Here is a 57,671-nt window from a genome sequence, read left to right on the forward strand (position 1 = left end):
TTTTTCCACTCAGAATAGAACTTAGGGACCTTATTTGGTAGTCTGGGTTGTTCCCCTTTTGACGATTGATTTTATCACCCACCGCCTGACTCCCAAGATACGATAAAAGGTATTCGAAGTTTGATAGGGTTTGGTACCGCGGCGAGCAGCCCTAGCCCAATCAGGGCTCTACCCCCTTTTATTATCACTTGAGGCTATACCTAAATATATTTCGAAGAGAACCAGCTATCACTAAGTTTGTTTGGCCTTTCACCCCTATCCACAGCTCATCCCAACCCGTTTCAATGGGTACGAGTTCAGTCCTCCACGCGCTATTACACGCGTTTCAACTTGGCCATGGATAGATCACTTAGCTTCGGGTCTGCAGCATCTGACTTGTTCGCCCTATTAAGACTCGCTTTCGCTACGGCTTCGCATTCGCTTAACCTTGCCAGATACCACAACTCGCAGGATCATTATGCAAAAGGCAGTCCATCACCCTGATAAATCATAGGGCTCTGAATGATTGTAAGCAGATGGTTTCAGGTTCTATTTCACTCCGCTCACTGCGGTTCTTTTCACCTTTCCCTCACGGTACTTGTTCGCTATCGCTCAAAGAGTAGTATTTAGGGTTGGAGAGTGGTCTCCCCAGCTTCAACCTGGATTTCTCGTGTCCTGGCCTACTCTGGATCCTGCTACCTAAGAACGCCTTGTCGCATACAAGGCTATCACTTTCTATGGCTTACCTTTCCAGGTAACTCTGCTAAAGCGTTCTCTTGGATGTTGCAGTCCTCAACCCCGAATGCAAGCACTCGGTTTGCCCTTTTCCCCGTTCGCTCGCCACTACTTAGGGAATCTCGTTGATTTCTTTTCCTCTAGTTACTGAGATGTTTCACTTCACTAGGTTCGCTCTCTGTTAGAGTAACTAATATCTCTATTAGTTGGGTTGCCCCATTCGGACATCTACGCATCAAAGCTCCTTGACAGCTCCGCATAGCTTATCGCAGTCTAGTACGTCCTTCATCGCCTCTCTTTGGCAAGGCATCCGCCATCTGCTCTTAAAAGCTTGTTTTAAATTTTAAAATATCCTTTAAAACCCGCCCTTTTATAATGAATAACGACAATTGCACGAATATTCTTCAGCGCTACCACTGCCTTAATGAATATAAGACAGAGTTATTGTAGTTTTACTTTACTTTTACATAGGCTATTAACAATATTAAATCAAATAACTTCGTTTTTCTTTAAAAACTTGCTATAATCACTCTTAAATGTTAAACCCTTTAAGAAGACTAAAAATGCTTGATCCCTAATCTTTTTATAACGCTCAAGTTTTACTAGCTGGTGGGCTTTTATATTTTTTTATATTTAAAGCTTTTAGCTTTTAGAACTTGCTTGAGTGGTTTCAAATTAAAGAACTTTTTAAAGCTTGTCTTTAAAAACGAAATGTAATTATAGACATGCAATGCTTAAAGTTTGCTTAAAGTTTTTGGGATTTGAAAGAAAATTTAGAGTTTGAAAGAAATGAATGAAAGTTATTGGAAATGATAGGAATGGGGGTAGTAAAATAAAGCTTTAAATAAATAAAGCCTTAAATAAGTTAAGATAAAACGCATCATTAAATAAAACATTTCATAAAATAAAACGCATCATTAAAAAATAAATACGCACCATTAACCATTGATTGAATACCGCTAGATACAATACCCCAAGTCATTTTTTTTTCAAAAAAGGGGTAGAAATGGCATTCTATCATTCAATCATTCTATCATTCTATCATTCTATCATTCTATCATTCAATCATTCTATCATTCTATCATTCTATCATTCTATCATTCTATCATTCAATCAAGCAATCATTCAATCAAGCAATCAAGCAATCAAGCAATCAAGCAATCAAGCAATCAAGCAATCAAGCAACGCTATCATGTTTTTATAACTATTTTTATCACTTTTACAAAAGATCGCTTAAAAATCCCTTACTTTTTATTATTCCCTCTTGCATTAACCCTTTTATTCCCTCTCTCATTAATCCGTGCCACAACATTTTTAAACCATTTGATTCCATAAGCCCCATTTTTAAACCAGTGGGGCTTACAGAGTTAAATTCAAAGGAGAGATGATGGCAAAAGTAGATGTAGAGTTAAAAGAACTCCATCAAATTTTAGTGGATAGTAAATATTTTTACCAAGTTCCCGATTACCAACGCCCTTATGTGTGGGATAAGGATCATTTAGGGGCTTTGATTGATGATTTGGTGGGCAGCTACACAAACAATAAAGAAGATGCGTATTTTTGCGGCTCTATTGTGATCGCTGAAAACCAAAAAGATAACAGATGGGATGTTGTGGATGGCCAACAGCGATTAACGAGTTTTATCATTCTGGCTTGCACGATTTTAAAGCTTTATAAAAATAGTCTTGGGCAAAAATCTAAAGCTTTTATTAAAGAGAGTATTTATGACAGACACGATGAAGAAAAAGAGCGTCTGAAGTTCTTAACCGCTCAAAATTACAATAATATTTTTGAAAACACGGTGTTAAACAATTTGGAGTTTGAAGACAACATTAAAAAGAGCGAGTTGAATAAGAAATTTGAAGAAAACACTTATTTGCGTAACGCTTATTATTTCAAGGAGCTATTGAATGAGAGCGTGGAAAATGGTTCAATAAGCGATATTGATGATTTTGTCAAGTGGTTTTATGAACACATTGTTTTGACTAGGATCATTTGTTTTGAGCAAGACAGCGCGATGCAAATCTTTCAAGTTTTAAACGACAGAGGCCAACCCTTAAGCCCTATTGATATTTTAAAATCCAATTTAATGCAAGAAATCAAACAAGATAGCCAAAAGCGTAAGGATTTTATAACCACTTGGGACAAATTGGTTGAAGCTTGCAAGAGCGTTAAAGGCATAGATATTGATTTGGAAGACTTTTTTAACATGTATTTAGAATACGCTGATCCTAGCGCTTCTAAAAAGAGAGCCGATAAGGGATTAAAAAAGGTATTCAAAGACAGCAAAAAAGACGCTTGCGGGTTCATTTATGATGTGAGTGCTTTTATGAAATCTTATACCGATTTGTTAAAAAAACCAGACCGATACATTTATTTATTGAGATACCTTCCTTCCAGATTTTGGGCCAGTATTTTAACGACAGCCCTTTATGTCAAATACCCTGATTTTGACGCTTTGAAAAAGCTTTTGGTGTCTTATTACTATCAAACTTGGATTGCAGGAGGCACGATCACGCGCATCAAGCAAACGAGTATCAACATTATCAAAAATGTTAAAAGCAATAAAGACATTGAAACCATTCAAGAGCTTATACTGGATAACATAGAATCTTATAACACCTTTAACCAATACCACTATAACTTATGGGAGAGTTATTCGGTTTATCCTAGCAAATGGTTACGCCCTGTCTTAGCCCTAGCTAATTATTTCATGGTAGATGAAGAGAAACCTCATTTTATCGCTATGGATGCCGAAACCCAAGTGGAGCATATTTTACCCCAAAAGCCCAAAAGAGGCAGTCAATGGAACGCGGATTTTGACAAAGAAAAAAGAGAAGAATGGGTAAATAATATCGCGAATTTAACCCTTTTAAAGCGTAAAAAGAACGCAAAAGCCTTAAATGGGGATTTTGATGAAAAAAGAAAAATTTATGGCGGCAAAGACACAAGCAAAGTGATTAGCTGTTATGACATCACTAAAGAATTGTATAGCAGTTATAGGAAGTGGAATGAGAAGTCCCTCCAAGAGCGATACAAATTTTTATATAACACTATCACGCCCATTTTACACATAGAAGGGCAAGAAGAGGAAATTGAAGAGGAATTTGAAGATGATTTTGATCTAGAATGATTAAAGATTGCTAAGCATCAAAACAACAAAGAGGTGATCAATGCCTAAAAAAGAGCTATTAAAGATGTCAAAGAAAAGGATTTTTAAAGACTTCTTAGAAGAAGTCAAGCGCCATCGCCCCATTGTTTTCTATACAGATAACGATTGTGATGGCATGTTGGCTGGCAGCGTTTTAATGTCTATATGTTACAGATTGGGTATTAAAGATTTCTTTTTCTTTAGCCCCTTAAGGAATACGCATGGCTATGGTTTCACTGATTTAGCTATAAATGATTTATTGTCTCAACCTTGTATCTTTAACCCTAAAACCAATCAATTAGTCCGCTTGAATTGCATTAAAAACCAATTTCAAAAAGACCCCTTATTGTTTAGCGCTGATTTGGGGGCGGATTTAGTTTCTAACATAGAATTACAAAAAATCTTATTAGAACATTTTGAACAATGCATCATCACAGACCACCATAAGAGTTTTGAAGTTAATTTGATTGATGGAAATAAAATCGCCTACATTAACCTGAATGATGAAAAAGACGCTAACTATTATAGTGGGGCTTTCACAAGCGCTTTAGTGTTTAGTCAAATCTTTCAAATACAAACCACTCCTTTAGAAGAAGAATTGATCGCTATCACGCTTTTAAGCGATCGCATTGATTTGGATCATGGGGATAATTTGGATATGGTTTTGAATTTAGCGCCAGTTAAACATGAGCGCATTAAATGCTTTTTCAAAGATAAAGATCTTTCTTTAGCCCAAGACGATTTAGATGAGATTTCTAACTTATACGGCTTTAATTGCATCAATTATATCAACGCTTTAAGCCGTTTGAGTGGGGCTAGAGAGTTTAAAGGTTGTTATGATAGCTATTTGCATTATCTAGTTTTAAAGCATTTCAATCCCACAAGCGATCCACGCTTAAGCGTCTTTAATGTTAAGGAATTCAAAAGATACAACGACATTAAAAAGAAAATGGTGAAAGAAAGCGAAGAAAACGCTCAAATTTTTTCTTGTAACAAAATATTAGTGGCTATTTTAGATGAAAGCTGCTCTATTAAAGTAGGTGTTAGCGGTTTAGTGGCTAATAATTTTTTAAAAAAATACCCTTCCAATCGCTCCCTTTGTATCTATAGAGACAATAAAGACGGGTATAGCGGTAGCGCTAGAGGTGATAGGAATTTTTTAAGCCAGATTAAAACCATTCCTTTAATACAAGCTGGCGGGCATGAGGAAGCTTTTGGGTTGAGCTTTGCAAAAGAGGATTTTAAAAAAGTGATCAAAAGCTTACAAGCCTTATAAAGTCAAATAACGCTAATGATGAATTTTAAAAAAAGGACTTGACATGTTATTGGATTATGATTTTTTATTGTTATTGAATGATGAGAGTGGGAATCCAACTAGATACTACTATTTGTTACAAGATTTTGAAAAGGATTTTGTGGCTAGTAAAGTGGCTCAAAACAGAACGAAGCGATTCGTTAAGGAGATCATTGGGAGAGAGAAAGTCTCTAAAACTAAAAACAGCGCCATTGCAGTTTCTAACACAAAGGCTTCTGCTGTTAAGAACGAAACGATTGGAAGCGGCGATCTTAAAAAGGCGTGTGAGAAAATCAAAAGCGGGCTACCCTTTGGGATCATCTCAGCCTTTAAACTCTTTAAAGACGCTTTTTACAGAGATTTCAATAATAATGAGCAAAAATTACTGATAGGGGCGGCTAAAAGCGGTTGCATTCAATCTAGCGCTGACAAACTGGCTCAGTTAAAAACGCGCTTACTCTACTGGCAGGACAAATCCGTTAAAGTGGATTGGGATAAACCCATTTTGATTAAGGACTTCTTTAAAGGCAATAATTACCTTTATAGGAGGCTTTGTTTTTTATTGGGGAAGCATTTTATGGATAGATTTTTAAAGAATAACGCTAAGGCGAGCGTGAAAGACTTTATGTCTAGTAAGGAGTTTGTCGCTAAATACCGATACACCCCCAAGCAAAATACAGAAAGAGCGAAAAAGCTGCAATCGTATTTAGAGGGTAAGCGTGATTTTATAGGGCTTGTTCAAACGCTTAACTCTTTAAAAGACAGCCCGCAAGATCCTTTTTTACCCAATGAAGAAACGAGCTTTTTGGTGTTCGCTAATGAACCTACTATCGTATTTAATTTAAGGGATTATTTATTGGTGTTAGCGCAAATATTTAACCAACAAGCGATCTGTTATCGTGAAAGCAAATGCCCTATAGAATTAATCAACGCTTCACCGGGTAAGGACTTTAACAAGACACAAGATAGCTTCTCAGACATCAAATTCTCAACACCCAATCAATTAGAACAATCCCTCAACGATCTTAAAAACAAGCTAAGCGCATTCTTTTCAAAACACCCTGATAAACATAACGGCATGGAGTTTAATGAAATAGCTAAAACTCAAATAGAAGCGCTTTATATGCCGCAATCTAGCGATGGTTTTGATGATTTTCGCAAGGATCTTGAAGATAGTATTAAAAGTTTTATCAGAGCGAAAAAAAATCGTTATGGTTTTCCTAAAATTTTTGATGTTGCAGACATAGAACAAGAAGAGAGGGAAGTCATTGAATGGCGAGAAAAAAAGAAAGCGTCAAAACAAAGCTACAAACAAAACCTTCAAATCAACAAAATCGCTAACGATTTAAAGCGTGATAAGATAGTGGATAAAAGAACGATTTTAAGCGTGATAGACGCTGATATGGAGCGTGGTTTTATCCCGCCTAAAGATTTGTTAAAACAATTAGAAAAAATTAGCGCTTCTCTTTCTAAAGACATCGTAATAGCGATAAAGCAAGTAGAGAAATTAGAGCTTAACTACGCGTTAATAGACAATATCCAGCATAACGAGCTTGATGACACGCTTAATTTTACCTTTATTGTTGGGGATTCTTTGAGCGTTCAGTCGCTTTATGTTACCTTTGATCTTGTGATTGACATGGATAGGCCTATGAGCGAGCAGTTCCTCAACCATATTGGGGAATTGGGGAGTTTTGAATCTAGAGAGGAAGCGTTAGAGTGGGTGCGATTATCGCAAACTAAACTGATCATTGAAGTGCCCAGAGAAGCGCTAAAAAATGCGGAATTATCGCAAATTGAAGAAATATTGACTGGCTGTATTTTTAATGGCGCTTACCGCCTTCAAAACGATCTTAAGGGCAATAGACATGAAAACTTTAAGCAAAATTAAAACCACAACAAGGAGGAACAAGCCATGCCAAAAAGATAAAAACTACCAAAAAACATTGAACGACCGATTATAGCGGGATTTAAAACAAATTTTACCAAGGAGTATTTTATAGGTTTTCAAAACGAAAATCAGTTAAAAGTAGGGGCGTTAGTCAAAGCCACCATCAATAACAAAGTGGTGGAGGCTAAAGTCATTAGCATTGGGTTCAATCGTGTAACCTTAAGGAGCCAAAAAGGCAACGAAGCCGCATACGCTTTCAATAGCGAAAAATTCTTAAAATGGTTTAAGGAAGTGCCTGTGAATGAAGTTTCTCATAATCACGCCGAAAAAAGCACTGATGATTTGTTGAAAGGCGTTAAAATCGTTACGAGCGGACCGAGTGTCAAGGAAAGGACTACCACTCCTAAAGAAAAAGAGGATAGGTTTAAACTCGCTTTTGGATTTAGAGAGGCTAACGAGGAGGGCGTGAGTGTGTCGGAGCTTATGATTAGGGACTATACTCTAACAGAGAGAAAAAGTAGGCTTGGTTGTTTTATTATCTCCGATGCTCTTTAGTGGGAATGGTAGTCAAATTTCGGCGGTTATTATTACCGCTCTTGCGAATGCGAAAGGTTTTAATAAGCATACCGATGCGGAGTGGGTTAAAATGATTGAAGCTCGTAACGAGGAATTGTGCGAGGTGGATAGTTTTGATAACTTGGATAGGGTCGCTCTCACCTTGTATTGTAATGTAATCAAGTATTATGCGGAGGGTAGAGAGAAGTTTCAAAACGATTTTAACGATTTTTCCCCTGATGGTTTTTGGGCGAAGTATTTACCTAAAAACAAAAATGAGGCGTTGTTTGTGGCTCAATTGCTTTGCGATGGCGGTATTAATAAATATGGGTTAAGTTGTGCGGGTCTTACTGAAAACTTGTTAAAAGACATTGAACCTAATTTCGGTTTAGCGACCACTAATGAAATTGATGAGTATCTCGCTGATTTAGATAAAGAGGAGGCGGAGTTAAAAGAATAAACTCCGCCCCCCCCTTTGGGGTGGCTCTCCTTTTTTTAATCTCTCTTTTATTCTCTTATTTTTCTTTTTTCATTCCCTCCCTAATCTGTCCATTTAATTTTGTTTAAAATATATTATGTGTATAATCATAAGAAATTTAATCAAAGGTAGTGCCATGCTTATAAACGCTGTCATAGAAAAAGATGAGAATGGGTATTTTGCTTTTGTCCCCTTTCTAAAAGGCTGTGTATCACAAGGGAAAAGTTATGAAGAAGCCCTAAGAAACATTAAAGAAGCCATAGAGCTTTATTTGGAAGATTTAGAAGCCGATGAGTTAGCTTTTCTTTCTAAGAAAAATTCTGTAATAGCACCCATTGAGATAGCTTTTGCCTGAATTGCCACGACTCACAGCTAAAGAAGCAGAGAAGCTATTATTGCAGAATGGATTTGTTTTCTCTAGGCAAAAAGGCAGCCATAGAATTTATGTGAAAGATAAAATCAGGCAGGTTTTGCCTTTTCATTCTGACGAAATCTTGCACCCTAAAATAGTGAAAGAAATCATGGAAAATATCCTTAAATGAAATCTAAAGAAGTCTTAAAGATCTTAAACAATATAAAAACCCAACAAAAAGCGTTTTTAGTGGGTTTTTGCGTTTAAGAAATCGTGCGCAAATACCCGTTTTCGCTCAGCATGACATACAAGCGCCCCATGATTTCTTTCTTTTCTTCCATGTCCAGTTGGTTGTTGTCTTCAATTTTTTGTTTTAAAAGGCGCTCGATCTCTTTAGTGTCATAGTCCAAATCGTCTAACACATCTAAAATCGTTTGGGCTTCGCAAATATCTTCCACTTCATAATCGCCTTTTTCATCAAAAACCACGCTAAATTCCGTAGGGTGCGTGAATAAATTGTGCTTCATGCCTAAAACTTCTTGATACGCTCCCACTAAAAAGAACGCTAAAAAGTATTCTTCTTCATCTATGTCTATATCATGCAAAAACAAGGGCTTCGTGGAATCAAAAGCGATTTCCCCATCGCTATCGCAAGTAATATCCCACAAGCTTGCGCTCCTGGTGGGCTTTTCGTCTAATTTATTCAAGGGCATGACCGGGAAATTCTGTCTCAAGCCCCAATAATCCGGCAAGCTTTGGAAAAACGAGCAATTCAATAAATAGCGCTCTTGGACTTGCTCTTGAATGCGTAAAATATCGTTATGATCCTTAACATAAAGCAATTGCACCGCTTTTTTGACGATCAAATGGGCTAAAACTTCAGTGTTGCTCCTGTCAATCAAATCAATATAGCCCAAATCAAAAAGCGTGAAAAGCGACTCAGTGTGATCAAAACTATCATGCAAGTATTCAATGGCGTTTTTTTCATTGATATTAGCGAGCAAGTCTAGCATTTCATCAATCAAAGGAGGATTATTACTTTCTTTGATTTTTAGGGATTTTTCATTGTATTCATGCGAAAACAGTTCTAACACTGGGGCCACTAAAACGGCATGGTTAGCGGAAATATAACGGCCTGATTCAATGAAAATATCCGGCTCAATTTCTTGCTTATTTTTCACAATTTCCCTCAATAAAAACACCACATCAGCGCTGAATTCCTCTAAAGTGTAGTTTTTATCTTGGTGGTGCTTGTGTTGGGTGTATTCTACGGCTAACCCCCCTCCAATATTCACGCTATTAAGATTTTTAGCGCCCATTTTACGCAATTCTGCATACAAGTTACCCGCTTCTCTTAAAGCCTTTTTTAAGGGCGAAATATCGCTGATTTGAGAGCCTATGTGGAAATGTATCATGTGGAAATGCTCTAACAAGTCGTTTTCTTCTAAAAGGCGCATCGCTTCTAAAACTTCAGTGCTGCTAAGACCAAATTTAGAATTGATCCCCCCACTCTTTGCCCAAACGCCAGTGCCAGTGCTGTGCAAACGGATGCGAATGCCAATTTTAGGGCAGGCTACAAAATCGTTTTGTTTAGCCACGGCGATAATGGTTTTCAACTCATTCAAACCCTCAATCGTTAAAGTGATCTCATGCTGCATGCTTTTAGCGATAAAGCCAAGCTCAATCATTTCTTTGTCTTTAAAGCCATTCACGGTGATAGGGGCTGTGGGGTTAGTGTAACTCATCGCAATGATGAGCTCAGACTTGCTCCCGGCCTCTAAGCCGTAATCCAAGCCCTTAGCCCCTTGCACTAAAGGCAAAACAAACGAGGGCATTTGATTGACCTTTAAAGGGAAAACCGCCTTAAAAGCCCCGCTGTATTGATACTCTTTAATCGCTGAAGAAAACGCATCAAACAGGCTTTTGATTTGTTTTTGCACCAAATGGGGGAATCGCACCAACAAAGGCCCTCTATAGCCCTTATCGCGCACGCTTTGAACGATTTCTAAAAGCGAGGGGTTTTTGCCATGACAAACTTTAACCAAGCCTTTTTCTATCTTAAATTCGTTATTGCTCCAAAAACTAATCCCATAATCATGGACTTCTTGCATTTTTTATCCTTTATTACGATAAGGTTTTAAAGAGGTTAGGGTTGTTTTTAAAATCTCTGATCGCTTCTTCATAAACTTTTTCAATTTGAATGACTGAATTTTCTAAAGTGTAATTTAAAGCGCTTTTAGCGTATTTATTTTGCATTCTTTCTCTTTCAAGCTTGTTTTCTAACCACCAGTCTATTTTAGCGCTCAAATCTTTAGCGTTATTGGGCTCAAATAACGATCGTTCATCTAGCACGAATTGCCTGGTCGCGCTTAAAGGGCTATTAGCGATAACAGGCACAATCCCCACGCTAATGGCTTCCAAACACGCAATCGCTTCGCTCTCCACATTGGCCGTATGCACATAAAGGGTGCAGGTTTTTAAAATCTCTAACAATTCATTAGAATTGACAAACCCAAACTCCGTTTTTACGCCTAGTTTTTGGGCTAGAAGTTTGATTTTTTTCTCATCAGGCCCTTTGCCTTTGAGCAATAATACAATATCTTGTTTGTATCGGCTTAAAGCAACCGCCTTAATGAGAACGCTTTGATTTTTTTCATTAGAATAGCGCCCTACCATAGCGATTTTAAAGGGTGTGGTGTCAAAAAGGCTTTTTTGTGGGTGTTCGCATTTAAACATGGGATCAAAGCCGTTAGAGATAGCGTATTTTTTCCCTCCATAGTTGTATTTTTCTAATTCTTCTACAATGAATTTTGAGGGGCAATGGATATGGTGGATATAGCGGTAATGCGAAGATTTAAACCACGAAAAAAGCATCATGTTGAACCAAGAAAATTGCCCCAATTTCATGTTATAAGAAATATGCTCTGGCTGTAAATGGAAAGAGCCAATATAAGGCACTTGCATTTCTCGCGCGATTTTTACGGCTGTTTTTTCTAACAAAAAAGGCAAGTAAGTATGGATCATATCCGCTCCCTTAAAAGCCTTTCTTAAGATTTTTTCATCCGGTTTAGCAAAAAGAATGTGTTGTTTGTGTGAAATTTCTGTAACTAGGGGGATATAGCGCTCTTTAAGGTTGTAATACCCCTCTTCTTCACTCCCTAAATTATCCACATAAGGGGCAACCACTCTCATAACATGCCCTCTTTTTTTCAGTGCTTCAAAAAAACGAAACGCCGTCATAGAAGTGCCATTACTAGTATCCTTAAAGCTATCCACGACTAAAACAATAACCATTAACTACTCTTCTTTAAAATTGAATTTGAAAGGCTTTTTATCAAACACCACGATTTCTATCATTCCCTCTAAAACCTGAATGTCTAACACAAACGCCTCTATTTTTATTTCAGCTTTTTTCACGCCGTCTTGAACCACTTGCGCTTTAATGAGCGCTTCTTGATTCAATTCTAGGGGGGCATAAAAATTGATGTTATTAGAAACCACCACGCTGTGTCTTTTATTCAACGCGCACAAAGCCGCATAATTGCACGCAATAAGCACAAACCCGGCATGCACAAAATTTTCTTCATACACCATGCTTTCATTGCCCTTGAAACGCGCATGGGCTATATCTTTTTCTAAAACGACCAATTCAGTGCCAACGCTTGGTTTGAAATTCTTACAAGTTTCCAAAGAGTCATAATCCACACGAACGACTGATTCTTGCACTATCTTATCCTTTATTTAAAGCTTGCTTGGTTTAAGCATTTTAAAATACCCCCTTAAAGGAGCGTCATACCCCTCTAAAGTTTTAGAGGGATTCGTTTTATCCAAAAAATCTTCCAAACTCTGCCCCAAAATAAAATCCGTTTTACGCTGTTCTTTAGGCGTGGTCTTTAAAACGCTAAGAATTTCAAAATTTTCAAACCCTACCCTTTCGCACCACCCCTTTAGTGCGCTAACGCTAGGGATAAAATAAACGTTTTTCATTTTAGCATAAGTTTTTTTAGGGCAAAGAGCGATGTCTAGGGGCGAATCAATGATTAAGGTATCCAACACCAGCTCCCCTTTTATCTTTAAAGCATGATACAAGGCTTTTAAAGCCTCTAGCGGGCTTTTTCTGTGGTATAGCACCCCTAAACAAAAAATGACATCAAAAGCGTTAGGGTATTTTTCATGCAAATCCTCTACCCCTAAAGACTCATAAATGATTTTTTTTTCTTTATCAAAAAAGGGGGCTAAAAATTCAAATTGTTTTTTGACTAAAACGCCCGGATCAAACCCCACCAAGCTTTTAGGCTTATATTCTAGCATCTTAAACAAGTAATAGCCGTTATTGCAACCCACATCAGCCACAACCTTATCTTTTAAAGGAGTGGCGTTTTTGACTAGATCCCATTTAATGGAGCTATCCCATTCGCTATCAATCTTGATTTGAGAAATTTCAAAAGGGCCTTTACGCCATGGCCTTAACGCCATGATTTCTTCTAAAAGGGTTTTTGGATTAATTTTATCGTTACAAATGAGCATGACTTACCATAGCGTGGGGGTTTTTTTAAAAAAAGGAGGGTTTAAAAGGGATTCTAAATGATGGGAGCTAATCCCATAAATAAAAGCGAAATTAAACGCTAAATTTTTTAATTGCTCTTTTAGGTTGTTTTGGGTGGTGTAACAATAAGGGTTGGTTTTTTTAAAGAAAGCCGCGCTGTTTTTACGACAAAACACGACAATTTTCCCCCACGATAAAGTCTCAAGGGCTTTTTGAAGCATCATTTCAAACAATTCTTTTGACGCCTCAGCGACAACCACCCTTGCGGTTGCACCATAAGGGGCTATTTCTAGATTCTTATTCACAAAAAAGGGTTTGCAATGATCTAGTGGGTATTCTTTTTTGCCTAAAAGATTCAAATCAAACGCAATTTGTAATTTCTCGCACAATTGAATCACCCTTTTTAAAGGCTCTAAAAAGATGCATGGCATTTTGAATTCGTATTCTTGTTTTTCATAGACTAAAGTGCTGCAAAAAAACGATTGGTTGAGAATCATTAGACGGCTTTCTTTTAAATCTTCCTTTAGATCTTCTTTCAAGCGCTCCTGCTTATAAAACAAATGAAGCCACTCCAATTTATCAAAAAAGGCTATTTTACACCCCTCTATAATGAACAAATCTTCAAGGCTCTCTTTCAAGCACCACACAAATTCGCTCACCATGATTTTAGAAGCGATCTCTAATTCTATGGGGCTTAGTAACACCCCGACCACGCGCTCATTCAACAAACAAAATTTAAACAAATGGTTCAAAGAATGCTCTATATCTTTAAGCTTGATCCATGCCACATCCTTATCACTTAAAGGATATTCTCCTGTGTATAAAATCCCATAAGCCCCTAACTCTAAAGCTTTAGGAATGAGCGTGTGATCTTTAGCGACAAATAAAGAGCCTTTTTGGACTTTGTTTAAAGACAAAACAATAGAATTAAAATAGCTGATTGAGGGCGTGTTTTGCAATTCGCCCAAACTCAATTCTACGGCTTCATTCACCCCTAATCGCATTTAGCTGATCAAACTTCCTACAATTTTTTCTTTGGTAGGGCTGATTAAAGCCAGATTATCGCTATCTCGCACCGCTAAAATCATGCCTTCACTCATTTCGCCCATGAGTTTTGCGGGTTTTAAATTAGCCACCACGCACACCATTTGACCCACCAAGCTTTCAGGCTCATAATCCAAAGCGATCCCTGAGATAATCTGCCTCAAACGATTTTCGCCTAAATCCACTTTTAAGCGCAGTAATTTATTGGATTTTTCAATCCTTTGAGCTTCTTTAATAAGCCCTACTTTAATCTCTACTTTTTTGAAATCCTCAATGCTGATATAATTTTCTTGCTTTAGTGGGGCTTTTTCTTTTGCGTCCTTTTTTTCTTTTTCGTTTTTTTCTGGTGAGGCTTCTCCCGCTTTTTCAGCCTTTTCAATTTTCTCCATTTTGGAAAATAAAGGTTCGGTGTCTTGTAAAATCATATCTTGTAATTTTTTAGCTTTAAAAAAGCGTCCGTAATTATTGGGCGTGATTTCTGTGTTGAAAGCATTCGCTAATTTCACAGCGCTCTTTGGCATGAACGCATAAAGCAAAAAGCTTGATTGTAACAGCGCGTTTGCGATCAAACTCAATAAGGCTTCTAGTTTTTCTGATTCGTTGTTTTTGTGCAAAACCCATGGCTCTTCTTTAGCGATGAGTTTGTTTAAAAAATCATAAACGTTAAACAATTCCTCTAAAGCTTTATGCAATTGCATTTTAGGCACAAAAGAATTAGCGTTATCTAAAATTTGATGCACTTTTTCTAGCTCTTTAGAATAATAAGCGGTGATTTTGGCGCTTTTTAGAGAATAATTGAAATATTTTTTAGCCATGCCTAGCAAACGATTCAGCAAATTCCCCAAATCGTTATTCAAATTCGCATTGATCCTTTCTATTAACGCTTTTTTAGAAAAATCCCCATCTTGCCCAAAAGGCACTTCACGCAATAAAAAATAGCGCAATTCCTCAATCCCATACTCCATAGCGATTTTTTGAGCGTCTAAAACATTACCCAAGCTCTTACTCATTTTCACGCCCTCTATCGTCCACCACCCATGCACGCAAAGCTGTTTGAATAAGGGCAAATTCAAACTCATCAAAAAAGCCGGCCAATAAATGGCATGGAAGCGCAAAATATCCTTACCCACAATATGCCTAGCGCGTTCAAAATGCACCATTTTATTGTCTAAACCATTCAAATACCCTAACGCGCTCGCATAATTCAATAAAGCGTCCAACCAAACATACACCACATGTTTAGGATCGTTCATTTTTTTAGGCAAAGGAATGCCCCATTCAAAGCTCGTGCGCGTGATAGACAGATCCAATAAACCCTGCTCAATAAAAGAAGTTACCTCATTTTTACGATAAATAGGCAAAATCGCTTCAGGATTTTTAGCATAAAATTCCAATAAAGGTTTCTCATACGCGCTCAATCTGAAAAAATAACTCTCTTCTTCTAAAAGTGCAGTCTCCCTCAAGCAATCAGGGCATAGGACTTTATCGTTCGTGTTGTCCGTTTTAGAGATCGCGCAATAACTCTCACAGCTCACACAATAATACCCACTATAAGCGCCTTTATAAATATCCCCTTTTTCAAACATGATTTCAAAGGCGTTTTGCACGCATTTTTGATGCTCGCTGTCTGTGGTGCGGATAAAACTATCATAATCTAAATTGAAAAAATCCCACTGGTCTTTAAAAATCGCGCTAATGCTATCGGCGTAAGCTTTAGGGCTTTGATTCCTAAGCCTCGCGCTTTGTTCGATCTTTTGCCCATGCTCATCGGTGCCGGTTAAAAAAAAGACTTCTTCGCCTTGAAGCGTGTAATACTTCTTTAAAGTATCCGCAATCAAAGTTGTATAAGCATGACCAATATGAGGGATGTCATTCACATAATAAATGGGGGTTGTGATCAGTGATTTTTGCATCTTTATAATCGTGTTACCTTAAATTTGTTTAAATCTCTTAATTTTAACATGCTTTTAAAAATTTAGAGAATAGAGGTTGCATTTATGCTTATTTGTGGGGTGTTTTTAGCTTAAAATTCATTATAATTAACGCTTAAAAAATTGAAAAAGAGTTTAAGGAATTACAGATGATTTCAAAATTTTTGCTCAAAAGCATGTTCAAGCAGTGGAAAAACGGCGATTATCAGGTCGTTTTTTGGGACAATAGCGTTTATAGGAATGGCGAACATTCGCCTAAATTCACCCTTAAAATCCATCGCCCCCTAAAATTTAGCGATATTAAAAAAGACATGTCTTTAACGATCGCTGAAGCTTATATGGACGGCGTGATTGATATTGAAGGCTCTATGGATGAGGTGATGCACTCTTTATATTTGCAAACCAATTATGAGCATTTGCACAAACATGATAACGCTAAAGCCGTTCAAAAACCCCTTAAAGAAAGCTCCAACATTTCTAAACATTACGATTTAGGGAATGACTTTTATTCTATCTGGCTGGATGAAACCTTAAGCTATTCATGCGCTTATTTCAAAAAAGACGATGACACCCTCCATGCCGCCCAACTCCAAAAATTAGATCACACTTTAAAAAAGCTCCATTTAAAACAAGGCGAAAAACTGCTGGATATAGGCTGTGGCTGGGGTTATCTCTCCATAAAAGCCGCGCAAGAATATGGGGCGGAAGTGATGGGGATCACCATTTCTAGCGAACAATACAAACAGGCTAACAAACGAGTCCAAGAGCTAGGCTTAGAAGATAGGGTAACGATCAAATTATTGAATTACCAGGATTTAGACGGGCGCTTATACCGCTTTGATAAGGTGGTGAGCGTGGGCATGTTTGAGCATGTGGGTAAGGATAATTTGCCCTTTTATTTCAAAAAAGTTAAAGAAGTATTAAAGAGAGGCGGGATGTTTTTGCTCCATTCCATTTTATGCTGTTTTGAAGGCAAGACTAACGCATGGGTGGATAAATACATCTTTCCAGGCGGCTACTTGCCCTCTTTAAGAGAAGTGATGAGCGTGATGAGCGAATGCGACTTCCACTTGCTCATGGCTGAAAGCTTACGAATCCATTACGCTAAAACTTTAGACATTTGGCGAGACAACTTCAACCACAATCTAGACCAAGTGAAAAGACTCGGCTATGACGAACGCTTTATCCGCATGTGGGATCTGTATTTAAGGACTTGCGCGTCCGCCTTTAGGGTGGGGAGCGCGGATCTATTCCAATTGCTTTTAACCAACAGCGTGGATAACACTTTCCCCTTAACCAAAGAATACATCTACCAATAATTTTAGATTTTAGCCCTTTCTTTTAGGCTAACTTCTGGCAGACTCTCCACATACAAGCTCTGTGATGGGAAAGCAAAACTCAAATGGTGCTTTTCTACAATCCCCATGATTTTTAACATCACATCTTCTTTGACTTCTAGCCACTCTTCCCAAACCACTGTTTTAGAAAAGCAATACACTAAAATATTAATAGAGCTGTCCGCAAACTGATCTAAAAAGACAAACAAATTGTTTTTATACCCTAAAAAATCATCAATAGAAACAATATCTTTTTTAAACATGTAGCGGTAATCGCTCGCATTTTGCAAAGCGCTATCGGCTCCATTAGCGATTTTAGGGTGGTTTTCTAACATTTCTTTAATGTCTTTCACGCAAAGCTGTAAAGCGCTTTGACTGGAGCTATAAGTTAAGCCTATTTCCATTTTAATACGCCTTCCCACTTTACGGCGGCTCCAATTCCTAATGGGTTTTCCGGCTAACTCTGAATTAGGCACGGACAAAAGAGCGTTATCAAAGGCTCTGATCGTGGTGCGCCTTAACCCCATTTCCACCACCGTGCCCTCCACTTCACCGCACACGATCCAATCCCCTTGAGAAAACGAATTGTCTAACAATAAAATGACAGAAGCAAAAAAATTCGCCAACACATCTTTAACCGCCAAAGCCACCGCTAACCCCCCAATCCCTAAAGAAGCGATGATGGCTGAAACATTAAACCCTAGTTGTTTCAAAACCCCTAAAAGCGTGACAATGAAGATCAAAAAATACACGACTTTTAAAATCAAGTTGATCACTTCTTTTCTAAAATTGTGCGTGCTTTTGGTAGCCATATTCGTAACTAACGCTTCCCCATAGCCTTTAAAAAGGGCTATCACTAACCATGCTAAAAGCATGATATACACCGCACCCACCCACATAGAAACTTTAGGAGGCGATGCGTTAGGGTAATAGAAAATATCTAAAGCTATATCGCAACTAAATAGGGCTAAAAAGACAGAAACGGGCGAAACAATGCTCTTTTGCACATTGACATGCATTGTTTTATTGCGTTGCATGATTTCAAAAATACGATCTAACAATAAGGCTAAAAGCCAAGTGATCAACTTCCTTAAACCCAGCAATAAGGCTAAAATCATCAAAGCCAGCACGATTTTACTCACTTGCAAGCTATGGGTTGTGAAAGGCAAAACCTTGCTGATTTTGTTTAACACAAAATCCATATTCACTTCCATGATCAAGTTTTTAGGAAGCACTTCTTTAGGGTGGTTTTTAATGTAACGCAAGACTTCGGTGTAAGTGTTCAAACGCAATTCATAATCGCTAAACATCTGCTCTAATTCATGCATTTTGACATTGTCTAAATTTTTAGGGAAAGTGTAGAGTTTGAATTGCCCTAAACGCAAAAGAAAAACATCGCTGATACTTTCCACATCTTTTTGTTCGCTAAAAATATCAATACTGCTCCTAATTTTATCTATAAAACGATACAAAATTTCATCTATCAACAAAATATCTAAAGACAATCTATCTTTCATGAAAGTGTAGAAATCATCGCCCTTAATGCTTTTAGACAAACGCTTTTTGATTTTTTCCTGCTCTTTTAAATTTTGATTGATATCAATCCCGATCTTATCCCTTTCATTCAACACTTTAGAAGTCAAACTTTTAATCAAATCATTCTTTTGGGTGTTATACAGAGAGACTTCAGCGCTTCTTTCAGGGTTTTTTTTGTAAGTTTCAATGACTTGATTGAGCTGGTTGATTTGATTGAAAATCAAAAACAAATCCACCGCATCTGTTTCATGCTCTTCAACCGCTCTCAAAGGATTTAAAAAGAGCGATAATACCAATACCCACCACAATAATAAACGCATGCAAAACCCCACTCAAACAAGATAAAATCTTTCTCATAATTTCTAGCGATTATACCAAAAATTAGAAACGCTTCGCCCCATAAAGTTACCCATGCAATTTGAAAGCGCTTTTTATTTATCCCTAAAAAGCGGGCTTTAACTCAATTGTGAGCCTCTTTTTAGATCGCTATATTGCTTGATGCGATGCTTTGAGTATTTTTACATTTTACAATTAAAATACAGCCTTAATTTTTAACAAATCTTGCTTTATTTAATATTTTTATAGCAGGATTTCGCATAGGCCGTAGTCAAAAAGCTTTCCCTGTTCGGTGCAATAAAGTCACGGATAATGTGCATATCTTTTATTCTTACATGTTTCACTTTTTAGGTTTTCATAACCGCTTTTATTGAATGTTTTCATGTAAGATTTGTGTTTTAGGAGTTTCCAACCCTATCTCTTGTCATTGGGCTATTTTGATGATCAATCTTTAGAAGAAAAAACCATAAAGATGTAGTATCCTATGCCTACTAGAAAAACAAGAATCAAGAAAATGAGTAATCCCCACTCTAAAGAATCCATAACTCCTCTTTAAAGAATGTCAAAAGTGGTGCGCTTGGCAGGACTCGAACCTGCGACCTACGGCTTAGAAGGCTGTTGCTCTATCCAGCTGAGCTACAAGCGCATGGTATTGGTGTTAGGTGGTGCGCCCGAAGGGAGTCGAACCCCTAACCCCCAGATCCGAAGTCTGGTGCTCTATCCAATTGAGCTACGAACGCTTACAATTCAAATAAAGGAATGACTAACATAAACTTGGTAAAACGCTTATTTTATGAGATGGGGTGGAAGATGGGAATTGAACCCACGACCCTCAGGACCACAATCTGATGCTCTAACCGACTGAGCTACTCCCACCATTCAACGAAAGGAAGCGATATTTTACCAAAGAATTTTAAACAGAACAACAAATTACGCAAAAAGTGGTCGGGGCGAAAGGATTCGAACCTTCGACCCCTTGGTCCCAAACCAAGTGCGCTAACCAGACTGCGCTACGCCCCGAAATTTTCACATGAAGCGTTATTATAACTGAATTTTCTGATTTTTGAGTGTGATTTTTCAAAAATGCCGCTAAAACTAAAAACAACGCTCAAAAAATACCCTAATCCAACTCCCCCACCCTTTTAAAAAGCTATTTTTTTAAAAAACAGCTCTAAAGGATTTTTAAGCTTTTCGTTTCTTAAAAACTACTTTCGTTTTTTCATTTCACTAGAAACTTTTTCATAATGTTCCATGTGTTTTTTGCTTAACTCTTTGGTAATATGCACCATCACTTTATGATAGGCTTGATTCATGATTTTTCTAATGGCTCGATCATGGTCGGTTTCCTTAATCTTATGCACAAAAGTTTTGGGGACAAAACCTCCAGAATTGGTGCGCCGCAATTCCACTCTTTCAATCACAGCCTTAATCTTTGAAACATCAATACCAAAACTATGGATAATATCTTCACTTTTTGGCTCAACAAAATTCAAGTTCAAATACCCTGAAGACATGTCTATCACTCTTTCTTCGCTAAGCGCATCGCTCTCTTCTACAATATCTTCTAAGATAGCCACATCCCCATCCATGCGTAAAACGAGCAACGCTTTTTCTTTGATGTCTTGAGGGATTTCGTTAGCATCTTTAAATTGCGAAACGCTATAGCCTTTCCTCTCTAAAAAACTACTCAACTGGAGAAACAAAGATTTCTCAAATTCTTTTTGATAATTTTCAGGGATAACTTTATTAGCCTCTATCTTAGGATCGATTAAGACAACCAAATGGCCATTTTTAGGCTCTTGCTTGCCTTTAATAGGATAGTGGAAATGCAAATCCACAGACTCGCCCATGTTATTGTGCTGCTGTTGCTTTGCAGGCATTCCATCAGCTAGAGCCGTATAAAACGCCCCACTTGCTAGTAACGATCCTAAAACGATTGCCAAACTACCTTTTTTCATTAAATTCCTTTCTTTCTTTTTCTTTAAAATCAATTCCTAATCTTACCCAAAAAATCCTACTTTTAGCGCTATTTTTAAGATAATCATTCCCATTCAATCGTTCCTGGTGGTTTAGAGGTAATATCATACACCACCCTATTGATACCATTCACTTCATTAGTGATGCGGTTAGAAACCTTTTCTAAAAAAGAATGCTCTAAAAACGAAAAGCTCGCCGTCATGCCATCGCTCGCATTCACTGCCCTTAAGCAAATAGCGTTTTCATAAGTGCGATTATCCCCCATAACCCCCACAGAATTGACATTTAACAGCACGCAAAAAGCTTGCCAAACCTTGTCATACAAATTGGCTTTTTTAAGCTCCTCTATAAAAATAAAATCCGCTTCTTGCAAGCGTTTGATCTTACTCTCACTGACTTCGCCTAAAATCCTTACAGCAAGCCCAGGCCCTGGAAAGGGGTGGCGCATTAAAAAATCCTGGCTAACGCCCAATTCTTTACCCAATAAGCGCACCTCATCTTTAAACAATTCCCTTAAAGGCTCTATGAGTTTAAAGTCCATCCATTCAGGCAGTCCGCCCACATTATGGTGGGTTTTGATCACTTTTGAAGGCCCTTTAACGCTCACGGATTCAATCACATCAGGGTATAGAGTGCCTTGGGCTAAAAATTCAATTTTGCCTTTTAAATGGTGCTTCTTGGCTTCTTTTTCAAACACTTCAATAAAGGTTTCGCCGATGATTTTTCGCTTCAATTCAGGCTCGCTCACGCCCTTTAATTTAGACAAAAAGATTCCTTTAGCGTCTATCGTGTTTAAAGGGATTTGCAAGTCCTTAAACATCGCTTGCACCCTTTCTTTTTCATTTTTACGCAACAAGCCATGATCCACAAAAACAGCGATCAAATTATCCTTAATGGCTCTGTGTAATAGCGTAGCGACCACCGTAGAATCCACGCCCCCACTCACCGCGCACAAAACCTTAGCGTTAGCAATTTTTTCTTTCAATCGCGCGATTTCTCTTTGAGCGAAATGCCACATCCCCCAAGTTTTTTCACAGCCGCAAACTAAAAGGGCAAAATTTTCTAAAATCTTACTCCCTTCTTCGCTTTGAACGACTTCTGGGTGGAATTGCAAGCCAAAAATCTTGCCGTTTTCAATCGCGCAATGGGGGGAGTTAGGGCTTTTTGCAAGGGTAGTGAAGCCTTTAGGCAGTTCTATGACTTTATCCATATGGCTCATCCACACAAGGCTTTTAATCTTCACGCCTTCAAAAATCACAGAATTTTGAGCGATTTCTAAAACAGCCTTACCAAATTCTTGCTCATTCGCACCAACCACTACCCCCCCAAAAAAATCCACCAAATACTGCATGCCGTAGCAAATCCCTAAAATCGGCACATTCAAATCAAAGATTTTCCCGCTAGGCTTGTAAGCGTCTTTAGCGTACACGCTCGCTGGCCCCCCGCTCAAAATCAAACCTTTAGGGGCTTTTTTTTGAATGTTTTCTATGCTTTCAAAAAAAGGGACTATTTCTGCATAAATCCCACTCTCTCTCAATCTTCTAGCAATCAGCTGTGTATATTGGCTCCCAAAATCTAATACTAAAATCATCGCTCATTCTTTATTTTTGTTTTTTTGTTTGTGTTTTATCATACTGGCTCTTATAATCCACTCTGTGGCTCTCAGCTAACTCAGGAGCTTTTTGCACAAACCAGCGTTCTAATTTTTCTAGTTCGTATCTGTAATTTCCACCTTTTGAGCAATACTGAGAATCAATCAGCGAAAACGCATAGAGCGTCTTACTTTCTTTAGATTGGAATAAAAACTCCTTATGGAATAGCACTTTTGCGGGCATGCTTCCCATCAAGACCTCAGGCAATAAAAAAGCGTCAAAACCACAAAGGACTTTTTTACTCAACTTGTTGCTTTTGGTGAAAACAAAAACGATCTCTTTTCTCATGTCTTGTTTAAAAGCTAATGAAAGCACATTTAAAAAGGGCAGAGCTAAACTTTTATCCACTCTAACCTTAAAAGCTTTAAAATCCCCTAATAAGACCCCCATAAACAAAACCAACCCCACGCAACATTTCAAACTCATTTGAAAAACGCTCATCTTTTATAATCCTTGACTTATCATCGGTTGCATAACCACAAGTTACATGACGCAAAGTATTATAATATAAAAATTGAGAATCACCCCACGCTTTGGCTTGGCTAGTAGTCAAGTCTTTAGTTATTAAGTCTTTATTGGGTAAAAACACTCTCATGCGAGTATTTTCACTCCGTTTAAGCCCCAATGATGCTTGGTGTTGAAATAGAATGATAGGGCTTGACTAATTCATACCTTCTAAGTCTTCTGATATTGACTAAGGCGGTATTGGCTGAAATGGCTTGTGTCATGCTGCTTGTGGGGCGTAAAGAAGTGAGCGTATTCACATGCCCCGCATTGCATCGTGGGTTTCTAACCCTCACATCTTCTGGGTCATACCACGCCCCTTTTTGGATACTCAAAACCCCTTGACGGATATTCTTAGTTACAAACGCCCCTGCTAACAACCTCCCCCTAGCGTTAAACACTTCTACAATTTCACCATGCCTAATGCCTAATTTATTAGCGTCTAGTTCGTTGATCATCACAGGCTCTCTGCCTTGAATTTTATACACATTCCTAACCCAAGTGTTATCAAGCTGTGAATTGACACGGTATTTTGGGTGCGGAGAGATTAAATGGAACGGATAAGTCTCAGCCATTTTAGAGCCTAGCCACTCAGCTGGCTCAAACCAAGTAGGATGCCCTTTAAAATCGGCCAGTTTAAAATCCGCGCATTTTTGAGAAAAAATTTGAATTTTCCCGCTCTCTGTATCCAGTTTATTATTAATAGGGTCTTGCCTGAATTTCGCATGACGCACAAACTTTCTCGCATTTTCAGGGATTTCAAACTCCACAAAACCATCCCTCCAAAATTGATCAAACGATTTCAAAGTAGGGCCATCGCTTTTTTCATAAAGGCCCTTAATCCATTCCATGTAACTCTTAGATTCAGTGAATTTCTGCTCTGTTTCATTGCCCCCAATGCGTAAAGCAAGCTGTCTGAAAATCTCATAATCGTCTTTGGATTCATAAACAGGCTCTACCACTTTACGCATGGCATAAACCACATTCTTAGAATAACTCCCCCCAAAAGTAATATCATCTCTTTCCATAGTGCTAGTGGAAGCAAAGACAATATCAGCAAATTTCGCTGTAGGCGTCCACCAAGGCTCATGCACGATCACGCAATCTAAGGTCCTTAAAGCGCGAATCAGCTCGTTCGTATCAGCTTCATGCCCTAATAAATCCGTCCCGCAATTGTAGATCATTTTGATTTTAGGTAATTTAAGTTTTTTACCCATAAAATCAATTTCTTTATCCGGATTTAAAATCGCTTCAGAAACCCTAGATGCTGGAATAACGCTTTTTACAGAATTATGCCCTTGCGAAATCATAGGAACAATTCTTGCCCCAGAGCTCGCTTGAGCGTTCCCTCCATAATGCATAGAAAAGCCAAAGCCCCCACCCGATAAGCCCACTTGACCAATCATGCTGGCTAAAACAATTAACGCCCAATCCGGTTGCTCGCCATGCTGAGCTCTTTGCATGGCCCAATTACCCGCTAAAAAAGTGCGTTTAGAAACAAACAAATCCGCTAATTCTTTGATTTTTTCTGCGCTCACTCCAGTGATTTGAGACGCCCATTGTAAAGTCTTAGGCACATTATCGCTCTCTCCTAGCAAATAGGGTAAGAATTTATCAAAACCATCAGTGTATTTAGCGATAAACTCTTTATCGTATTGATTGCTTGTATAAAGATAATGCATCATGCCTAGCATTAACGCTACATCAGTGTTAGGGCGAATGGGTATCCATTCAGCGTTAAAGGCTTGAGCGGTTTCGGTATAAATGGGATCAATACTAATGAATTTAATACCGGCTCTTTTATACTTAGGGTAGTAGCTGTCATTGACATGGTTTGGCACAAAATAATCAATGCGGTTGCACTTGAGTAAATCCGCCCCCCACATGACATACACCTTACAATTTTTAATCATCTCTTCATGCGTGGTTTGTTGCGAATAGACCTCCATATCCCCTACAATCATAGGGTTTATTCTTGCGGCCGCGCCATTACTATATTCCCCATCAGTGCCAATAGCCCCCCCTAAAGTCGTGTTAAAAAAACGCCATGTTAAATGATGACAACGATGCAAGCTGCCCGCATGCCCCCAGCCACCATAACTGGCATTATAAATGTTTTCTTTAGGGATTTCTTTAAGCTTTTTAGCCGCTAAATCCAACGCCACATCCCAACTCACGCGCACAAACTCTTCTCTCCCGCGCAATTCTTTGTGGTTTTTTTTGTTTTCTAAGAAACTCTTACGCACGCAAGGATACTTCACCCTACTATCTGAATACACCCTATCTGCCATCGCTTTTAACATCATAGTAGGATTATAATCGCTCTTTTGAGGGACAATATCTTTAATCACTCCATTTTGAACCTTTGCGATAAAGGGGCCAAAATGCGTTGCATGCGGAATGGATTCTACTTTTTCAAAAACACCAACAGCTTTCAAAACATTAGCGCTAGCGAGTGCGATGGGGACTTTTGTTAGGATACTTCTGCGTGAAATGGACATGGTTCTCCTTCAAGCTTGCATTCTGTTAAAACACCCCAAATTCTAACATAGATTCACCTAAAATTACCGCTAATAAGCCCTCAAAGCATGGGCGTTAATTTAAAACTACTTTTTATTCACGCTACTCATGTCAGCGACTTTCCCCCACATCAAGCGGTATTTTCTCTTCATAAATTCAATTTCTTCTCTCGCTTGGTTGAGTTCATCGTGCAAAAGATCGATGGTTTTTTTATCTTCTTCATAGACTTCTTGCATAGAGATTAAAGCGTCTTTTAAAAACATGTTTTCATTTTTAAAGGCTGAAATCGTTTCGTCTTTAGCGCCAATGACTTTATCATGCAAGTTTAAAATCGTGTTAATGGTCTTTTCTACAAACACAGGCTCTAAAGAACGCCCGTTCATATCCATAGAAATCAAATTATTTTCTACCTTTTTGATTAAAGCGTTTGTCCCGCTGCTCGCGTCAATTAAAAGCTTGTTGTGGCTTATTTTGCTCTTGATTTTACCAAGATTCACTAATTCCAAAATCCTTTCTTTAGGAAGCCCTGAAAGGCGGCTGAACTCTTCTAATTCAAGCCATGCTAAAGCGCTCAAATCTTCTAAAACCACCGGCTCTTTAGACTCTCGCTCTTTATCCTCTACTTCTTGCTCATTTTGTTGCACCGCTTGCGCTTTATTCAAATCTAAAATATCCAAATTTTTCCTTAAAAATAGTTTTAGCTTAACGCAATTTTTTAACCGCTTTTTTCAAGCTGTCTAGCAAATAATCAATATCGTTTATGGAATGCGTGAAGTGCAAGCTCACCCTAAGCCATCCGGGTTTAGCGTTAAAATCGCTTGACTTTTGAGCGTTAAGATTCAATAAATCATGCCCATAAGGCCCTGCGCAAGAGCAACCTGCCCGGGTTTCAATAGCGTATTCATAGCTTAAGATTCTCGCTAAATCATAGGGCGAAATCCCTCCAATATTAAAAGCCACTACCCCCACACGACTCGCTGTTAAATTCCCATAAATATTAATAGCGGGCAAGTCTTTTAAGCCATGCACAAGCACTCTTAAAAGGTTGTTTTCTTTCTTGTGGATAAAATCCAAACCGCATTCATCTCTTAATTGATACGCTAGAGCGCTCCTGTAAAATTGCAACAATCCTGGCGTGCCAAATTCTTCTCTTAAAGGCAATTCATCAATAAATTCATGCCGTGTGCGATTAGCGTATTTAATCACGCCCCCTGCACTAAAACTCGGGGCGATCTGCGTGTCAATCAAATCTTTAGAAATGCCTAAAAGACCGCATCCCCCAATACCTCCTAAAAGCTTATGAGGCGCATAAAAACCGGTTTGGTATTCGCAATCTTTAGGGTTAGCATGCGCGCTAAAATTCGCTAAATCCAAAGCCAAAGTGGCCTTATATTTCTTGCACAATGATGAAACTTCTTTTAAGGGCGTAAGCAGTCCCGTTACATTAGAAGCCGCGCTCATAGAAACCAAGCTGTTAGGGGATTTTTTTAAAGTTTGCTCTAAAATTTCTAAATCCAATAAACCATGTTCATTTAAAGGGATACGCACCACTTCACACAAGCCTTCACGCCAGCTAATCTCATTAGAATGATGCTCATAAGGCCCTACAATCACACGCTTTAAAGCCATATCTTTCAAATACGGCTCTAAATTTTTCTTCGTTTTTGAAGGGATACACACCCCTAAAATTTCTTGAAATTTCTTAATCGCTGAACTCGCCCCATACCCTGCACTCAAGACGCAATGATTATCGCTCAAATTTAAAGAACGCTTTAACTTTTCTTGGCATTCTTTTAAAAGCATGCCCATTAAAATCGCATGTTTAGAAGCGATGGAATGAGCGTTTGCGTAATAAGGCAGTAAGGATTTCACGCGCTTTTCCACTAAAACGCTCGCTAAACCTGAAGCCCCCCAGTCAAAATAAGACACCCCTTTTTTTAAAATAATACTGGATTTAACTTGCTCTAAAGGATTCTCGTTAGGGTTGAGTAAGGGAGCAAAACTCCTATTTAAAAACGCTTGCACGAAATACCACCAACGCTTTTAATGTTTGTCTCCGCTTAAAATATGAAAATGCAAATGCATCACCTCTTGCCCTGCGTTTTTACCCACATTGGTTAAAAGCTTGTAACCCTTCTCTTTGATGCCTAATTTTTCCACCACTTCAAAAATAAAACTTGTCATTTGCGCCATAAGCTCTGGGGTGATGCCATTAAAATCCTGAATGCTTTGTTTGGGGATCACTAACGCATGCACTTTAGCTTTAGGGTTAATGTCATAAAAGGATAAAAAACGCTCGTTTTCTAAAATCTTAGAACAAGGGATTTCGCCTTGGATTATTTTTTCAAACACATTCATGCTTTTTTGCTCCCTTTTAAGGTTTTTCTTTTATTAAAGTTGTATTATAGCTTTTTAAAAATAAAATATAAGGATCGTTATTGCACACCTTAATAGAGCGATTAGAAAAGGTTACTAATAGCAAAGAGTTAGAAGAAGTGCGCTTGAATGCTTTGGGTAAAAAAGGGGTTTTTGCGGATAAATTCAACCAGCTCAAACATCTAAACGGCGAAGAAAAGAACGCCTTTGCTAAAGAAATCCACCATTATAAACAAGCGTTTGAAAAGGCCTTTGAATGGAAAAAAAAGGCTATTTTAGAGTTTGAATTAGAAGAACGCTTGAAAAAAGAAAAAATTGATGTGAGTTTGTTTAACGCTATTAAAACAAGCTCTTCTCACCCTTTAAATCATACTAAAAATAAAATCATTGAATTTTTTACCCCCTTAGGATACAAGCTTGAAATCGGCTCTTTGGTGGAAGATGATTTCCATAATTTCAGCGCTTTAAACTTGCCCCCTTACCACCCTGCAAGAGACATGCAAGACACTTTTTATTTTAAAGATCACAAGCTTTTAAGGACCCACACTTCGCCTGTTCAAATCCACACCATGCAAGAACAAACCCCACCCATTAAGATGATTTGTTTAGGCGAAACCTTTAGGCGCGATTATGATTTGACCCACACGCCCATGTTCCATCAAATTGAAGGGCTTGTCGTGGATCAAAAAGGGAATATCCGTTTCACGCACTTAAAGGGCGTGATCGAAGACTTTTTGCATTATTTCTTTGGGGGCGTGAAATTAAGGTGGCGCTCTAGCTTTTTCCCTTTCACAGAGCCAAGCGCTGAAGTGGATATTAGTTGCGTGTTTTGCAAGCAAGAAGGCTGTAGGGTTTGCTCGCACACAGGCTGGCTGGAAGTGTTGGGCTGTGGCATGGTCAATAATGCGGTGTTTGAAGCCATAGGGTATGAGAACGTGAGCGGGTTTGCTTTTGGCATGGGGATTGAAAGATTAGCCATGCTGACTTGCCAAATCAATGATTTGCGCAGTTTCTTTGAAACTGATTTGAGAGTGTTGGAGAGCTTTTAATGAAACTGAGCGTTAATGATTTGAGCACTTTTGTCAATACGCCTAAAGATATAGCCAAACTCTGTGAGGATTTGAGTCGCTTAGGATTAGAAGTGGAGAGCTGTATTTCTTGTGTTGCCCCTAAAAATGTGGTTGTGGGTAAGGTTTTAGAAAAAGCCCCCCATAAAAACGCCGAAAAACTCAGCGTGTGTCAAGTGGATGTGGGCAAGGAAGTGTTGCAAATCGTGTGTGGGGCTAAAAATGTCGCGCCAAACCAATTCGTGCCAGTCGCTTTAAACGGGGCGCTAATCGGCTCAACCACCATCGCTAAAACGGAGCTTAGGGGGGTTGAAAGCCATGGCATGATTTGCTCTAGTGCTGAATTGGGCTTCCCTAAAATCAATGATGGCATCTTGGAATTAGATGAGAGCGTTGGGGAGTTGGTTTTGGGGAAAGAATTAAATGAATACGCCCCTTTCAACACGCATGTTTTAGAAATTTCATTGACTCCTAATCGTGGGGATTGCTTGAGCGTTTTAGGTATTGCCAGAGAAATTAGTGCCTTTTATCACACGCCCCTAAAACCTATCAAGGCTTTAAATTTTACGCCAAAAAGCGATTTGATCACGCTTAGTGCGGGTGAAAATATCGAATCGCATTTGGCTTATTATTTGGTTTGCAATCATTCTTTAAAAACCCCTTTAAATGTCAAGCTTTCGCTCGCTCACAATAACGCCTTGAGTGAGAACGACCTAAACAATTTCATAGAATTTAGCGTGCATTTTAGTGGGGTAATAATGAACGCTTATAGCCTGAATAAAACCCCTATTGATTTGAGCGTGAAAAACGATGAAAACAACCTTGAAAGCGTTTATATCAACCATCAAAAACGCTCCACGATCGCTATCAAGCATCAAGTTCAAAAAGATTTGAGCGAGTGTTTGCTTTTAGAAGCGAGCTATATTGATCCGATAAGCCTGTCCTTAAAATTACACGCTCTAAAAGATAAAACGCTTCAAAAAGACAACGCCCTTATTTATAGGAGCGCTAGGGGGAGCAACCCTAATTTATCAGACGGCTTGAATTTTTTAAGCGCTCATTTGAAAGCCACGATTTTAGAAAGCAAACAAACTGAGCATTCTTTAAAAGATCGCACCCTTACATTCCAGCTTGAAGACATCACCGAAATTTTGGGGCTTGTTGTAGAAAAAGAAAAAATTCAAGGCATTTTAAAAAATTTAGGCTTTAAAGTCAGCGCAAAAGAGTCAAACTCAAAACCCCAAATTTTAGAGGTTGTTGCACCAAATTTCAGGCATGACATTAAAATAATCCAAGATATTGCTGAAGAAATCTTGCGCTTTGTAGGGATTGATAATCTAGTCTCAAAGCCTCTTCATTGTGTCAGTAGTAAAAATTCAAACCCCCATTATGACACGCACCGCTTTTTTGAAAACCTTAAACACAAGGCTCTCGCTTGCGGTTTTAAAGAAGTCATTCATTATGTGTTTTATTCTAAAGAAAAACAGCAAAAACTAGGCTTTGAAGTTTTAGAAGATCCCCTAGAATTGCAAAACCCTATCACAACGGAGTTAAACACCCTAAGAACGAGCCTTGTTTGCGGGCTTTTAGACGCCAGTTTAAGGAATAAAAATTTAGGGTTTAAAAGCATCGCCCTTTATGAAAAGGGGAGCGTGTATAACGCTAAAAGAGAAGAAATCCAAAAACTAGGCTTTTTAGCGAGCGGCTTACAAAAAAAAGAAAGCTACCCTGACGCTAAGGGCAAGGCTTGGGATTTTTATTCTTTCGCTGAATGCGTTTCAAAAGTTATAGGGGATTTCAGCTTGGAAAAACTAACCGCTCAAACCCCCATTAACCACCCCTACCAGAGCGCTAAAATCATTCAAAATAATGAAATCATAGGCGTAATCGCTAAAATCCACCCCAAAGTGATCCAGGAATTAGATTTGTTTGAAAGCTATTACGCTGAGATAGACGCTTCCAAACTCAAACGCTCTACTATGCTATTAAAACCCTTTAGCATTTACCCTAGCAGTGTGAGGGATTTGACTCTCATCATTGATGAAAATACCGCTTTTAGCAAGATTAAAAAAGCCCTAAAAGACGCTCAAATCCCTAATTTAAGCGAGATTCTACCCCTTGATATTTTTAAAGAAAGTCATAATTCCATAGCCTTAAGCGTGCGTTGCGTGATCCATTCTTTAGAAAAAACCCTGAATGATGAAGAGGTCAATTCAGCCGTGCAAAAAGCGCTTGAAATTTTAGAAAAAGAATTTAACGCCCGCCTTAAGGGATAATATAAAGGATAATATGTGATAGAGCTTGACATTAACGCTAGCGATAAATCGCTCTCACACAGAGCCGTTATTTTTAGCTTGCTCGCTCAAAAACCTTGTTTCGTGCGGAATTTTTTAATGGGAGAAGATTGTTTAAGCTCTTTAGAAATCGCTCAAAATTTAGGGGCTAAAGTGGAAAATACCGCTAAAAATTCTTTTAAAATCACGCCCCCAACGGCTATAAAAGAGCCTAACAAGATTTTAAATTGCAACAATTCTGGCACCAGTATGCGTTTATACAGCGGGCTTTTAAGTGCTCAAAAAGGGCTTTTTGTTTTAAGCGGGGACAATTCCTTAAACGCGCGCCCCATGAAAAGAATCATTGAGCCTTTGAAAGCTTTTGGGGCAAGGATTTTAGGGAGAGAGGATAACCATTTCGCCCCCTTAGTGATTGTAGGGAGTCCCTTAAAAGCTTGCGATTATGAAAGCCCTATCGCTTCAGCTCAAGTCAAAAGCGCTTTTATTTTAAGCGCCTTACAAGCTCAAGGCATAAGCGTTTATAAAGAAAGTGAGCTTAGCCGTAACCACACAGAAATCATGCTTAAAAGTTTGGGAGCTGACATTCAAAATCAAGACGGCGTTTTAACAATTTCACCCCTAGAAAAACCCCTAGAAGCCTTTGATTTTACCATAGCCAATGATCCGTCTAGCGCGTTTTTTTTCGCTCTCGCTTGCGCGATTACGCCAAAAAGCCGCCTTCTTTTAAAAAATGTCTTGCTCAACCCCACCCGCATAGAAGCTTTTGAAGCGTTGAAAAAAATGGGCGCTTCCATAGAGTATGCGATTCAATCCAAAGATTTAGAAATGATTGGCGATATTTATATAGAGCATGCCCCTTTAAAAGCGATCAATATTGATCAAAATATCGCCAGTCTTATTGATGAAATCCCCGCTTTAAGTATCGCTATGCTTTTTGCAAAAGGCAAAAGCATGGTTAAAAACGCTAAAGATTTACGAGCCAAAGAAAGCGATAGGATTAAAGCGGTTGTTTCTAATTTCAAAGCTTTAGGGATTGAGTGCGAAGAGTTTGAAGATGGGTTTTATGTAGAGGGATTAGAAGATATAAGCCCATTAAAACAGCACCTTTCTCAAAAAAAACCCCCCCTTATCAAAAGCTTCAATGATCACAGGATTGCGATGAGTTTTGCTGTTTTAACTTTAGCGTTGCCTTTAGAGATTGATAATTTAGAATGCGCAAACATTTCTTTCCCGCAATTCAAACGCTTACTCAATCTATTCAAAAAAGGGAGTTTTAATGGAAATTAAAATGGCTAAGGATTATGGTTTTTGTTTTGGCGTCAAAAGAGCGATACAAATCGCTGAAAAAAATCAAAACAGCTTGATTTTTGGCTCGCTCATTCATAACGCTAAAGAAATCAATCGTTTGGAAAAAAACTTCAATGTGAAAATTGAAGAAGATCCTAAAAAAATCCCTAAAAACAAAAGCGTGATCATAAGAACCCATGGCATTCCTAAGCAGGATTTAGAATACTTGAAAAATAAGGGGGTCAAAATCACTGATGCGACTTGCCCGTATGTGATCAAACCCCAGCAAATCGTGGAATCCATGAGCAAAGAAGGGTATCAAATCGTGCTTTTTGGGGATATTAACCACCCTGAAGTCAAGGGCGTGATCAGCTATGCCACTAACCAGGCTTTAGTCGTCAATTCTTTAGAAGAATTGCAAGAAAAAAAGCTCCAACGAAAAGTGGCTTTAGTCTCCCAAACCACCAAACAAACCCCCAAACTCTTGCAAATCGCTTCTTATTTGGTGGAAAGATGCACTGAAGTGCGTATTTTTAACACGATTTGTAACGCAACTTCTTACAACCAAAAAGCCGCTTTGGATTTGAGCAAGGAAGTGGATATTATGATAGTCGTGGGCGGTAAAACTTCTTCAAACACCAAACAGCTCTTAAGCATCGCCAAACAGCATTGTGAAGACAGCTACTTGGTAGAAGATGAAAACGAATTAGAGTTAGCGTGGTTTAAGGATAAAAAATTGTGCGGGATTACCGCTGGGGCTTCCACGCCGGACTGGATTATAGAAAATGTCAAGCAAAAAATCAGCACGATTTAACACATTTTGAAAATTTTCTTTAAAAAAACCGCTAATTGTTAATTTTTAAACGATTTTGTAAGCCAAAAAAGGATACAATACCCCAAAGGATTTTATATTTATTTTATAGTAAGGCAGTCAATGGGCAAGATAGCAGATGATCAGAACTTTAATGACGAGGAGGAAAACTTCGCAAAACTCTTTAAAAAAGAATTAGAAAAAGAAGAAACCCTAGAAAAAGGCACTATCAAAGAAGGGTTAATCGTTTCCATCAATGAGAATGATGGTTATGCCATGGTGAGCGTGGGCGGTAAGACAGAAGGTCGTTTGGCTTTGAGTGAGATCACCGATGAAAATGGGCGGTTGCTGTATCAAAAAAATGACCCCATTGTCGTGCATGTGTCCGAAAAAGGTGAACACCCTAGCGTTTCCTACAAAAAGGCCATTTCCCAACAAAAGATTCAAGCTAAAATTGAAGAATTGGGCGAAAACTATGAAAACGCCATTATTGAAGGCAAGATTGTAGGCAAGAATAAAGGGGGCTATATCGTGGAGTCTCAAGGCGTGGAGTATTTCCTCTCCCGCTCGCGCTCTTCTTTAAAGAATGACGCAAACCATATCGGCAAACGCATTAAAGCGTGCATCATTCGCGTGGATAAGGAAAACCATTCTATCAATATTTCTCGCAAACGATTCTTTGAAGTCAATGACAAACGACAGCTTGAGGTTTCTAAAGAATTGTTAGAAGCTACAGAGCCGGTATTAGGGGTTGTGAGACAGATCACCCCTTTTGGTATTTTTGTAGAAGCTAAGGGGATTGAGGGCTTAGTCCATTATTCTGAAATCAGCCATAAAGGGCCAGTAAACCCTGAGAAATACTACAAAGAGGGCGATGAAGTCTATGTCAAAGCCATCGCTTATGATGCAGAAAAAAGACGCCTTTCACTCTCCATAAAAGCGACTATAGAAGACCCATGGGAAGAGATCCAAGACAAGCTAAAACCCGGATACGCCATTAAGGTGGTGGTGAGCAATATTGAGCATTATGGGGTGTTTGTGGATATTGGTAATGATATTGAAGGCTTTTTGCATGTTTCTGAAATCTCTTGGGATAAAAATGTCAGCCACCCTAACAACTACTTGAGCGTGGGGCAGGAGATTGATGTGAAGATCATTGACATTGATCCTAAAAACCGCCGCTTAAGGGTTTCTTTAAAACAACTCACTAACAGGCCTTTTGATGTTTTTGAATCCAAACACCAAGTGGGAGATGTTTTAGAAGGCAAAGTAGCGACTTTAACGGATTTTGGGGCGTTTTTGAATCTGGGTGGGGTGGATGGTTTGCTCCACAATCACGACGCTTTTTGGGATAAAGATAAAAAATGCAAAGACCACTATAAAATTGGCGATGTGATCAAAGTGAAAATCCTTAAAATCAACAAAAAAGATAAAAAGATTTCTTTGAGCGCGAAGCACTTGGTGACTTCCCCTACAGAAGAATTCGCTCAAAAGCATAAAACAGATAGCGTGATTCAAGGCAAAGTGGTGAGTATTAAGGATTTTGGCGTTTTCATTAATGCTGATGGCATTGATGTGCTGATCAAAAATGAAGATTTAAACCCCTTAAAAAAAGATGAAATCAAAATAGGCCAAGAAATCACATGCGTGGTGGTTGCGATTGAAAAATCTAACAACAAGGTGCGTGCTTCTGTGCATAGGTTAGAGCGCAAAAAAGAAAAAGAAGAATTGCAAGCTTTTAACACGAGCGATGATAAAATGACTTTAGGGGATATTCTTAAAGAAAAACTCTAAAGAGTGATTTTAAAAACATGAGAATGGCATGAGATTTAAGGGTGTTGTTGCTTTTATTTCCCTAGCTGTCGCTCTTGGCTTTTTAGCCTATTTGTTTTTAAGCGTTAAAAAAGAAATGCCCACCATTTCTCATACAGATAAAAATCTCTCTCAAACAGACGCAAAAAGCCATGACATCAACCTAGAAGAAAATAGCCCCACTGAAACCTCTCACAATGAAAAAGCCTCTCATAACGAAGAAGATCGCAATAACGCCCTTTCTCAAAACCTTGATGCTCAAGAATCTATCAATTACCCTGTTATAGAGCATCATTTTGAAATCCCTTTTGAAGAAAAAAAAAGGGAATATTCAAAGCTTATCATTAAGGATTTAAAGGACTATCAATGGTGGTGTTTAAAAGAAATCCTCAAAAAAGAACGAATTGATTACGCTTACGATAACACCAAAAACCAACCCAACCTCATCATCTATTTAGATAAAAACAAAAAAGAACGCTTGCTGGCTGATTTAGACTATTATAAAATACGCTATCATGCTGTTTTTTAAATTCAAAGGATAAAAATGTATCAAGTAGCCATTTGCGACCCCATCCATGCTAAAGGCATTCAAATTTTAGAAGCCCAAAAAGACATTGTCTTGCATGACTATTCCAAATGCCCCAAAAAGGAGCTTTTAGAAAAACTCACTCCCATGGATGCGCTCATCACTCGCAGCATGACCCCTATCACAAGCGATTTTTTAAAGCCCTTAACCCACTTAAAATCCATTGTGAGAGCGGGCGTGGGAGTGGATAATATTGATTTAGAAAGCTGCTCTCAAAAAGGCATTGTGGTGATGAATATCCCTACCGCTAACACGATTGCCGCTGTGGAATTGACCATGGCGCATTTGATCAATGCGGTGCGCTCATTCCCTTGCGCGAACGATCAAATCAAACACCAAAGGTTATGGAAAAGAGAAGATTGGTATGGTACGGAATTGAAAAATAAAAAACTAGGAATCATTGGTTTTGGGAATATTGGCTCTAGGGTGGGCATTAGGGCTAAAGCTTTTGAAATGGAGGTTTTAGCCTATGATCCTTATATCCCTTCTTCAAAAGCCACTGATTTAGGGGTCATTTACACAAAAAATTTTGAAGACATTTTGCAATGCGATGTGATCACTATCCACACCCCTAAAAACAAAGAAACCATTAACATGATAGGCGCTAAAGAAATTGAACGCATGAAAAAAGGGGTTATTTTGATCAATTGCGCTAGAGGGGGGCTTTATAATGAAGACGCTCTTTATGAAGCTTTAGAAACCAAAAAAGTGCGTTGGCTTGGCATTGATGTCTTTTCTAAAGAGCCTGGCATTCATAACAAGCTTTTAGACTTGCCCAATGTGTATGCGACTCCTCATATTGGCGCGAACACTTTAGAATCCCAAGAAGAAATTTCCAAACAAGCCGCTCAAGGGGTTATGGAGTCTTTAAGAGGTTCAAGCCATCCGCATGCTTTGAATTTACCCATGCAAGCTTTTGATGCAAACGCAAAAGCCTACTTGAATTTAGCGCAAAAATTGGGTTATTTTTCCAGTCAAATCCATAAGGGCGTGTGCCAAAAAATTGAACTCAGTCTTTGTGGGGAGATCAACCAATTTAAAGACGCCCTTGTCGCTTTTACACTAGTAGGGGTGTTAAAACCCGTTGTAGGGGATAAAATCAATTACATTAACGCCCCCTTTGTGGCCAAAGAAAGAGGCATTGAGATTAAAGTTAGCCTTAAAGAAAGCGCTTCGCCCTATAAAAACATGCTCTCTTTAACTCTCAATGCGGCTAATGGTGCAATCAGCGTGAGCGGCACGGTGTTTGAAGAAGATATTTTAAAACTCACTGAGATTGATGGGTTTCATATTGATATAGAGCCAAAAGGTAAAATGCTTCTATTTAGGAATACAGATATTCCAGGCGTTATTGGGAGCGTGGGGAATGCGTTCGCTAGGCATGGCATTAACATCGCTGATTTTCGTTTGGGGCGCAACACGCAAAAAGAAGCTTTAGCACTCATTATTGTAGATGAAGAAGTTTCTTTGGAAGTTTTAGAAGAGCTTAAAAACATTCCTGCATGCTTAAGCGTTCATTATGTGGTTATTTAAGGTAGTTGGATGCGAGATTTTTTAAAGCTTTTAAAAAAGCATAATGAATTAGAAGTCATTGACACCCCCCTTGAAGTGGATTTAGAAATCGCTCATCTAGCCTATATAGAAGCGAAAAAACCTAATGGGGGCAAAGCCCTTTTATTCACGCAACCCATAAGAAAAGAGCATGACCAGATCAAAACCTTTGGCATGCCTGTTTTAATGAACGCTTTTGGCTCTTTCAAACGCTTAGATCTTTTATTAAAAACCCCCATAGAAAGCCTGCAACAACGCATGCAAGCGTTCTTGCACTTTAGTGCTCCTAAAAATTTCACTGAGGGTTTGAAAGTCTTAAAAGATTTATGGGATTTAAGACACATTTTCCCTAAAAAAACCACTCGCCCTAAAGATCTCATTGTCAAGCAAGATAAAGAAGTCAATTTGTGGGATCTGCCCGTTTTAAAAACTTGGGAAAAAGATGGCGGGGCTTTTATCACTATGGGGCAAGTCTATACCCAAAGCCTGGATCATAAAAAAAAGAATTTAGGCATGTACCGCTTGCAAGTTTATGATAAAAACCATTTAGGCTTGCACTGGCAAATCCATAAAGACTCCCAACTCTTTTTCCACGAATACGCTAAGGCTAAAGTCAAAATGCCTGTTAGTATCGCTATTGGTGGGGATTTGCTCTATACATGGTGTGCGACAGCCCCCTTACCTTATGGGATTTATGAACTCATGCTCTATGGGTTTATGAGAGGAAAAAAAGCACGCGTAATGCCATGCCTAAGCAACTCTTTAAGCGTGCCAAGCGATTGCGATATTGTGATAGAAGGGTTTGTGGATTGCGAAAAATTAGAGCTTGAAGGGCCTTTTGGGGATCACACGGGCTATTATACCCCCATTGAGTCTTACCCTGTTTTAGAAGTCAAAACCATTAGCTATAAAAAAGATTCCATTTACTTAGCCACTGTGGTGGGTAAGCCCCCTTTAGAAGACAAATACATGGGGTATTTGACTGAACGCTTGTTCTTGCCCTTGCTTCAAATGAACGCCCCCAATCTCATAGATTATTGCATGCCAGAAAATGGGGTGTTTCATAATTTGATTTTAGCCAAAATACACACGCGTTATAACGCTCATGCCAAGCAAGTCATGCATGCTTTTTGGGGTGTGGGGCAGATGAGTTTTGTCAAACATGCGATTTTTGTCAATGAAGACGCTCCCAATCTAAGAGACACCAACGCTATCATTGAGTATATACTAGAAAATTTTTCTAAAGAAAACGCGCTCATCTCTCAAGGCATATGCGACGCCTTAGATCATGCAAGCCCTGAATACGCTATGGGAGGGAAACTCGGTATTGATGCGACCTCTAAAAGCAATACCCCCCACCCCACGCTTTTAAACGATAACGCCCTACTAGCGCTTTTACAAGATAAAATGCCAAATATCGTTCTTTTGAAGCAATATTACCCGCACACCCGTAACCCCATTTGCGTCATTAGCGTGGAAAAGAAAGACAAAAGCGTCATTGAATTGGCTAAAAACTTGCTCGGTTTTGAAGAGCATTTACGCATTGTCATCTTTGTAGAGCATGCCAGCAGCGATTTAAACAACCCTTACATGCTGTTATGGCGCATCGTTAATAATATTGACGCTAAGCGTGATATTCTCACCTCTAAACATTGTTTTTTTATAGACGCTACCAATAAGGGCGTTATGGATAAACATTTTAGAGAATGGCCCACCGAAACCAATTGCTCCATGGAAGTCATAGAAAATTTGAAAAAGAAAGGGCTTTTAAAAGATTTTGAAACTTTAAATCAAAAATTCCATCTCACGCATTCTTTCAGCACGCATAAAGAAGATCTATAAAGAAGAGCCATAAAGAAGAATTATGTTAGATTATAGCCAAAGGATTGATACCCTCATCACCAAAATAGAAAAGGCTCGCACCGCCTATTCAAGGCATCATATTGTCAAAATCGTGGCTGTTTCAAAAAACGCTTCCCCAGAAGCTATCCAACATTACTACAACTGCTCTCAAAGGGCTTTTGGAGAAAATAAAGTTCAAGATTTAAAAACTAAAATGCATTCTTTAGAGCATTTGCCTCTTGAATGGCACATGATAGGCTCTTTACAAGAAAATAAAATCAATGCACTTTTGAGTTTAAAACCCGCTCTTTTGCATTCTTTAGACTCTTTAAAACTCGCTTTGAAGATAGAAAAGCGTTGCGAAATATTGGGCGTCAGTTTAAACGCTCTTTTACAGGTTAATAGCGCGTATGAGGAAAGTAAAAGCGGGGTGGTGCCTGAAGAAACGCTAGAAACTTATTCTCAAATCAGTGAAACTTGCAAGCGCCTCAAGCTTAAGGGGCTGATGTGTATAGGGGCGCACACCGATGATGAAAAGAAAATTGAAAAATCCTTTATCACCACCAAAAAGCTTTTTGACCAAATAAAAAATGCGAGCGTTCTTTCAATGGGCATGAGTGATGATTTTGAATTAGCGATTGCTTGCGGGGCGAATCTTTTAAGGATTGGCTCTTTTTTGTTTAAAGAGTAAGATGCTAGAAACTTATGCGCTTAAAAGTGGGGCTGTTTTTATCTCTGATGCGCATTTTTTGCCCAAAAGCCCTCATTTAATCAACACGCTTCAAGAACTTTTAAGCGCCAAACCCCCACAAGTCTTTTTCATGGGCGATATTTTCCATGTTCTTGTGGGCTATTTGCCCCTAGATGAAGAGCAGCAAAAAATCATTGATTTAATCCATGCGTTAAGCGAAATTTCACAAGTTTTTTATTTTGAAGGCAACCATGATTTTTCCATGCGTTTTGTATTCAATTTTAAAGTGGTGGTTTTTGAGCGCCAAAACCAGCCCGTATTATTCCAATATGATAACAAACGCTTTTTACTAGCCCATGGGGATTTATTCACTACTAAGGCGTATGAATTTTACATCACGCAACTCACTTCCACTTGGGCGAGATTTTTTTTAACTTTTTTAAATTTATTAAGTTTTAAAACCTTATACCCTTTTTTGAAAAAACGCATCTATCAAAAACCCGTCCGCCTTTGGGAATTAGAGCCAAAAGAATTGCAATCTTTTATTGAAAAGCGCCTAAAAGCCTATCAAAACTATATTAAAGATCTTAACCTTGGTAGGATTGATGGCATTATAGAGGGGCATTTTCATCTCAAAAGCGGTGCAAAAATCCCCTTGAATGCGCCGATTTATTGCCCACTGCCCTCCTTTTATTACGAACAAAGCCTTTTTAAGGTATCATCAAGCGTTTTAGAACCATCTCAAAATAAGGACGCCTAAATCATGGCAGAAAAAACAGCTAACGATTTAAAACTAAGCGAGATAGAACTCGTGGATTTTCGTATTTATGGCATGCAAGAGGGCGTCCCTTATGAGGGGATTTATGGCATTAATGTGGCTAAAGTCCAAGAGATTATCCCCATGCCCACCCTTTTTGAATACCCCACGAATTTGGATTACATTATCGGCGTGTTTGATTTGCGCTCCACGATCATCCCGCTTATAGACTTGGCCAAATGGATAGGGATTGTCCCAGATAAAAGCAAGGAAAACGAAAAAATCGTCATTATCACTGAATTTAACAATATTAAAATGGGGTTTTTAGTCCATTCCGCTAGGCGTATCAGGCGCATTAGCTGGAAAGATGTGGAGCCTGCATCCTTTAGCGCATCTAACAGCATCAATAAAGAAAATATCACCGGCACGACCCGCATTGAAAACGACAAAACCCTACTCATTTTGGATTTAGAAAGCATTTTAGACGATTTAAAGCTTAATGAAGACGCTAAAAACGCTAAAGATATCCCTAAAGAGCGTTTTGAAGGCGAAGTGTTGTTTTTAGACGATAGCAGAACGGCGAGGAAAACCTTAAAGAACCATTTGAGTAAAATGGGTTTTAGCATCACGGAAGCTGTGGATGGGGAAGACGGGTTGAACAAATTAGAAATGTTGTTCAAAAAATACGGGGACGATTTGAGGAAACATTTGAAATTCATTATTTCAGATGTTGAAATGCCTAAAATGGATGGCTATCATTTCTTATTCAAGCTCCAAAAAGACCCCAGGTTTGCTTATATTCCTGTGATTTTTAATTCTTCTATTTGCGATAATTATAGCGCTGAAAGGGCTAAAGAAATGGGGGCTGTAGCGTATTTAGTCAAGTTTGACGCAGAAAAATTCACCGAAGAAATTTCTAAGATTTTAGACAAGAATGCGTAATTCTTTTTATAAAATTGTAAAATACTCTTATCTCAAACGCTAAAAAGGGGTTTTAAAATGGATGATTTGCAAGAAATAATGGAAGACTTCTTGATTGAAGCCTTTGAAATGAACGAGCAGTTGGATCAGGATTTAGTGGAATTGGAGCATAACCCTGAGGATTTGGACTTGCTCAATCGCATTTTTAGAGTCGCTCACACCATTAAAGGCTCTAGCTCGTTTTTGAATCTTCACATTCTCACGGGTCTCACGCACAACATGGAAGATGTCTTAAATCGCGCCAGAAAGGGCGAAATCAAAATCACGCCTAATATTATGGATGTCGTGTTGCGCTCCATTGATTTGATGAAAACCTTGCTCGTAACGATTAGAGATACCGGCTCTGATACCAATAACGGCAAGGAAAACGAGATTGAAGAAGCGATCAAACAGCTTCAAGCCATTACGAGCCAAAATTTAGAGGGCACTAAAGAAACTTCAGGGACTAAAGAAGCCCCCAAAGAAGAAGTGAAAAAAGAAACGAAAGAAGAAAATACAGAAGAAAATCAAGAAAACAAGGCAAAAGCCCCTACTACAAAAGATTTTGCAAGCGATAACCCTCTAGCCGATGAGCCGGATTTGGATTACACTAACATGAGTGCTGAAGAAGTGGAAGCAGAGATTGAACGGCTGTTGAACAAACGCCAAGAGGCCGATAAAGAACGAAGAGCTCAAAAAAAGCAAGAAGCCAAACCTAAACAAGAAGTTACCCCAACAAAAGAAACCCCCAAAACAGAAACCCCCAAAGCCCCTAAAACCGAAACTAAAGCTAAGGCTAAAGCAGATACTGAAGAAAATAAAGCCCCCTCTATTGGCGTGGAGCAAACCGTTAGGGTGGATGTGCGCCGCTTGGATCACTTAATGAATTTAATCGGTGAGCTTGTGTTGGGCAAGAATCGCTTGATTAGAATCTATAGCGATGTGGAAGAACGCTATGATGGGGAAAAGTTTTTAGAGGAATTAAACCAGGTGGTTTCTTCTATTTCAGCGGTAACGACAGACTTGCAACTTGCGGTGATGAAAACTAGGATGCAACCAGTGGGCAAGGTGTTCAATAAATTCCCTCGCATGGTAAGGGATTTGAGCCGGGAATTAGGCAAAAGCATTGAATTAATCATTGAGGGCGAAGAAACCGAATTAGACAAATCCATTGTAGAAGAGATTGGCGATCCGCTCATTCACATTATCCGCAACTCATGCGATCATGGGATTGAGCCTTTAGAAGAAAGAAGAAGGCTTAACAAGCCTGAAACCGGTAAAGTGCAATTGAGCGCGTATAATGAGGGTAACCACATTGTGATTAAAATCTCTGATGATGGCAAAGGATTAGACCCTGTGATGCTTAAAGAAAAAGCGATTGAAAAAGGGGTGATTAGCGAAAGAGACGCTGAAGGCATGAGCGATAGGGAAGCGTTTAACCTCATTTTCAAGCCAGGCTTTTCTACCGCAAAAGTCGTTTCCAATGTTTCAGGCAGGGGTGTTGGCATGGATGTGGTGAAAACCAATATTGAAAAGCTCAATGGGATCATTGAAATTGATTCAGAAGTGGGGGTAGGCACGACTCAAAAGCTTAAAATCCCTCTCACTCTGGCTATCATTCAAGCTTTACTCGTGGGCGTTCAAGAAGAATATTACGCTATCCCGCTTTCTTCAGTGTTAGAAACCGTGCGCATCAGCCAGGATGAAATCTACACCGTTGATGGCAAGAGCGTGTTGCGTTTGAGAGATGAGGTGCTTTCTTTGGTGCGCCTTTCTGATATTTTTAAAGTGGATGCTATTTTGGAATCCAACTCAGATGTGTATGTGGTTATCATTGGCTTGGCCGATCAAAAAATTGGCGTGATCGTGGATTATTTAATCGGTCAAGAAGAAGTGGTCATCAAATCTTTAGGTTACTATCTTAAAAACACTAGAGGCATTGCTGGCGCTACGGTGAGAGGCGATGGGAAAATCACCCTCATTGTAGATGTGGGGGCGATGATGGATATGGCAAAAAGCATCAAGGTCAATATCACTACCTTGATGAACGAATCCGAAAACACGAAAAGTAAAAATTCTCCTAGCGATTATGTCGTCTTGGCGATTGATGACAGCAGCACGGACAGAGCGATTATCCGCAAATGTTTGAAACCATTAGGCATCACGCTTTTAGAAGCCACTAACGGGTTAGAAGGCTTAGAAATGCTTAAAAATGGCGATAAGATTCCGGACGCTATTTTAGTGGATATTGAAATGCCCAAGATGGACGGCTACACTTTCGCTTCTGAAGTGCGTAAATACAATAAATTCAAAAACCTGCCTTTGATCGCAGTAACCAGTCGGGTAACTAAAACCGATAGGATGCGCGGCGTTGAATCCGGCATGACTGAATACATCACCAAACCTTATAGCGGTGAGTATTTAACCACCGTGGTGAAGCGCAGCATTAAATTAGAAGGAGACCAATCGTGAGCAACCAATTAAAAGATTTATTTGAAAAACAAAAAGAAGCTAATGCAGGTTCCAAACCAGAAGACAATGAAGAAATTTTGCAATTCATCGGTTTTATTATTGGCGATGAAGAATACGCCATTCCTATTTTGAATATTTTAGAGATCGTCAAACCCATTGGTTACACGCGAGTCCCTGAAACCCCAAACTATGTGCTTGGCGTGTTCAATTTAAGGGGTAATGTCTTCCCGTTGATTAGCTTGCGTTTAAAATTTGGCTTGAAGGCTGAAAAGCAAAACAAAGACACTCGTTATCTGGTGGTGCGCCATAACGATCAGATCGCTGGGTTTTTCATTGATCGCTTAACTGAAGCCATTCGCATCAAGCAAACGGATATTGATCCGGTGCCAGAGACTTTGAGCGATAACAATAATCTAACCTATGGCATTGGGAAACAAAACGATAGACTCGTAACCATTTTAAGAGTGGAAGAAATCTTAAAAAAAGACTTCTAAAAACCTTTTCTATCAAACCCTTATGGGTTTTGTGAAAGATTTATTCCATTAAAAGCTTGATTAAAATCAAGCGATAATGTTTGATTGAAAACAGAGTCTTTTTTAATCTTTTCTTTTAAAAATAGCGTGAAAATTTTTTAAGTGGATTAAAAAGAACCTCTCATTTTTTAGTTTTTATCGCCGACACCTTTTAATAAGTGGGGCTTTTTGCGTTGAGATTCACTAAATTGTAGCCCCCTCCTTTTAAGGATTTCCTATTTCAACACTTTTAAAAGCACTTCATAATTGGGCTCTTCTAAAATGTTTTGAACGATTTCTTTATAGATAACCACCCCCTTATCATCAAGAACAAACACCGATCGAGCGAGTAAGCCTTGCAAAGAGCCTTTGCCTAACAGCACGCCGTAATTTTCCCCAAAAGCTTTATACCTAAAATCGCTTAAGATTCTTAAGTCCTTAATGCCTTCAGTGCCGCAAATTTGCCCTTGAGAAAAAGGTAAGTCCATAGAAATAACGCTAAAACTCACAGAAGGCAGTTTGCCGGCTTGCTCATTGAAGCGTTTGGCTTGGAGCAAGCAAACCGATCCGGTTAAACTAGGAAGCGCGCTAACGACTTGAAAACGCACGCCTTGCTTCAATAAACTGACTTCTTGCAAGTCGCCATTGACCAATTTCACATCAGGGGCTTTATCGCCCACTTTTAAGGCTTTCCCTTCTAATTGGTATGTTTCTTCTTTAAAAGTAACTTTTTGCATGGTTAAATCCTTTCTAATAAATTGCTAATTGCGTTAGAATAATAGTCAATTAAAATTAACTTTCAAAAAATTTAAAGAGGATTTATTAAAAAAATCGTTTCCATTTTAAAAAACCCCTTGAAATCTACAAAATTTGCATAACGATCAATTTTTAAGAAAAGATTTACCAAAAAGTATTAAAAAATGACTACAATACGGCTATCTAATCACAAGGAGAAAACATGTTTACATTACGAGAATTGCCTTTTGCTAAAGACAGCATGGGAGATTTTTTAAGCCCTGTAGCGTTTGATTTCCACCATGGGAAACACCATCAAACTTATGTGAATAATTTGAACAACCTCATCAAAGGCACGGATTTTGAGAAAAGTTCTTTGTTTGCTATTTTGACAAAATCTAGCGGAGGCGTGTTTAATAACGCCGCTCAAATTTACAACCACGATTTTTATTGGGATTGCCTAAGCCCCAAAGCGACTGCCTTAAGCGATGAATTAAAAGGGGCTTTAGAAAAAGATTTCGGCTCATTGGAAAAATTTAAAGAAGACTTCATTAAGAGCGCGACCACTTTGTTTGGCTCTGGTTGGAATTGGGCAGCGTATAATTTAGACACTCAAAAAATTGAAATCATTCAAACCAGCAACGCTCAAACCCCAGTTACGGATAAAAAAGTGCCGCTTTTAGTGGTGGATGTGTGGGAGCATGCTTATTATATTGACCACAAAAACGCGCGCCCTGTGTATTTGGAAAAATTCTATGGGCATATCAATTGGCATTTTGTTTCTCAATGCTATGAGTGGGCGAAAAAAGAAGGCTTAGGCTCAGTGGATTACTACATCAACGAGTTGGTGCATAAAAAAGCTTAAGCGTTATTGCTGTTGTGGTTTAAAGATTTTTAAACCACGCTTCTTTTTTGGATGAAAGACACTCTGTTTAACCAATCTCTAAACAAACGCTTTTGTTTTGATGAGAAAGTCGCCCATGTTTTTGACGACATGCTGGAGCGCTCCATCCCCTATTACCATGAAATGTTGGATTTGGGGGCGTATTTTATCGCTCAAAATTTAAAAGAAAATACCAATGTTAAGCCCTTGATTTATGATTTAGGCTGTTCTACCGGAAACTTTTTTATCGTGCTTAACCAACAAATCCAACAAGATATTGAGCTTGTAGGGATTGACAATTCCATGCCCATGCTCAAAAAAGCGCAAGAAAAATTAAAAGATTTTAACAATGTCCGTTTTGAATGCATGGATTTTTTAGAGGTTGAGTTTAGAGAAGCGAGCGCGTTTTCATTGCTTTTTGTGTTGCAATTTGTCCGCCCCATGCAAAGAGAGGTGCTGCTCAAAAAGATTTATAACAGCCTTGCGTTGAATGGGGTTTTATTGGTGGGCGAAAAGATCATGAGCGAAGATCGGATATTAGACAAGCAAATGATAGAACTATACTACCTTTACAAACAAAATCAAGGCTACAGCCACAATGAAATCGCTTTCAAAAGGGAAGCGTTAGAAAATGTGCTTGTGCCTTATAGTTTAAAAGAAAATATCGCACTTTTAGAAAGCGTGGGGTTTAAGCATGTGGAAGCGCTGTTTAAATGGGTGAATTTCACGCTACTAGTCGCCAGAAAAACCTGAGTTTTTTGAAATAATATATAAAAGTTTTTTAAAAAATATCCACAGGATCCATATTCACGCTGCAAGGGATATTGGGGGCGGTTTTTAAAAACGCATGCACGCTTTTGATTAGGCTTAAAGGGTTTTTGGAACGCAACAAAATAAGGTAGCGGTAAGAAGAAGCGATTTTTTCAATGGGGGCTTTAAAGCTAGAGAGCGTTACACCCTTTTCTAAACACGAAGAAAGGGTTTGAGAGGCTTTTAGGCTCAATTGTTGGGCTTTTTCTTCGTTTTTATGCTTAAACTCTAACAAACACAGCCTTGAAAAAGGCGGGTAGAGTTCGCACCTTTCTTGCAATTCGTATTGTAAAAAATCTTCATAATCTTCTAAGAAATTTTCTAATAGATCCGTTTCGGTGCTTTGAATGAACACTTGACCAGAAATTTGCCTAGCGCTCCTCCCAGCGATTTGATAAAGTAACGACACGCCTTCTTCTAAAGCCCTGTAGCTATTGGATTTAATGATATTGTCTATGCCTAAAACAACCGCTAAACTCACTTTAGCGTAATCATGCCCTTTGCTTATCATTTGAGTGCCGATTAAGATATTGGTTTTTTGAGCGTTGAAATCGTTTAAAATATTGTGGAGTTTTTTTGGCGTGCTGGTATGATCTTTATCTAAAATGGCTATTTTAGCGCCTTTCAAAAGGCCTTCCAACTCGTTCAACACTTGCATGGTGCCTATCCTTTTACCCACTAAAACTTCGCTTTGACATGCACTACAAATTTTAGGGATAGGGCTTGAAAAATGGCAATAATGGCACATGAGTTTGTTGGTTTTTAAATGCAAACTCATATTCACGCTGCAAAAGGGGCATTGAACGCTTTTGTAACAATTTTGACACAGCAAGGTTTTGAAATTAGCCCTTGTAGGCACAAAAATAATGGCTTGCTCGTTTTTGTCTATAACTTGTTTTAGCGCTTCTAGGAGTTTGGGCGTGATAAAACGCTCGGTTTTTTCAAAAATAATGTTTTTTTGCGTAGGCGTGTAGCGCCCCTTTAAGCGCACTAAAGCCTTATCTTTAAAGCGTTTGTAACTATTTAAACTTGGCGTAGCAGAGCCTAAAATCACTTGAATAGGGAATTTATGGGATAAATACAAGCATAAATCCCTAGCGTTATACATAGGGCTTTGATGAGATTTATAAGAAAAGTCATGCTCTTCATCTACAATGATTAAACCCAACTCCTTAAGAGGTAAAAACAACGCGCTTCGTGTGCCTACCACTAATTTGATTTCTTGCGAATAAAGCTTTTCTAAAAATTGTTTTTTTTGGGTTTGAGAGAGTTTGCTATGCCACAGGCCCAAATTTTCTTTAAAAACCCTTTTAAGGCGTTGTTGCATTTGAGGGGTGAGGGCGATTTCTGGCACTAACAATAATGCGCTTTTTTTTTGCTCTAAAGTTTGAGCGATTGAATGCATATAAATCTCGGTTTTCCCGCTACCCGTATCGCCAAAGAGCAAGCTTGCTGAATGTTTTTGCAATTCTTTTAAAGCGTTTGTTTGCGTTTGGCTTAACGCATTAAGAGCAGGCTCAATTTTTTCTAACCCCACCAAATCGCATTCTTTAAAAGGGGTAAAAAGATTTAAAGCTGAAGGAAGATTAGCCGAGTAATATTGAGCAATAAATATAGCGAGCTCTATTTGAAAGGGGAGTAAAAAATAAGGGGTTTTTTCTAACTCTAGGCATTCAAAAGAGGGTTTTGAAACTTCTTCAAGAACGACGCCCAAAAGCGTTTTATTCCTTAAAGGGATATTGACTAACGCTCCTTTAAGGTGTCGCTCTTTAGAAAAGTAAGTTAAAGGGGGGGTTTTATTTTTTAAAGGAGCGATTAAGTGATAGAACATGATGAGATTTTTTCTAAAAGCTTTTTGAGTTCATTATGCAAATACTCGTTCTGGCAACTTTCATGCAAATAATCCTTTAAAAGCTCTAAGGCGTTTAATTCTTGGTTATGGAAACGCTCCTTTAGGGTGCGTTTCATCTCATCGCTAAAGGTGTTATTGAGAGAGATTTTATAGCGTTTGCCTGAATAAGTGATTTCTAAGCTATCGTTTTCTAAAGACATGTTTTTAATGGTTTATGACAATAAATCAGAGATTTTGTCATAAAGACCTTGAATGCCCTTATCTTTAGCGCTCAATTCATCGTATAAAATAGCGATTTGAATGTCTTTTTCTTCATTTTGCGCATTCAGTGTGGTGTTTGCTTGGCGTAAAGCGTTCAACTCTTCTTCTTGTTTTTGGATTTTTTCAATCAATTCATCAATTTTAGCGCCCAATTGGTTTAACAAACTTAAAGATTGCATCATAAGCCTTTCATGGTTTTCAAAAGTTATTATATCAAAGCTATTGAATTATCGCAAAATACCCCTATCCCCTTAAGGTAATGGCTTTTACTATTAAAATAAAGTAACTAAAACCCCATTTTTTAAACCATTCTTATGGTGGTATTTGGTATTTTTGATTACCATAAAGCAACAAGACAGAAAGCTTGACATGGGAGTGGTGAATGCAAAAAAGTATATTAAAAATGACTCTGTTGTTGGTTTTCCTCTTTTTAAGAAACGCTGTTGGTTTAGAGGACAAAAAAGCGGATCTTAAAAGCGTTCAAAATACGCCCAAAAATTTACCCCCTATCCAATTAAGACTCAATCAAGTCCATGAAGAACTTATAGAAATGTTGGATAATATGGGGAAAGGCACGCAGTATGAGTTCCCTAAAATCAAAGAAATCCTAGAGCAAAGCGAAGAAGAATGGCTCAAAGTCGCCCATGAAGAATGCGTGGCGTTGGTCATGCTAATAAGCCCTAAGGCTTCTATTAAAAATAGCCCGATTTATAAGAATTGCTATGAAGCTTATGTGAAACAAAGAATCCATGATTTATACGATTTTTATATAGAAAGCAAAAAGGTGAAAAGAAAAATCAAGAAAGCCCATAAGCATGCACTCGCTCTCAATGAATCCAAGCCCCTAACAAAAGAGTTGCCTAAAAGCGAAAATAAAAAAAGCCTGATAAAACCTAGCCTAAAAGATGCAAGTATCCCTAAAGGGTATTACTTGCAAATTGGGGCTTTTTTGAACGCGCCCAGTAAGGATTTTTTGCAAACGCTCAAAACTTTCCCTTACCAAATGGAGAAAAAAGACTCCCTCACGCATTATTTTATTGGCCCTTATCAAACGAAAGAAGAAGCCCTAAAACAGCTTGAAAATGCGGCTAAAAGCTTTAAAAATAAGCCTGTGTTGGTGGAAAAATAATTTTGACTCAGTTTGATTGGATCTTATAAAGCCACCCAGCTATTAGTGCGACAAACAAACTCGCGCCCAAAAACACATAGCCTATCATTTTATAAAGGGGGATGAAATTTTTTTGGATTTCTTCTTCTGCGATAATGATTTTAGAAACCCCTAAGCGGTTAGTTGGGGTGCTGTCTGTGAGGTAAAAGCCTTGTTTTTTAAACGCAAAATAAGGGGTTTTGATTGCGTCATTTTTAAAAGAGGCCACAAACGCCCCGATATTAGAAAACTTGACTTTGTTGTCCCCATCTAATAAGACAAAGGGGGTGTTTTTGAATCGTTCTTCTAAGATTTTTAAAGGCTCTAAAGAAGAGACATTATCCAATTCTAAAAGGCTTTTAGCGATCGCATCAGCGGTGTATTGCATGCGTATTTGGGTGTTTTCTAAGAGGTTATTTTTCGCATAAAAGAAAAATAACGCTAACAAAACCCCCACTAAAAGCAAGGTAGAAAGGGCATAAATGATTAAAAAACGCTTTTTAAAAGAATGGGGCATGACAGACCTTTATAGCAAGTTGGATAACACAGCTTTTTACGATTGGATTAAAAACGCTCAAAAACAGCCCTTTTTTTTACCATATTTATTTAATTTTATGGTAAATTTTTGAAAAATTGTTATAATTCCTACACTTTTATTGGTAAATTCAATTAAGAAAGGAGTTTAGAACATGCTTGACATATGGATAGATATGATAATTTGTATTTTTTATTTGCTCTTTTTTACGACTCCTTACATTGTAGGCGATATTTTGCAATTGAAATTTATCCGTCAAAAACTCTGCGAGAAGCCTGTTTTACTCCCACAAAAGGATTATGAAGAAGCGGGAAATTATGCCATTAGGAAAATGCAATTATCCATTATTTCTCAAATTTTAGACGGGGTGATCTTTGCTGGTTGGGTCTTTTTTGGTTTGACGCATTTAGAAGATTTGACGCATTATTTAAACCTTTCTGAAACGCTAGGCTACTTGGTGTTTGCCTTGTTGTTTTTAGCGATTCAAAGCGTTTTAGCTTTACCCATTAGCTACTACACCACCATGCATTTGGATAAGGAATTTGGCTTTTCTAAGGTGAGCTTGTCGTTGTTTTTTAAGGATTTTTTCAAAGGGTTATCGCTCACTTTAGGCGTGGGATTGTTGTTGATTTACACTCTTATTATGATCATTGAACATGTGGAACATTGGGAGATTAGCTCGTTTTTTGTCGTGTTTGTTTTTATGATCTTGGCTAATCTTTTTTACCCTAAAATCGCTCAGCTTTTCAACCAATTCACCCCCTTGAATAATAGGGATTTGGAGAGTCAAATTGAGAGCATGATGGATAAGGTGGGTTTTAAATCTGAAGGTATCTTTGTGATGGACGCTAGCAAGAGGGATGGGCGTTTGAATGCGTATTTTGGAGGCTTGGGCAAAAACAAGCGGGTGGTGTTGTTTGACACTTTGATCTCTAAAGTTGGGACAGAAGGGCTTTTAGCCATTTTAGGGCATGAATTAGGGCATTTTAAAAATAAGGATTTGTTGAAAAGTTTAGGGATTATGGGAGGCTTGCTCGCTCTTGTTTTTGCTCTGATCGCTCATTTGCCACCATTGGTTTTTGAAGGCTTTAATGTCTCGCAAACGCCAGCGAGTTTGATTGCGATTTTACTCTTATTTTTGCCGGTGTTTTCCTTTTACGCCATGCCTTTGATCGGGTTTTTTAGCCGAAAGAACGAATACAATGCGGACAAGTTTGGGGCGAGCTTAAGCTCTAAAGAGGTTTTAGCCAAAGCGTTAGTGTCCATTGTGAGTGAAAATAAAGCGTTCCCCTATTCGCACCCTTTTTATGTTTTCTTGCATTTCACGCACCCGCCGCTATTAGAACGCCTAAAAGCTTTGGATTATGAAATTGAATGACCCTTTCACAAGCCCTAAACAAAGCCAAAAAAGGATTATCTCAAAAAGGTTTTAGGGGGGGATTAGAGTCTGAAATTTTATTAGGCTTTGTCTTGCAAAAAGAAAGGGTTTTTTTGCACACGCATGCCTATTTAGAGCTAAACCACGAAGAAGAGGTGCGTTTTTTTGAATTGGTAGGAAAGCGATTGAATGACTGCCCCATAGAGTATTTATTAGAAAGCTGTGATTTTTACGGGCGTTCTTTTTTTGTGAATGAGCATGTTTTAATCCCACGGCCTGAAACGGAGATTTTGGTCCAAAAAGCCCTTGATATTATTTCTCAATACCATTTAAAAGAAATAGGCGAAATCGGCATAGGGAGCGGATGCGTGTCGGTGAGTTTGGCTTTAGAAAACCCTAAACTTTCCATTCATGCGAGCGATATTTCACCAAAAGCTTTAGAAGTGGCGTCCAAAAATATTGAACGCTTTAATTTAAAAGAGCGTGTTTGTTTAAAACAAACGCGCCTTTGGGATCGCATGCCAACGATAGAAATGCTTGTCTCTAACCCGCCTTATATCGCTAAAGGTTATCCTTTGGAAAAATCCGTCCTCAAAGAACCGCACGAAGCCCTTTTTGGGGGGGTTAAAGGCGATGAAATCTTAAAAGAAATCGTTTTTTTAGCCGCTGAGTTAAAAATCCCTTTTTTGGTTTGTGAAATGGGGTATGACCAATTGAAAAGCTTGAAAGAATGCTTGGAATTTTGCGGTTATGATGCAGAGTTTTACAAGGATTTGAGCGGCTTTGATAGAGGGTTTATAGGCGTTTTAAAAAGTTTTTAAGATAAAGTTAAAACTTAATTACCCTTTTGGTGTTACAATAAAAACACTTAAAACAATAAAGGATGCCACTCATGTATGTTGAAAAAATTCTCCAATCTTTACAGAAAAAATACCCTTATCAAAAAGAGTTCCATCAAGCCGTCTATGAAGCTATCACTTCGTTAAAACCCCTTTTAGACAGCGATAAAAGCTATGAAAAGCATGCAATATTAGAGCGTTTGATTGAGCCTGAAAGGGAGATTTTTTTTAGGGTGTGTTGGCTAGATGATAACCATCAAATCCAAGTCAATCGGGGGTGTAGGGTTGAATTCAATTCAGCTATTGGCCCTTATAAGGGGGGCTTGAGATTCCACCCTAGCGTGAATGAAAGCGTGATCAAGTTTTTAGGCTTTGAGCAAGTGTTGAAAAATTCGCTCACCACTTTGGCTATGGGGGGTGCTAAGGGGGGGAGCGATTTTGACCCTAAAGGGAAGAGCGAGCATGAGATCATGCGTTTTTGCCAGGCGTTCATGAATGAATTATACCGCCATATTGGAGCCACAACTGATGTGCCAGCTGGGGATATTGGAGTGGGCGAAAGAGAGATTGGCTATCTGTTTGGGCAATATAAAAAATTAGTCAATCGTTTTGAGGGCGTATTGACCGGTAAGGGGCTAACTTATGGGGGGAGTTTGTGCAGAAAAGAAGCTACCGGCTATGGGTGCGTGTATTTTGCGGAAGAAATGTTACAAGAAAGGAACAGCTCTTTAGAGGGTAAGGTTTGCAGCGTTTCTGGGAGCGGTAATGTCGCAATTTACACCATTGAAAAATTGCTTCAAATAGGAGCCAAACCGGTAACGGCGAGCGATTCTAATGGCATGATTTATGATAAAGACGGCATTGATTTAGAGCTTTTGAAAGAGATTAAAGAAGCGCGTCGTGGGAGGATCAAAGAATATGCCCTACAAAAACCAAGTGCGAAATACACCCCCACAGAAAATTACCCCAAAGGAGGGAATGCCGTATGGCATGTGCCTTGTTTTGCGGCTTTTCCTAGCGCGACTGAGAATGAATTGAGCGTTTTAGACGCTAAAACCCTCCTTTCTAATGGGTGTAAATGCGTGGCTGAAGGGGCGAACATGCCCTCAAGCAATGAAGCGATTGAATTGTTTTTACAGGCTAAGATTTCTTATGGCATAGGCAAGGCGGCTAATGCTGGGGGGGTGAGCGTGAGCGGCTTGGAAATGGCGCAAAATGCGAGCATGCACCCTTGGAGCTTTGAAGTGGTGGATGCGAAATTGCACCACATCATGAAAGAAATTTATAAGAATGTTTCTCAAACCGCTAAAGAGTTTAAAGACCCTACTAATTTTGTTTTAGGGGCTAATATCGCTGGTTTTAGAAAAGTAGCGTCGGCGATGATAGCGCAAGGGGTTTGATTGGTTTTACAAACCTATTTTCTAACCCACTTCCTTATGGTGCATAGCAAAGGTAAGGATTTTTGATAAGCTTTGCGATAGATTTTAAAAGAGGTGTTTTGGGATAGCTCCAATAAAGGGGTAGCCTTTGATAAAAGGTGCTCATGATCTCTTCTCAAATTATCATGATCTCTTCTCAAATTATCATAATTAACCCTCAAATTATCATAATTAACCCTCAAATTATCATAATTAACCCTCAAATTATCATAATTAACTCTCAAATCATCAATGGAAACTAACGGCTCATTCAAATCACGATGAAGAGCATCATAAGAACGGGCATCGCAATGATAAATCGTATCGTTTTCTAAAATCGTTTTAAAAAAATCTAGGATTTTTTTAAAACTCAAATCTTGGTAAAAGTAAGCTTTCCCATCAATTTCATTTAAAGGGTTTTCATAGAGCATGTCTAAATAGGCGTTTGGGTGCGTGTGCAAGTATCTAATATAATCAATCGCTTCATCAAAATCTTTAAAATCACAAACATTCACAAAACTTTTAGGGTTAAAATCTTTCGCCACACTGGGACTCCCCCAATAAATAGGAATGGTATGGCTAAAATACGCATCAAGGATTTTTTCGGTTACATAGCCATAGCCTTGTGAGTTTTCAAAACAGAGGTTGAACTTGTATTGGCTTAAAAATTCGTTTTTGTTTTTGACATTATAGCCTAGAGTGTTTTTCACGCTCCCTCCCCCAGCCACTGGCTCAATAGAATTTAAAGCCTCATAGAAAGCGTTCCTTATAGGGGCGTTAGGGTTGCTCGCGACAAAGCTCGCAAACCCTCTTTTCAAAGGATCGCTCTCATTATTCACTACTGCGCATAAATGGGGGTGTTTTTCTTTAAAATGATGGGAGGGTTTTTTTAAAGCATAAAGGCTGTTATCTTTGAGTTTGTAGGGTGCGGTGGTGTCATTCACGCTCTCGGCTTTATGGTGTAGCCTATCATAATACAAAGGCATTCTCAAATAACGATCGTTGAAATTTAATTCATCAAAGCCTATGGCGTAATCAAAGAGGTTGAAATTAGGGACTTCATTTTCACCGGTATAAAACACTCTTTTAGTGTTTTGATAGGATAAAATCTTTCTGGCTGATCCAAGGGGATTGCTAAAAACTAGATCTGAGGGTTTGTTGGGGTTGCTGTGCAGAATGATTTTATAGCGTTGTTTTAGGATGACATGCAAAATGAAGTCTCTAAATCCTTTTTTTTCGCTATTCTTTAAGGGCCACCAATTGGCTAGGGCTATATTTAATGGGGGCTTATGGGTTGTTTCATCTAAATGGGTGCTGTCTATATAAGCGTCTAATAGGGGTTGGAACATGGTTATCCTTTAAATTAATTTAGGCAAACTCAAATGGCGTTTGAAAGACGCCAAGATCACGAGAGCAAAAGGTATCGCTACCAAGAAGTATAAGAAAGTGGGGATAGGCAAGGGATCGCCTGCGGCATAGCTGTGCAAGCCAGAAAGGTAGTAATTCACGCCAAAATAAGTCATTAAAACCGAATAAAACCCTAAAACGCTGCTGCTCGCTAAAATAAAGGGCCAATTTTGAGAGCCTAAAAAACGCAAATGCAAGATTAAAGCATAGACGCAAATAGAAATCAACGCCCAAGTTTCTTTAGGGTCCCACCCCCAATAGCGCCCCCAAGATTCATTCGCCCACACCCCGCCTAAGAAATTCCCGGCTGTGAGCATGAACAGGCCTAAAATCATGCTCATTTCATTGATAGCGCTAATGGAGAGAATGGTTTTGTCCAAATTGAAACGCCCTTGTTTGCGCAAAATAAACAAAACCAAGCTTAAAATCCCTAGCACAAAACACAAGCCCAAAAAGCCATAACTAGCGGTGATGACAGAAACATGGATATTGAGCCAATAGGATTTTAACACCGGCACTAAATGGCCAATTTGAGGGTCCATAAAGCCTAAATGGGCCACAAAGAGCGCGATACCGGCTAAAAAGCTAGAGGCCGATAGCGCAAGTTTGGAGCGTAAAACAAACCCTGCGATGACAGAAGCCCATGCAATATAAAGCATGGACTCATAAGCGTTGCTCCAAGGCGAATGCCCGCTCACATACCAGCGCAAAACAAGCCCCATAGAATGAGCGAGCACGCAAAGCAAAATAGCAATATAAAGGATTTTAGTGAGCCAAATATTTGGAATCGTGTTTTTAACAAGAGAGCTGATCACAACGATAAAAAGCAATAACCCTAAAAGGATATAAGGCAAAGTCAAGCTGTTAAAAAAATTGGTGTGGTTTAAAAAAATTTCAGAATCCACTTTAGAAGAGGGTAAATAGAGATTTTTGGCATGCTCTTGTTGGTAAATGCTTAAATCTTTTAGGGTTTTTTCTACTTTATCCCATTGATTGGTTTTTAAAGCGTCATCAAACCCGCTAAAAATATTTTTTAAAAACTCCGTTGCCACGCTTGAAATTTCTTTATTAGGGCTGTTGATCGCTTCAATGGGCGAGAGCCAAGCGGTGGTTTTATCGCTAGGGAAAATGCGTAAAAATTGAGCGCTAAAAAGCGTATAGACTAAGTTGATTCGTTCATCTACTTTTAAGACATCTTTATCCAACTCGTTGCGCGCGTTGGGGGATTTTTGATTGACTTCTTCAACCAAATTTTTTAATTTATACCCACGGCTATCAAACGCATCTCTAAAAGCGATACGGCTTTCATCTAAAGGCGTGCCGATAAGCTTTCTTAAGGCTTTATTAGAAGTGTAAATCATTTTAACGCTGCGCCAATCATTGGGGAAAAACATGATCCCTAAAAGCACCTGCATGGCGTTTAACCCTTGAAAATCATCTTTCCTTAAAATCTTATGGATATACTCAATGCTAATGGTGTCAAGAGGTTTGATACGCCCGTCAAAATCCTGGACTTGAAGCCTTTGAAAGGCTTTTAAGTGGTCTTTGGAATACTCTCTTAAATGTTTCA

The 57,671-nt window shown here is 38.7% G+C and carries 47 protein-coding genes, 4 tRNA genes, 1 rRNA gene and 1 pseudogene (2 of these 53 cut by a window edge); 27 read left to right on the top strand and 26 right to left on the bottom strand.

Annotation, left to right across the window (positions count from 1 at the left end; genetic code table 11):
• A 23S ribosomal RNA gene (locus tag HG567_RS04800) occupies positions 1-1,051 on the bottom strand (it extends 1,835 nt beyond the left edge of the window).
• 669 nt (positions 1,052-1,720) lie between these two features.
• Here HG567_RS04800 and HG567_RS04805 point away from each other — a divergent pair.
• The 7 genes and pseudogenes from HG567_RS04805 to HG567_RS04835 all read left to right on the top strand — a co-directional run bounded on the left by HG567_RS04805 (position 1,721) and on the right by HG567_RS04835 (position 8,625).
• Complete coding sequence (locus HG567_RS04805; RefSeq protein WP_202163701.1) at positions 1,721-1,918, top strand: hypothetical protein; 198 nt, start codon at positions 1,721-1,723, stop codon at positions 1,916-1,918.
• Positions 1,919-2,101: 183 nt separating this feature from the next.
• Positions 2,102-3,847, top strand: a complete 1,746-nt coding sequence (locus HG567_RS04810) for a DUF262 domain-containing protein (RefSeq protein WP_202163702.1) — start codon at positions 2,102-2,104, stop codon at positions 3,845-3,847.
• A 40-nt stretch (positions 3,848-3,887) separates the two neighbouring features.
• Positions 3,888-5,141 carry a single-stranded-DNA-specific exonuclease RecJ gene (locus tag HG567_RS04815; protein ID WP_202139374.1) on the top strand — a complete coding sequence of 418 codons (1,254 nt, stop codon included), beginning with the start codon at positions 3,888-3,890 and terminating at the stop codon, positions 5,139-5,141.
• 43 nt (positions 5,142-5,184) lie between these two features.
• Complete coding sequence (locus HG567_RS04820) at positions 5,185-7,050, top strand: hypothetical protein (protein WP_202139375.1); 1,866 nt, start codon at positions 5,185-5,187, stop codon at positions 7,048-7,050.
• 108 nt (positions 7,051-7,158) lie between these two features.
• Positions 7,159-8,065, top strand: a pseudogene (locus HG567_RS04825) (hypothetical protein).
• A gap of 154 nt (positions 8,066-8,219) precedes the next feature.
• Entirely contained in the window at positions 8,220-8,438 is a 219-nt protein-coding gene (locus HG567_RS04830; protein WP_000906663.1) for a type II toxin-antitoxin system HicB family antitoxin, read from the top strand.
• Positions 8,431-8,625, top strand: a complete 195-nt coding sequence (locus HG567_RS04835) for a type II toxin-antitoxin system HicA family toxin (protein ID WP_202139376.1) — start codon at positions 8,431-8,433, stop codon at positions 8,623-8,625. The genes HG567_RS04830 and HG567_RS04835 overlap by 8 nt, the downstream gene beginning before the upstream one ends.
• Positions 8,626-8,698: 73 nt before the next feature.
• On the opposite strand, the gene speA is transcribed toward HG567_RS04835, so the two are convergent.
• The 6 genes from speA to metG are packed head-to-tail and all read right to left on the bottom strand — an operon-like array spanning position 8,699 to position 15,938.
• Positions 8,699-10,546, bottom strand: a complete 1,848-nt coding sequence (speA, locus tag HG567_RS04840; protein ID WP_202139377.1) for an arginine decarboxylase — start codon at positions 10,544-10,546, stop codon at positions 8,699-8,701.
• Between the two features lie 13 nt (positions 10,547-10,559).
• Positions 10,560-11,729, bottom strand: coding sequence for a glycosyltransferase family 4 protein (locus HG567_RS04845; protein WP_202139378.1), 1,170 nt, complete (start codon positions 11,727-11,729; stop codon positions 10,560-10,562).
• A gap of 3 nt (positions 11,730-11,732) precedes the next feature.
• Positions 11,733-12,161, bottom strand: coding sequence for a hotdog domain-containing protein (locus HG567_RS04850; RefSeq protein ID WP_001158320.1), 429 nt, complete (start codon positions 12,159-12,161; stop codon positions 11,733-11,735).
• 15 nt (positions 12,162-12,176) lie between these two features.
• Positions 12,177-12,962, bottom strand: coding sequence for a tRNA 5-methoxyuridine(34)/uridine 5-oxyacetic acid(34) synthase CmoB (gene cmoB, locus HG567_RS04855; protein WP_202139379.1), 786 nt, complete (start codon positions 12,960-12,962; stop codon positions 12,177-12,179).
• Between the two features lie 3 nt (positions 12,963-12,965).
• On the bottom strand, positions 12,966-13,985 hold the full coding sequence (locus tag HG567_RS04860) for a ferrochelatase (protein WP_202139380.1): 1,020 nt from the start codon (positions 13,983-13,985) through the stop codon (positions 12,966-12,968).
• Entirely contained in the window at positions 13,986-15,938 is a 1,953-nt protein-coding gene (metG, locus tag HG567_RS04865; protein ID WP_202139381.1) for a methionine--tRNA ligase, read from the bottom strand.
• 167 nt (positions 15,939-16,105) lie between these two features.
• On the opposite strand from metG, the gene cfaS reads away from it, so the two are divergent.
• Entirely contained in the window at positions 16,106-17,275 is a 1,170-nt protein-coding gene (gene cfaS, locus HG567_RS04870) for a cyclopropane fatty acid synthase (RefSeq protein WP_202139382.1), read from the top strand.
• Between the two features lie 2 nt (positions 17,276-17,277).
• Here the strand turns inward: cfaS and HG567_RS04875 are convergent, their stop codons facing one another.
• From HG567_RS04875 to HG567_RS04930, 12 genes are all read right to left on the bottom strand, one after another.
• Entirely contained in the window at positions 17,278-19,149 is a 1,872-nt protein-coding gene (locus HG567_RS04875) for a mechanosensitive ion channel family protein (RefSeq protein WP_202139383.1), read from the bottom strand.
• A gap of 585 nt (positions 19,150-19,734) precedes the next feature.
• Positions 19,735-19,811, bottom strand: a tRNA-Arg gene (locus tag HG567_RS04880).
• A gap of 17 nt (positions 19,812-19,828) precedes the next feature.
• A tRNA-Arg gene (locus tag HG567_RS04885) sits at positions 19,829-19,905 on the bottom strand.
• A 59-nt stretch (positions 19,906-19,964) separates the two neighbouring features.
• A tRNA-His gene (locus HG567_RS04890) sits at positions 19,965-20,041 on the bottom strand.
• Positions 20,042-20,107: 66 nt separating this feature from the next.
• Positions 20,108-20,185 (bottom strand) — tRNA-Pro (locus HG567_RS04895).
• A 185-nt stretch (positions 20,186-20,370) separates the two neighbouring features.
• Complete coding sequence (gene hpaA2, locus HG567_RS04900; protein WP_202139384.1) at positions 20,371-21,123, bottom strand: HpaA2 protein; 753 nt, start codon at positions 21,121-21,123, stop codon at positions 20,371-20,373.
• Between the two features lie 83 nt (positions 21,124-21,206).
• A complete protein-coding gene (gene guaA / locus HG567_RS04905; protein WP_202139385.1) occupies positions 21,207-22,733 on the bottom strand; it encodes a glutamine-hydrolyzing GMP synthase in 1,527 nt (508 codons plus the stop codon).
• Positions 22,734-22,743: 10 nt separating this feature from the next.
• Positions 22,744-23,235: a hypothetical protein gene (locus tag HG567_RS04910; RefSeq protein WP_202139386.1), complete on the bottom strand. Its 492-nt coding sequence runs from the start codon at positions 23,233-23,235 to the stop codon at positions 22,744-22,746.
• Between the two features lie 173 nt (positions 23,236-23,408).
• Positions 23,409-25,799 carry a molybdopterin guanine dinucleotide-containing S/N-oxide reductase gene (locus HG567_RS04915; protein WP_202163703.1) on the bottom strand — a complete coding sequence of 797 codons (2,391 nt, stop codon included), beginning with the start codon at positions 25,797-25,799 and terminating at the stop codon, positions 23,409-23,411.
• 105 nt (positions 25,800-25,904) lie between these two features.
• Positions 25,905-26,495 carry a DUF3972 domain-containing protein gene (locus HG567_RS04920; RefSeq protein WP_202163704.1) on the bottom strand — a complete coding sequence of 197 codons (591 nt, stop codon included), beginning with the start codon at positions 26,493-26,495 and terminating at the stop codon, positions 25,905-25,907.
• Between the two features lie 25 nt (positions 26,496-26,520).
• Entirely contained in the window at positions 26,521-27,843 is a 1,323-nt protein-coding gene (locus tag HG567_RS04925; protein ID WP_202139389.1) for an aminotransferase class V-fold PLP-dependent enzyme, read from the bottom strand.
• An 18-nt stretch (positions 27,844-27,861) separates the two neighbouring features.
• Positions 27,862-28,176: a histidine triad nucleotide-binding protein gene (locus tag HG567_RS04930; protein WP_001100349.1), complete on the bottom strand. Its 315-nt coding sequence runs from the start codon at positions 28,174-28,176 to the stop codon at positions 27,862-27,864.
• 80 nt (positions 28,177-28,256) lie between these two features.
• Here HG567_RS04930 and pheS point away from each other — a divergent pair, with 80 nt between their 5' ends.
• The 13 genes from pheS to cheW all read left to right on the top strand — a co-directional run bounded on the left by pheS (position 28,257) and on the right by cheW (position 44,818).
• Positions 28,257-29,243 (top strand): phenylalanine--tRNA ligase subunit alpha, encoded by a 987-nt coding sequence (gene pheS, locus HG567_RS04935; protein ID WP_120849378.1) that lies wholly within the window; start codon positions 28,257-28,259, stop codon positions 29,241-29,243.
• Positions 29,243-31,537, top strand: coding sequence for a phenylalanine--tRNA ligase subunit beta (pheT, locus tag HG567_RS04940; protein ID WP_202139390.1), 2,295 nt, complete (start codon positions 29,243-29,245; stop codon positions 31,535-31,537). Before pheS ends, pheT begins: the two co-directional genes overlap by 1 nt.
• 15 nt (positions 31,538-31,552) lie before the next feature.
• Entirely contained in the window at positions 31,553-32,842 is a 1,290-nt protein-coding gene (gene aroA / locus HG567_RS04945; RefSeq protein WP_202163705.1) for a 3-phosphoshikimate 1-carboxyvinyltransferase, read from the top strand.
• On the top strand, positions 32,832-33,656 hold the full coding sequence (locus tag HG567_RS04950) for a 4-hydroxy-3-methylbut-2-enyl diphosphate reductase (RefSeq protein WP_000403570.1): 825 nt from the start codon (positions 32,832-32,834) through the stop codon (positions 33,654-33,656). The genes aroA and HG567_RS04950 overlap by 11 nt, the downstream gene beginning before the upstream one ends.
• Before the next feature lie 120 nt (positions 33,657-33,776).
• Positions 33,777-35,447: a 30S ribosomal protein S1 gene (locus HG567_RS04955; protein WP_202163706.1), complete on the top strand. Its 1,671-nt coding sequence runs from the start codon at positions 33,777-33,779 to the stop codon at positions 35,445-35,447.
• 28 nt (positions 35,448-35,475) lie between these two features.
• On the top strand, positions 35,476-35,994 hold the full coding sequence (locus HG567_RS04960) for a hypothetical protein (protein WP_128078840.1): 519 nt from the start codon (positions 35,476-35,478) through the stop codon (positions 35,992-35,994).
• Positions 35,995-36,009: 15 nt separating this feature from the next.
• On the top strand, positions 36,010-37,584 hold the full coding sequence (serA, locus tag HG567_RS04965; RefSeq protein ID WP_187911905.1) for a phosphoglycerate dehydrogenase: 1,575 nt from the start codon (positions 36,010-36,012) through the stop codon (positions 37,582-37,584).
• A gap of 9 nt (positions 37,585-37,593) precedes the next feature.
• Positions 37,594-39,444 carry a menaquinone biosynthesis decarboxylase gene (locus HG567_RS04970; RefSeq protein WP_202163707.1) on the top strand — a complete coding sequence of 617 codons (1,851 nt, stop codon included), beginning with the start codon at positions 37,594-37,596 and terminating at the stop codon, positions 39,442-39,444.
• A 22-nt stretch (positions 39,445-39,466) separates the two neighbouring features.
• The gene (locus tag HG567_RS04975; protein ID WP_202139395.1) at positions 39,467-40,135 is read left to right on the top strand and encodes a YggS family pyridoxal phosphate-dependent enzyme; all 669 of its coding nucleotides are present in this window, start codon (positions 39,467-39,469) and stop codon (positions 40,133-40,135) included.
• A 1-nt stretch (position 40,136) separates the two neighbouring features.
• Positions 40,137-40,895 (top strand): UDP-2,3-diacylglucosamine diphosphatase, encoded by a 759-nt coding sequence (locus tag HG567_RS04980; RefSeq protein ID WP_202139396.1) that lies wholly within the window; start codon positions 40,137-40,139, stop codon positions 40,893-40,895.
• Between the two features lie 3 nt (positions 40,896-40,898).
• A complete protein-coding gene (gene cheV3 / locus HG567_RS04985; RefSeq protein ID WP_202139397.1) occupies positions 40,899-41,834 on the top strand; it encodes a chemotaxis protein CheV3 in 936 nt (311 codons plus the stop codon).
• Positions 41,835-41,891: 57 nt separating this feature from the next.
• Entirely contained in the window at positions 41,892-44,324 is a 2,433-nt protein-coding gene (gene cheAY2, locus HG567_RS04990) for a chemotaxis histidine kinase/response regulator CheAY2 (RefSeq protein WP_202139398.1), read from the top strand.
• A complete protein-coding gene (gene cheW / locus HG567_RS04995; RefSeq protein ID WP_000070748.1) occupies positions 44,321-44,818 on the top strand; it encodes a chemotaxis protein CheW in 498 nt (165 codons plus the stop codon). Before cheAY2 ends, cheW begins: the two co-directional genes overlap by 4 nt.
• 254 nt (positions 44,819-45,072) lie before the next feature.
• Here cheW and tpx read toward each other — a convergent pair whose 3' ends face one another.
• Complete coding sequence (gene tpx / locus HG567_RS05000) at positions 45,073-45,573, bottom strand: thiol peroxidase (RefSeq protein ID WP_202139399.1); 501 nt, start codon at positions 45,571-45,573, stop codon at positions 45,073-45,075.
• Between the two features lie 221 nt (positions 45,574-45,794).
• Here tpx and sodB point away from each other — a divergent pair, with 221 nt between their 5' ends.
• Both sodB and cmoA read left to right on the top strand, forming a co-directional pair.
• A complete protein-coding gene (gene sodB / locus HG567_RS05005; protein ID WP_000494623.1) occupies positions 45,795-46,436 on the top strand; it encodes a superoxide dismutase [Fe] in 642 nt (213 codons plus the stop codon).
• A gap of 51 nt (positions 46,437-46,487) precedes the next feature.
• Positions 46,488-47,207, top strand: coding sequence for a carboxy-S-adenosyl-L-methionine synthase CmoA (gene cmoA / locus HG567_RS05010; protein WP_202139400.1), 720 nt, complete (start codon positions 46,488-46,490; stop codon positions 47,205-47,207).
• Positions 47,208-47,235: 28 nt separating this feature from the next.
• Here the strand turns inward: cmoA and HG567_RS05015 are convergent, their stop codons facing one another.
• From HG567_RS05015 to zapB, 3 genes are read right to left on the bottom strand one after another with little or no spacing between them, the layout of a single operon-like run.
• Positions 47,236-49,095: a primosomal protein N' gene (locus HG567_RS05015; protein ID WP_202139401.1), complete on the bottom strand. Its 1,860-nt coding sequence runs from the start codon at positions 49,093-49,095 to the stop codon at positions 47,236-47,238.
• Entirely contained in the window at positions 49,080-49,316 is a 237-nt protein-coding gene (locus HG567_RS05020) for a hypothetical protein (protein ID WP_000051174.1), read from the bottom strand. The genes HG567_RS05015 and HG567_RS05020 overlap by 16 nt, the downstream gene beginning before the upstream one ends.
• A gap of 12 nt (positions 49,317-49,328) precedes the next feature.
• A complete protein-coding gene (gene zapB, locus HG567_RS05025) occupies positions 49,329-49,556 on the bottom strand; it encodes a cell division protein ZapB (RefSeq protein WP_001191194.1) in 228 nt (75 codons plus the stop codon).
• Positions 49,557-49,759: 203 nt separating this feature from the next.
• On the opposite strand from zapB, the gene HG567_RS05030 reads away from it, so the two are divergent.
• Entirely contained in the window at positions 49,760-50,506 is a 747-nt protein-coding gene (locus HG567_RS05030) for an SPOR domain-containing protein (protein ID WP_202139402.1), read from the top strand.
• Between the two features lie 7 nt (positions 50,507-50,513).
• Here HG567_RS05030 and HG567_RS05035 read toward each other — a convergent pair whose 3' ends face one another.
• The gene (locus tag HG567_RS05035) at positions 50,514-51,041 is read right to left on the bottom strand and encodes a hypothetical protein (RefSeq protein WP_202139403.1); all 528 of its coding nucleotides are present in this window, start codon (positions 51,039-51,041) and stop codon (positions 50,514-50,516) included.
• 172 nt (positions 51,042-51,213) lie between these two features.
• Between HG567_RS05035 and HG567_RS05040 the strand changes: the two genes are divergently transcribed.
• From HG567_RS05040 to gdhA, 3 genes are all read left to right on the top strand, one after another.
• Entirely contained in the window at positions 51,214-52,437 is a 1,224-nt protein-coding gene (locus tag HG567_RS05040) for a M48 family metallopeptidase (protein ID WP_202163708.1), read from the top strand.
• Positions 52,434-53,258, top strand: coding sequence for a peptide chain release factor N(5)-glutamine methyltransferase (locus tag HG567_RS05045; RefSeq protein ID WP_202139405.1), 825 nt, complete (start codon positions 52,434-52,436; stop codon positions 53,256-53,258). The genes HG567_RS05040 and HG567_RS05045 overlap by 4 nt, the downstream gene beginning before the upstream one ends.
• A gap of 71 nt (positions 53,259-53,329) precedes the next feature.
• Positions 53,330-54,676, top strand: coding sequence for an NADP-specific glutamate dehydrogenase (gdhA, locus tag HG567_RS05050; protein ID WP_108328401.1), 1,347 nt, complete (start codon positions 53,330-53,332; stop codon positions 54,674-54,676).
• Positions 54,677-54,690: 14 nt separating this feature from the next.
• Here the strand turns inward: gdhA and HG567_RS05055 are convergent, their stop codons facing one another.
• Together HG567_RS05055 and HG567_RS05060 are read right to left on the bottom strand one after the other, a co-directional pair.
• Positions 54,691-56,043, bottom strand: coding sequence for a glycosyltransferase family 10 domain-containing protein (locus tag HG567_RS05055; protein ID WP_202163709.1), 1,353 nt, complete (start codon positions 56,041-56,043; stop codon positions 54,691-54,693).
• A 9-nt stretch (positions 56,044-56,052) separates the two neighbouring features.
• A protein-coding gene (locus tag HG567_RS05060) for a cytochrome c biogenesis protein (RefSeq protein ID WP_202139407.1) crosses the window boundary here: on the bottom strand, positions 56,053-57,671 show its 3' portion. The gene runs 1,192 nt beyond the window's last position; 1,619 of the gene's 2,811 nt are visible here — the last part of the coding sequence; its start codon lies beyond the right edge, outside the window; it ends in the stop codon at positions 56,053-56,055.

It is taken from the genome of Helicobacter pylori, from assembly GCF_016755635.1.
Taxonomy (GTDB): Bacteria; Campylobacterota; Campylobacteria; order Campylobacterales; family Helicobacteraceae; genus Helicobacter; species Helicobacter pylori_CQ.

Bases quoted from the DNA above. Each gene is read 5' to 3' on its own strand.
- metG (WP_202139381.1), bottom strand. From the start codon at position 15,938: ATGCAAAAATCACTGATCACAACCCCCATTTATTATGTGAATGACATC.
- HG567_RS04860 (WP_202139380.1), bottom strand. From the start codon at position 13,985: ATGCGATTAGGGGTGAATGAAGCCGTAGAATTGAGTTTGGGCGAATTG.
- HG567_RS04930 (WP_001100349.1), bottom strand. From the start codon at position 28,176: ATGAATGTGTTTGAAAAAATAATCCAAGGCGAAATCCCTTGTTCTAAG.
- HG567_RS04820 (WP_202139375.1), top strand. From the start codon at position 5,185: ATGTTATTGGATTATGATTTTTTATTGTTATTGAATGATGAGAGTGGG.
- HG567_RS04810 (WP_202163702.1), top strand. From the start codon at position 2,102: ATGGCAAAAGTAGATGTAGAGTTAAAAGAACTCCATCAAATTTTAGTG.
- cmoB (WP_202139379.1), bottom strand. From the start codon at position 12,962: ATGCTCATTTGTAACGATAAAATTAATCCAAAAACCCTTTTAGAAGAA.
- HG567_RS04960 (WP_128078840.1), top strand. From the start codon at position 35,476: ATGAGATTTAAGGGTGTTGTTGCTTTTATTTCCCTAGCTGTCGCTCTT.
- HG567_RS04975 (WP_202139395.1), top strand. From the start codon at position 39,467: ATGTTAGATTATAGCCAAAGGATTGATACCCTCATCACCAAAATAGAA.
- HG567_RS05045 (WP_202139405.1), top strand. From the start codon at position 52,434: ATGACCCTTTCACAAGCCCTAAACAAAGCCAAAAAAGGATTATCTCAA.
- cmoA (WP_202139400.1), top strand. From the start codon at position 46,488: ATGAAAGACACTCTGTTTAACCAATCTCTAAACAAACGCTTTTGTTTT.
- HG567_RS04845 (WP_202139378.1), bottom strand. From the start codon at position 11,729: ATGGTTATTGTTTTAGTCGTGGATAGCTTTAAGGATACTAGTAATGGC.
- cfaS (WP_202139382.1), top strand. From the start codon at position 16,106: ATGATTTCAAAATTTTTGCTCAAAAGCATGTTCAAGCAGTGGAAAAAC.
- tpx (WP_202139399.1), bottom strand. From the start codon at position 45,573: ATGCAAAAAGTTACTTTTAAAGAAGAAACATACCAATTAGAAGGGAAA.
- hpaA2 (WP_202139384.1), bottom strand. From the start codon at position 21,123: ATGAAAAAAGGTAGTTTGGCAATCGTTTTAGGATCGTTACTAGCAAGT.
- HG567_RS04830 (WP_000906663.1), top strand. From the start codon at position 8,220: ATGCTTATAAACGCTGTCATAGAAAAAGATGAGAATGGGTATTTTGCT.
- HG567_RS04970 (WP_202163707.1), top strand. From the start codon at position 37,594: ATGCGAGATTTTTTAAAGCTTTTAAAAAAGCATAATGAATTAGAAGTC.
- speA (WP_202139377.1), bottom strand. From the start codon at position 10,546: ATGCAAGAAGTCCATGATTATGGGATTAGTTTTTGGAGCAATAACGAA.
- cheV3 (WP_202139397.1), top strand. From the start codon at position 40,899: ATGGCAGAAAAAACAGCTAACGATTTAAAACTAAGCGAGATAGAACTC.
- HG567_RS04805 (WP_202163701.1), top strand. From the start codon at position 1,721: ATGGCATTCTATCATTCAATCATTCTATCATTCTATCATTCTATCATT.
- HG567_RS04910 (WP_202139386.1), bottom strand. From the start codon at position 23,235: ATGAGCGTTTTTCAAATGAGTTTGAAATGTTGCGTGGGGTTGGTTTTG.
- HG567_RS05035 (WP_202139403.1), bottom strand. From the start codon at position 51,041: ATGCCCCATTCTTTTAAAAAGCGTTTTTTAATCATTTATGCCCTTTCT.
- HG567_RS04980 (WP_202139396.1), top strand. From the start codon at position 40,137: ATGCTAGAAACTTATGCGCTTAAAAGTGGGGCTGTTTTTATCTCTGAT.
- HG567_RS04955 (WP_202163706.1), top strand. From the start codon at position 33,777: ATGGGCAAGATAGCAGATGATCAGAACTTTAATGACGAGGAGGAAAAC.
- HG567_RS05015 (WP_202139401.1), bottom strand. From the start codon at position 49,095: ATGTTCTATCACTTAATCGCTCCTTTAAAAAATAAAACCCCCCCTTTA.
- zapB (WP_001191194.1), bottom strand. From the start codon at position 49,556: ATGCAATCTTTAAGTTTGTTAAACCAATTGGGCGCTAAAATTGATGAA.
- pheT (WP_202139390.1), top strand. From the start codon at position 29,243: ATGAAACTGAGCGTTAATGATTTGAGCACTTTTGTCAATACGCCTAAA.
- HG567_RS04875 (WP_202139383.1), bottom strand. From the start codon at position 19,149: ATGCGTTTATTATTGTGGTGGGTATTGGTATTATCGCTCTTTTTAAAT.
- sodB (WP_000494623.1), top strand. From the start codon at position 45,795: ATGTTTACATTACGAGAATTGCCTTTTGCTAAAGACAGCATGGGAGAT.
- gdhA (WP_108328401.1), top strand. From the start codon at position 53,330: ATGTATGTTGAAAAAATTCTCCAATCTTTACAGAAAAAATACCCTTAT.
- HG567_RS05040 (WP_202163708.1), top strand. From the start codon at position 51,214: ATGCTTGACATATGGATAGATATGATAATTTGTATTTTTTATTTGCTC.
- serA (WP_187911905.1), top strand. From the start codon at position 36,010: ATGTATCAAGTAGCCATTTGCGACCCCATCCATGCTAAAGGCATTCAA.
- guaA (WP_202139385.1), bottom strand. From the start codon at position 22,733: ATGATTTTAGTATTAGATTTTGGGAGCCAATATACACAGCTGATTGCT.
- HG567_RS04815 (WP_202139374.1), top strand. From the start codon at position 3,888: ATGCCTAAAAAAGAGCTATTAAAGATGTCAAAGAAAAGGATTTTTAAA.
- HG567_RS05055 (WP_202163709.1), bottom strand. From the start codon at position 56,043: ATGTTCCAACCCCTATTAGACGCTTATATAGACAGCACCCATTTAGAT.
- cheAY2 (WP_202139398.1), top strand. From the start codon at position 41,892: ATGGATGATTTGCAAGAAATAATGGAAGACTTCTTGATTGAAGCCTTT.
- HG567_RS05020 (WP_000051174.1), bottom strand. From the start codon at position 49,316: ATGTCTTTAGAAAACGATAGCTTAGAAATCACTTATTCAGGCAAACGC.
- HG567_RS05030 (WP_202139402.1), top strand. From the start codon at position 49,760: ATGCAAAAAAGTATATTAAAAATGACTCTGTTGTTGGTTTTCCTCTTT.
- HG567_RS04915 (WP_202163703.1), bottom strand. From the start codon at position 25,799: ATGTCCATTTCACGCAGAAGTATCCTAACAAAAGTCCCCATCGCACTC.
- HG567_RS04950 (WP_000403570.1), top strand. From the start codon at position 32,832: ATGGAAATTAAAATGGCTAAGGATTATGGTTTTTGTTTTGGCGTCAAA.